The organism is Brevibacillus sp. SKDU10, from assembly GCF_001645205.1.
Taxonomy (GTDB): domain Bacteria; phylum Bacillota; class Bacilli; order Brevibacillales; family Brevibacillaceae; genus Brevibacillus_B; species Brevibacillus_B halotolerans.
On record NZ_LSSO01000138.1, the window covers coordinates 1 to 57,671 of the forward strand.

The following is a 57,671-nucleotide window of genomic DNA, read 5'->3' on the forward strand; positions in this document are numbered from 1 at the left end:
CCATTTATTGCTGTAGGTTCTCACCGAACAGCTTTATTTGCTGAAACGGTTTATGGTGAATTAGGGAATGATCTTTTCTGGAAATTCCATGATTTATTATATAAAAACCAGCCAGAAGACCTTAAGCTAGAAAGACAAGATTATTTTACAGAAGAAATGCTAAAAGGTCTTATCGGTCAAATAGCTGACAAACAGCAAACGGAAAAGGTTATGCAGGCTTTTACGGCTAAGAAATATCTAGCGGCTGTTGATAAGGATTTGGCTATTGTAAAAAGGCTGGATGTAAGAGGAACCCCAACCTTATACATTAATGGCAAGCGATTTGAGGGAACTACCATGGATGACTTCAAAAAGGCTGTAGAAGAAGCCGCTAACCCTGTTACAGAGGGGAAATAGCGCATGAACAAGCCGTTAGTATTTTCCTGGATTACTGCAATTATTGCCACAGTTGGCAGTCTTTATTTTAGTGAAGTAATGCATTTTGTCCCGTGTACGCTTTGCTGGTATCAGCGAATTTTGATGTATCCTTTGACAATCCTGTTGGGGATGGCTGTGTATCGCAATGATACCAGTATCTATAGATACATTTTGCCGCTTTCGATCATTGGCATGATCACTTCGGCTTACCACTATAGCGTACAGAAGGTTCCTTTTATGAAAGGAATGTCCTTCTGTACGCAAGGTGTGCCATGTACAGGTGAGTATATTAATTGGCTCGGCTTCATCACAATACCTTTCTTGGCATTAGTTGCCTTTGTGATGATTACGATTTGTCTGCTTGTAGTGAAAAGAGGGACAGATACCGAGTAAGGACAAAAGAAGTGGTATAGAGCTGGGCAAAAATTTATTGGTGATTTACTAACAAAAGCGGCATAGTAGCCAAATGAAGTGCATAAGCTATTGCAGATAGCAACAGACAAGCAGAGTGTTGGAAGAGCGAATTCCCAGCACTCTGTTTTTTTATAGGGCAACGTGTACCGATTCATCAGCAAGGCAGTGTAGGGGCAGAAGCTACCTATCTGGTTAAAGCTTTATTTTTTACCTATGGGGCTAAGTAAATTGAATAGTAGGGGAATAGTGACATAGCTTCGTCAAAGGGAATCAGTGGTAGAGGATTGCTAACAAATGTTTTTTATTTTAAAATAGTAACAGTGGAAAATATAAAAAATAAAATATTTTCCTTGGTTCCGAGGGGGTGATCTCAATGCAAAATCGCATTGCAGTGTGTGCGATTGAAGAGGTGAAGCGATACGGTGTCAAATTCACAATGGCAAACGTTGCTCAGCTTGCAGGCGTTAGCACGAAAACCTTATATGGCATTTTTACATCCAAAGAGGAGCTGCTAGCCTATATTATTCAGCAGGATATGCAGCATTATTTCAATAAAGAAACAGAAATCTTACAACATGAGCAGTTGGGGCCAATTGAAAAATTAAAACAGTTGTTCTTCGTGATTCCCAGTGAGCTTATCACGTTTGATTTACGATTCTTAGAAGAATTAAAGAGGTTTTATCCAGAACAGTGGCAGATTTTTAATACGCTCATGCATGAGGGATGGGACAATATAAGTAGATTTATGGAAGAAGGCATTGCAGAAGGTGTCTTTCGGCCTGTGAATGTGAAGGTTTTTATCCAGATGTTTATAGGTTCCTTACAGCAGATGACCTATCAATCTCCGCTCACACAGCAGCAAATGACAGTGCACGAGGCGCTGGAAGCCATTATGGATATCATGGTGGAGGGTGTAAGAGATAGAGAGAGTGAGTCAGAAAATAGAGAGGAGAGAGCGAAATGAGTTGGGTCTTTTTAGGAGTAGCTATTTTATTAGAGGTTGCAGGTACGACCATGATGAAGCTGTCGAATGGATTAACGAAGATATGGCCAACAATTCTTATGTTTGTGTTTTATCTGATTTGCTTTTCCTCGTTAAGTTTAGCTTTAAAAAAATTAGAGGTTGGCGTTGTGTATGCAATTTGGTCAGGTATCGGTACCGCATTAATTGCGACCATTGGGATCATTTGGTTTAAGGATAGTCTATCCTTACAGAAGGTGATTGCCATCCTATTGATCATCGCAGGATGTGTTCTTTTAAATTTGCAAGGAGATTCCCATGGCGCACCAGCGGAAGGAAAGCACAGCGAAGGAACTGAAGTGGTAGCATCTGATAGTAAGAGTGGTTTATACCAGTAAGCAAAAAATGACGTAAAACCATTCAGGCTACAAAGGAGTGCACCAAAAAATGAGACTAGGGGCAGTGGAAGCAGGGGGAACAAAGTTTGTCTGTGCAATCGGAAATGAATTTGGAGAGATTTTGGAGAGAAGCAGCTTTCCAACCACGACTCCTCAAGAAACATTGGAGCAGGTAATAACCTTTTTACATCAAAAGAACCTAGATGCGGTTGGAATAGGCTCGTTTGGACCGATTGATCTAAACACGGCTAGTGCTACCTATGGATATGTGAGGAATACGCCAAAGCTGGCTTGGAGAAATTATAACGTGCTTGGTCATATGAAAGAGCATTTTTCTGTTCCGATTGCGTTTGATACAGATGTAAATGCTGCTGCATTGGGTGAGGCTGCTTGGGGAGCCGCTAAAGGCTTAGATAGTTGCATCTATATGACAGTAGGTACGGGAATTGGTGTTGGGGCTATTGTTGAAGGAAAGCTATTACACGGCATGTCTCATCCAGAGATGGGACATATCTTGGTAAAACCACACCATCTCGATTCGTTTACAGGTGTGTGTCCGTACCATGGCAACTGTTTAGAGGGCATGGCATCTGGACCAGCTATTGAAAAACGGTGGAATCAAAAGGGAGCAGCATTGCAAGCAAGCACAGAGGTCTGGGAGCTGGAGGCCTATTATTTAGCACAAGCGTTGATGAATTATATCCTTATCTTAGCACCTAAAAGGCTCATCATAGGCGGTGGGGTTATGAAGCAGGAGCAGCTATTTCCCCTAGTAAGGCAGCAACTGAGCGAGCTACTACAAGGCTATGTGAGTGAAAATCAGTATTTCTGTGACGACTTGTCAACCTATATTGTTCCACCGGCACTAGGGGATAATGCAGGAGTGTGCGGTGCTCTAGCCTTAGCGAAAAGAAGCTTGGTACAAGGATAACAGCAATTAACAGGGTTTTGATTGAAGATCAATTGATTTTGATGTATATAAAAAAAGGTAGCTCATTTCGGGCTACCTTTTTTCGTGCTGTTAGAGAGTAACTTCTGTTTCGCGCTTCGTAAATTGTGGAACAGGTGGTGTTTTGCGATTTAACATACGAATGCCTAATGCGGTCAATGCTTCGGCAATAGGGATTGCTAGCCAAATGCCATTTACCCCGAACCATTTTGGCAGGATAAACAACAAAGGAATAACCAGCAAGACACCACGGGTTAAAATAATCCACAGTGATTTGCGTATCTTCTGTATGGCTTGGAAGTACTCCCCATATACAAGATTATATCCTAAGAAAAGATAGTTGATAAAAAATAGATTCATCCCGTTCACGGTGATTTGAATCAATTCTTCTGATTGGATATCAAATAACATGATAAATACATTCGAAAACAAAACGCCAAAAAGTAAGGCGGCGATTCCGAAGCCCCAGCCAGTTTTTACTGTTAAACGTAAGCTAGCTCGCAATCGCTCACTTAATTGAGCACCATAATGGAAGCTGGCAATAGGTTGCAGAGCCGCTCCTACCCCCATGAACAACAGCAATAGCATCGCATGAATATAGTTGACGATGGCATAGGCTGCAACCCCCTGTGCCCCCATATATTTCATGAAAGCCAGATTGTACGCTAAAGTAGTGATCGCGATCGTACTCTCCGCAATAAAGCTAGGAAAGCCGATATTTACGATTTGCCCGATTTCCTTTAGCTGAAACCGGAATGCCGCAAAACGCAATGTGCTACCTTTTTTACAAAAGTGGGTAAGTAGCACCAAAAAACCAATAGCAGCCGATAAGATCGTAGCATAGGCTGCTCCCTTTACACCCATTCCCATCATGAAAATAAAGATATAGTTAAATAGGATGTTCAGAACCGATGTGACGATTAGGCCCATCATCGCTAGCTTGGGGTTTCCGTCATTACGGATAAAAATGCTCAGGATGTTTTCTAATACATAAACGATCCCGAAAGTTAACAGCACACGTAAATAATCAAGTACATAAGGCAAGATGGCTTTGTCAGCTCCAAAAATATAGGCAATTTGTTCAATATGTGTTAAGCAAACGGCCATGATGAGACTAACCAATAGAATTGCCAGTGCAAAAGATTGGGTAAAAATCTGGCGAGCGTGTGTTACTTCATTTCTTCCCAAGGCAGCCGAGTAGAGAGTAGCTCCACCCATTCCAATCCAAAGAGAGATAGAAAGGAAGATAGAAAAGGCGGGTACGGAGATGTTTACCCCGGCTAATCCTTCTGGTCCCACCCCGCGACTAACAAATACTCCATCCACAAAAATATTAATCGACATAAGTAACATGCCGAGTACAGAAGGGATGAGATAAGAGATGAATAGCTTTGGCACGGGGGTCTCCCTTAGTTTAACTGCTGCGTCTGTCATAATACGACCTCCTTGTGATAGCTCTTATTGTAAACCTTCAAGCTACTTGAAGCTCAAGGGGGCGTAGACAATTTTTTGTTTGCGAGTCAATAAATTCTGTTGAAATCAGTGATTTATAAGGAGGATAGAGGCTGAATTGGGATTTGAATTTCAGTAACAAATTCATCCGATTCACTGGTGATAGACAAATCTACAATGCCTAGCTCATAGGATTTATCAGTAATCTCATAATTACACTTTTTGATCGCTGAAAGGAGGCGTTCGTATGACTGATCAAGCTGTTCGTAGGGACCATAATGCATTGTACAAGCATACAGACCAGCAGGAATACTGGCATAGCGCTCTTTATCGACGGGGAGATCATCAATCATAATAAATAAACTGTTGTAATCTTGATAGTCTCCTTTAAGGATGGAGGATTTGGACACAGAGGTACCGATATCACCAGCAAATAAGGATACCTCTAAAAGCTGAAGATCGCTTTGCAAGGCATTAAGGTGATATTCAAATTCTTCATCAGAGAGTTCTGCTTCCACGACTATGGAGTGAATATATCGCTTTGGCAACTCTTTAAATACGACGGAATCATCCGGCTTATCTACGCCTTGTTTAATGGTTGTGATCTTGCTTTCCAAGCGATTTAACATGTAGGCGATTTCCTGTTGTTTTTGTTGAAGAGATGTTCTTTGCTTTTCTAGGATATCCAAAGCCAAATCGGGTGTACGTTCATCCATAAATCTTTTAATCTCATGTAGGGGAATCCCTAAATGGCGAAAAAACTTAATAGAAGTCAAAGTAGAAAATTGGTCAATGGTGTAGTAACGGTACTGGGTTTTCTGGTCAATAGTTTTGGGCTGAAAAATGCCCTTTTCATCATAATAGCGAAGCGTTGATTCCGCGATACGATGCATACGAGCCATTTTGCCAATTGTAAAGCGATTTTTCATAACAGATTCCTCCGGTTCGGGTACACGTTTCTTCTTGTGTTTTAGTAATACATTATCTTGTCCTGTTATGCAAAATCAATAAAGTCAAATAAGCATATAAAAAAGACAGACGAAATAATGAATTTCGCCTGTCTTTATGAGATAACATGGATAGAGGCTTTGTTGCTCCTCTATTTTGAGAGCATTGCTTATCCGATGAATGCTTGTACCCAGTAACCGTTGTAGTATCCTACTCCGATTTTTGTAAAGGAAGAATTCATGATGTTTTCACGGTGTCCGTCGCTGTCCATCCAGTCTTTCATTACTTCTTCAGCAGAACGTTGGCCTTCAGCGATGTTTTCGCCCGCTGTCTTGTAGGAAATCTTATATTGATCCATCATGTCGAATGGAGATCCGAAAGTTGGGCTATCATGGTCGAAATAATTGTTGTCTGCCATGTCCTTTGCTTTGTCTGTTGCCATTTTAGATAGCTCTGTATCCATGCTAAGTGGCTTCAGACCAGCTTTGGCACGCTCCTTGTTTACGATTTCTACTACTTCGTTCACCATTGCGTTTGCTTCAGCAGATACGTTTTCTTTTGAAGCTTTATCTTTTCCTGCTTGTTTCATAGAAGGTTTTTTCTGTTTGTCTACAGAAGCTTCATCGGAATCGTCAGCAAATCTGTTTTCAATCTTTGGTTTAGAAGGTGATTTAGCGTCCGAATCTTCAATGTTTTTTAGTTTTTGGATAATGGAGTTGTCCTTATCTTTTGTTTGATTCAATAGGCTATTTAATAGATCTGCAGGAAGGCAATCCTTGGATTTTCCTTGCTTTTGATTAAGTAATTCAGTCAATGAAGCAATATCTTGTTTGGCTGGTAGATTTTTTACCGCGCATGTTGGGGAAGCAGCAAATGCAGACGTAGCGATACCGCTTACTGCCATTCCTACTGCCAATGCAAATACCGTTTTAGACATCCAATTTTTCTTCATTTTTCATCGCTCCTTTTTTTTACCTACGAGGTTAGTTGTCGGGTTCGGATTGAGGATACAAACCTACACAGCATTTATGCGTGATTCACCCCAGGTGGCTAGCATAAGCCTTACACCATCGGTCATCCCCCGCACTTCTCATGATTTGGGAAGTTTCGGCAAACTCAGAATAACAAAGTTGCAAGCACGGAAAAAGCGGTAGATCACTGGTAAAAGTAGATAAAAATTCCTATTAAAATTTGATGAGAAAAGGAGGAATAAGGAAGAGATCAAGCGGCTAAAGGGATGAAGCTGGATCAAAATGATAGAAAATGAAGACCGTGGGAACAGGTAGTTTGAAAAAAAAACAGCACATTTGTTATGTGGAGGAGGAGAGTAAAGCAGATGAAGTAGGAATAAATTAGAATTAATTGTAAAAAACATCCTCCTATCAAAGCCTACTATAAGACAAGCTGGATGATGGAAAAGTCAAATAGAGGTTCATTTTAGAGTAATAATCTGAAAATTGAAAGTATGTAAGAAGAGTGAAGATGGGTACTAGGAGGAAACAAACCTATAACTAATGTTAGATAAATGTAAGAATATCATTTGTTACGATCTAGAAGGAGGGATGACTAATGGTTTTTCAGGCCACAGCATCGTCGGAATACCTAAAACTGTTAGAGGATGTATTTGAACAAGCATATGAATGTATAGTGGTCACTAATCCAGAGGGCATCATTCTAATGATGAATCATAAATATCGGAATTTTATCGGGATAGCTAATCCAATCGGCAGACATGTGACATCAGTCATTGAGAATACGCGCATGCATATAGTAGCTAAGACCGGATTAGCTGAATTGGCTGAGGTTCAACGGATTAACGGCCGTGATATGATAGCGAACCGTGTCCCTATTTATCAGGATGGGAACATGATTGCTGTGCTGGGAACTGTTATGTTTCAGGATGTGAGGCAGCTTCACGCTTTGTCCGCTACTGTCGATCAATTAAAACAAGAATTAGATTACTATAAAGGTGAATTGCAAAGAAAGCTGGGAGCAGCTTATCGTTTTGAACAGATTGTTAGCATCAGCGACTTAATGAATAAATGTAAGGAATTAGCGATGAAGGTTGCTAAAAGCAATACAACTGTCCTTATTACGGGAGAGAGCGGGACGGGCAAAGAACTATTTGCGCATGCTATTCATGCGGCAAGTCAGCGAGCGATGGGACCATTTATTCGGGTAAATTGCGCGGCAATCCCAGATAATTTATTGGAGTCCGAGTTGTTTGGATACGAGGAAGGAGCATTTACAGGAGCTCTGCGCAAAGGGAAAAAAGGAAAATTTGAGCTAGCTGATCGAGGTGCAATCCTGCTAGATGAGATAGGGGATATGCCACTAGCTCTTCAAGCCAAGCTCTTACGCGTTTTGCAAGAAAAAGAAGTAGAGCGAGTCGGAGCAAGTCGACCAATATCGTTAGATGTACGAGTGATTGCTTCTACTAATAAAGATATGTTTGCTTTAATGAAAGCGGGAAAATTTCGCGAGGATTTATTTTACCGCTTGCACGTTGTTACCCTTGCAATACCACCGCTTCGTGATAGGCTAGAAGACTTGCCGCATTTGGTAGAGAGTATACAAGAGCAACTGATGGAGTCAACGGGGATTGTTGTGAAAGGGATGGATGAAGAGGTATGGGAGCTGTTGCGTTATCACCGCTGGCCTGGCAACGTAAGAGAGCTGCGCAATGTATTGGAGCGTGCCATGCATATGATGGAGGGTAATTGGATTAGGGCCGAGCATATTCTGCTGCCAACATCCACATCAGGAAACCCAATGGTACAGAGTAGCTTTCCTATTCTTAAAGATTGGTTAGAAAAGGCTGAACGAGAGGCTTTGCTACGGGCCGTTCAACTAACTGGGGGAAATAAACGGGAGGCAGCAAAACTGCTCGGAATTAGTAAATCCAGCTTTTATCATAAGTGGGAGAGGCTAATTGACAGGCAAATGCAACAAGTGAAGCAGTAAGTCCGATATTTTGGAAGGTGTCCAGAATCTTGGACTTTTTTACATGTACAAAGATAAGGCTTATGTTTCTTATAGAGACGAGCTTATATATTTGTAGGAAGCAAAGAACTCGCAAATTTATTTCCGAAAATTTGGACTTTAATTCAAGAGCGGTATGTGAAAGCGTTCAGTTGGTAAAAGCATGGGACGCTAAAAAGGCTGTTCGTATCTGTGAGAGTTGCTGGAATGATAGTAAAGAACACGTATTGCTGAATGAATGGCATGAATTATGCTTCCTTGTAAACGACAGACACCATTTTGTCGCATGAGAGAGGGGAAGTATTTATGCTTTTAGAGATCGTAGCGATCCTTGTATCTTTGAGTCTACTAATGTTTGTTGCATATCGAGGCTATCCCGTTATCGTATTTGCCCCCATTTTTACTCTGTTGGCTGTCGTTTTATCTGGCTTAGCACTATTGCCAAGCTATACAGAGACATTCATGAGCAATGCAGCTAATTATATTAAGGCATTTTTCCCCGTCTTTTTATTGGGAGCGATTTTCGGTAAGGTGATGGAATTGAACGGAGCGGCTGGTTCTATCGCACAGACAATTGTCAAAGGATTAGGAGCAAAGCGTGCAGTGTTATCCATTGTATTAGCCTGTGCAATCCTTACCTATGGTGGCGTTTCCTTGTTCGTTGTAGCTTTTGCGGTCTATCCCTTTGCAGCAGCTCTTTTCCGGGAAGCGAATATCCCGAAACGCTTGATTCCAGGGACGATTGCTTTGGGAGCGTTTACATTTACCATGGATGCGTTACCCGGTACACCACAGATTCAAAACATTATCCCAACCAATTACTTTGGGACAGATGCCTATGCGGCCCCGCTAGTAGGAATTGTGGGAGCCTTCCTGATTTTTCTGGGCGGGATGCTGTGGTTGGAAAAACGTCGCAAACAGGCGGCTATAGCGGGAGAGGGATATGGTGACAATCATAAGAATGAGCCAGAAGCAAAAGAAACTGAAAAATATCCTCCTATTGCCTTGGCTATCTTGCCTTTGTTGCTGGTGCTTCTCACTAATTTTTTGTTAAGCAGAGGATTCATTGCGGTCGATAGCTGGTATGATCCAGCTATGCTTAACGAAAAATTTAAGATTGAGAATGTGAAGACGGTAGCTTCTTCATGGGCTTTGATCATTGCGTTGTTAGTAGGGGTTATTTCAGCTTTAGCTATCAATGTAAAAATGGTGCATAGCAAGCTAGCGGCAGGTCTTACGACAGCAGCCATGGGGGCTTTGCTTGCCATCTTTAATACGGCCTCTGAGGTGGGCTTTGGGAACGTGGTAAAGACATTGCCAGGTTTTAAAAGCATTCAGGGTTGGATTTTGGGCGCAAGTGATCATCCATTGGTTTCTGAGGCTTTAGCGGTAAATGTACTGTCTGGAATGACTGGTTCCGCCTCTGGTGGTTTGTCGATTGCCTTGGAGGTAATGGGCAAACAGTATGTAGAGCTAGCAAATGCCGCTAATATTTCTCCAGAACTTCTACATCGGATTGCTTCCATGGCCTCAGGGGGGATGGATACGCTGCCTCATAATGGTGCTGTCATTACATTATTGGCTATCACGGGGCTTACGCATCGTCAGTCCTACAAGGATATTTTTGTTATTACTGTATTGAAAACAGTAACGGTTTTCATATTGGCTTTCGTGGTTTCCATTTTCTAATGAGATGAGGGCGGAAAAGGGAAGAAATAAAGGCTGTTGCCATGATGATAAGGAAGAGGAGAAATGTCGTATGGGGTTACTAGATCAAAGAGTAGCATTCATTACTGGGGCTGCGAGCGGTATTGGCTATGAGATGGCCCGGCATTTTGCTAAGGAAGGAGCGATTATTGCCATCGCTGATCTGAATGCAGGAGCTGTTGCTTCGTCGGCAGAGAGACTACGTCAGCATGGATATAAGGTGATCGGCTTACCCTGTGATGTTTCAAATGAGGAGCAGGTTGCAGCCAGCGTCCAACGAGTTGTCGAAGAGTATGGCAGATTGGAGATTTTAATCAATAATGCTGGTCTACAGCATGTGTCCCCAATTGAGGAATTTCCGACAGAGCGTTTTGAGCTACTGCTAAAGGTCATGCTAGTGGGGCCTTTTCTAGGCATTAAGCATGCTTTCCCTATTATGAAGCACCAGGGATACGGTCGGATTTTAAATATGTCATCCATAAATGGGCTTATCGGATTTGCTGGAAAAGCGGCCTACAACAGTGCCAAGCATGGAGTAATTGGATTGACGAAAGTAGCCGCATTAGAGGGAGCAGTACATGGGATTACAGTAAATGCCTTGTGTCCCGGCTATGTTGACACTCCTTTGGTACAAAATCAACTGAAGGATTTGGCTATTACTCGTAATGTACCTTTAGAAAAAGTATTGGAGGAAGTCATTTACCCTTTCGTTCCTCAGAAGAGATTGTTGTCCGTAGAGGAGATTGCAGACTATGCCTCTATGCTGGTAAGCGATAGATTAAAGGGAGTTACAGGCATTGCCGCCGCTATTGATGGCGGGTATACGGCTCAATAAAAGAACCGTTATGAGCAACTGTAATGAGAAAAAGCAGGTAACAGAAAAGGAGTAGAGAAGTCCTTTGGCTATTACCTGCCTTTCTATCTATTTTCTTATTGGAAAGAAAATGTAATTTCTTCTAATGCTTCATTAAAATCAACGGTCATGCTTTTATCTTCAATAAACCACATATCATCTTGTTCAAAAAAGAAGGTAATGCCTTCAACCGTACTGGAGAGTGCGATCTCATTCGGTTCGGTTTTAGAAATCCCCATGGAATAGCTTTTATGTAGGCTGGTGCCTCCGCCGTATCGGACGAAAAAGCGAATGAAATCGCCTGATTTGAAGCCCCAGTCTTTTTTGAACCAAGCAAGTGCCTGTGGTGTAATGGTAATGGACATTGAGAGCCACTCCTTCATCATGTCATCTGGAGATTGGTCGATACAGAAGTATCCTTTTATGTAGCATACCAGATTTTTATTGAAACATGATAGGAGATAAGTGTAAAGTCTAAAAAAGTTAGTTAAAAAAATACACAACCGTGTGAGAAACATCACATACATCTACGTGGTTATCGAGTAAGATAAGAGTGTACCGAGGAGCTGAATAGAAAAAGATAGCCCCAAGGTGGTTTATAAGGAGTTGCTTTGTTGCACTAAAAAAGTTCCTTGTAAACTAGAATGTGAAAAATTTCACTAAATCTGTGGATACAATGCTTTCTTATTTAATAAGGAGGAAGAAACCATGAGCAATGAAGTAAAAGTGCAGGAGCAAGCAAAAGAAGAGGCAGTAAAAACAATGATTGATACCTTGGTCGAGAATGGTAACCAAGCGTTAAAGGACTTTGCTAATTACGATCAGGAGCAAATAGACAGCATTGTAAAAGCAATGGCGTTAGCCGGGTTAGATAAGCACGTATATTTGGCAAAATTGGCTCATGAGGAAACAGGACGCGGTGTTTTTGAAGATAAGATGATCAAAAACATTTTCTCTACAGAATATATTTATAACAGTATTAAAAAGGATAAAACAGTTGGTCTTATCCGTGAAGATGAACAGAATGGCATCATCGAAATAGCTGAACCGATTGGTGTAGTAGCAGGGGTTACACCAGTAACAAACCCGACCTCTACCACCATGTTCAAAGCAATCATTTCTATTAAAACAAGAAACCCAATTATCTTCGCCTTCCATCCATCTGCACAGAAGTCTAGTGCAGAAGCGGCGCGTACATTATATGAAGCAGCAATGAAAGCTGGTGCTCCAAAGAATTGCATTCAGTGGATCGATCAGCCTTCCCTAGAAGCAACCAAACAATTGATGAATCATCCAGGCACAGCTCTTGTATTAGCAACAGGTGGAGCCGGTATGGTGAAATCAGCTTACAGTACAGGGAAGCCGGCACTTGGTGTAGGTCCTGGTAACGTACCTTGCTATATTGAGCGGACTGCGGTAATCGAGCGTGCGGTAAATGATTTGATTTTATCCAAAACATTTGACAATGGTATGATTTGTGCTTCTGAACAAGCCGTGATTGTTGATGCACCAATCTATGAACGAGTTAAACAACTTATGATCTCTAATAATTGTCACTTTTTGACAGCTGATGAAAAGGCCAAAGTGGAGAAATTGGTCATAAATGAAAATACATGCGCCGTTAATGCGGATATCGTGGGAAAACCAGCGGCAGTTATTGCAGAAATGGCCGGTATACATGTAGATCCGGAAACGAAAATTTTAGTAGCAGAATTAACAGGTGTAGGCCCTGACCATCCATTATCTCGTGAAAAATTAAGTCCTGTTCTTGCATGCTATAAAGTGAAAAACGCGGATGAAGGCTTCCGCCGTGCCGAAGAAATGCTTGAATTCGGCGGCTTGGGACATACAGCGGTTATCCATACAGAAGACGATGATCTCATGGAAGCATTCGGAATGAGAATGAAAGCTTGCCGTATCGTAGTGAATGCTCCATCTTCTCAAGGTGCAATCGGGGATATTTACAATGAATTCATCCCATCCCTAACGCTTGGTTGTGGTTCTTATGGTCGAAACTCTGTATCTACCAACGTTAGTGCTGTGCATATGATCAACGTCAAAAAGGTGGCGAAACGACGCGTGAACATGCAATGGTTTAAGATTCCAGAGAAAATTTACTTTGAGAAAAATTCTATTCAATATCTGCAAGATATGCCTGATATCTCTCGTGCTGTAATCGTGACAGACCCGGCTATGGTAAAACTGGGCTATGTAGATAAGGTATTGAGAAATCTGCGCAGTCGTTCTCAATACGTCCATTGCAAAGTGTTTAGCGACGTAGAGCCAGATCCATCTGTAACAACTGTACGGAAAGGAACCGAGCTCATGGTGGATTTCCGACCTGATGTGATCATTGCATTAGGCGGCGGTTCTGCGATGGACGCAGCGAAAGCTATGTGGTTGTTCTATGAATATCCAAATGAAGAATTCCAAAACCTATATCAAAAATTCTTGGATATCCGTAAACGTGTTTATAAATTCCCTAAACTAGGCCGCTTAGCTAAATTCGTAGCGATTCCTACGACCTCTGGTACTGGTTCTGAGGTAACACCATTTGCGGTAATTACTGACCGTGAGAAAAACATGAAATATCCAATTGCTGATTATGAATTGACTCCTGACGTGGCGATCCTTGATCCGCAATTTGTAATGACTGTACCAAAGGTAATCACTGCTGATACTGGTATGGACGTTCTTACTCACGCGATGGAAGCGTATGTATCTGTTATGGCAAATGATTTCACAGATGGCCTGGCATTAAAAGCCATTCAACTTATCTTTGAATACTTGCCACGTGCCTATAAAGACGGTGGAGACGAGGTCGCCCGTCAAAAGGTCCACAATGCATCTTGCATAGCAGGTATGGCTTTTGCCAACGCATTCCTTGGTATCAACCACAGCTTAGCACACAAATTGGGAGCTGAATTCCATATTGCACACGGTCGTTCCAATGCGATTTTAATGCCACATGTTATTCGCTTTAATGCGACTGTTCCTAATAAATTCGCATCTTTCCCTCGATATGAAAAGTTCATAGCACATGAGCGCTACGCAGAAATCGCTCGTTTGTTAGGACTGCCTGCTAAAACAACAGAAGAGGGTGTAGAAAGTCTCATTCAAGCCGTCATTACATTAGGAAAATCTTTAGATATCCCAATGAGCATTGAAGCGAATGGAGTAACGAAAGAAGACTTCGAAAAAGAAGTGGATCGCTTAGCAGTTCTCGCATTCGAAGACCAATGCACTACGGCTAACCCTAAAATGCCATTAGTTACTGAGCTTGCAGAGATTTACCGAAACGCATTCAAAGGCGTGTAGAGCTACACAAATTTGTGTTAGCTATACCATATAGCTTCTCCTTTCCGATTTCATATGATAACCTTCCCTTCACACTACTAAATTGGGCGAGCCGAATCAGGCTCGCCGTTTTTTTCTTTTTCCTGCGCGACAGCAATCTTATTACTTTAACTGTTATATTCTTACTATGTAAAAAATTTTACTGAAAGGTTTGTTAATTTCAGCATATTTCAGAAATTATATTTACAGTCTTCAAAAAATCAGATAATGTATTACAAAAGAACATAGCAGTACAGTTGAGAGCGTAGGTAGAGAAGAGTAGATAGGTTTTTAGTAAACAGTGCAGGTTAGACCAGTATAGTACAGGTTTTATAGAGCTGAGGAGGAGAGTTTAGATGAGAAAAGCAACAGGTTTTATCATGTCTATTGGATTAGCGTTGTCATTAGCTGCATGTGGTGCTGCACCAACTGCAAAGCAGGAGGGAGTAACAGCAGCTGGACAAGGTACATCAGATAAGCAGGTCAAAATTGGTGTATCCCAATTTGTACAGCATCCTGCCCTAGATTCCATTTATCAAGGAATTAAGGATGGATTAAAAGATAAAGGCTTTGAAGAGGGCAAAAATCTGGAAGTAGATTATCAGAACGCAAACGGCGAACTGAATAATACCATCACAATTGCTCAGAAATTTGCCAGCGACAAGAAAGACGTGGCAGTGGCGATTGCTACTCCGTCCGCCCAATCGTTGGCTAAAGCTATTGAAGATGTTCCAGTAGTATTTACTACAGTGACAGATCCTGTATCAGCAGGATTAGTGCCTTCTTTAGATAAACCAGATAAGAATGTAACAGGAACTTCTGATAAATTGTCAATGGAAGTGCAGTTGCAGCTCGTTCAAAAGTTCATTCCTACCATCAAAAAAATCGGTGTCATCTATACTACATCAGAAGTAAATGCAGAGGTTCAGGTTAAGGATTTACAGGCGGCTGGTCAAAAAATGGGTATCGAAGTAGTCCCAGCAGGCATCAGCAGTCAAAATGAAGTGCAAATGGGCGCTCAATCCTTACTTGGCAAAGTGGAAGCTATTTTTATCCCGATTGATAATACAGTGGTTGCTTCCATTGAAGGCGTGCTTGGTGTAGCGGAGAAGGCTAAAGTACCGGTGTTCGCATCCGATATGGATACTGTAAAACGCGGTGCAGTAGCTACGTATGGCATTGATTATTACAAGATGGGCAAACAGACCGGGGAAATGGTCGCACGTATTCTGAATGGTCAGAGTGTGGCAAATACACCGGTTGAAGTTGGAAAGGATACCGAATTGGTCATTAACGAGAAGGCTGCTCAAAAGTTTGGTTTGACTATTTCAGATGATTTGCGTAAAGAAGCGAAAGAAATCGTGAAATAACAAAGGGGGCAGCGATGCCCTCTTTTTGGCGTGCGATTAGACAGGGTACTGCTTGAAGAGAGCAAAAATCCCTTTGATGTAGAAGGTTGAGATTAGTAAGCTGAGACGAGCACAGGAGGATGACAGATGAGTGTAGCAATGATGGGAGCTTTGGAACAAGGATTGTTATTTGCTGTAATGGCTTTAGGTGTTTATCTCACGTTTCGCATTCTTAACTTTCCTGATTTAACAGTAGATGGGAGCTTTGCCTTAGGTGGAGCAATGGCAGCTACCTTGATTTCGGAAGGAACAAATCCTGTATTAGCTACTTTAGTTGCCACAGGAGGTGGAGCATTAGCGGGAGCCTTTACAGGAGTACTTACTACGAAGGGGAAAATTAACGGGCTACTTGCAGGGATTTTAACCATGATTGCCCTATACTCGATTAATTTACGAATCATGGGTAAATCAAATGTTCCCCTATTACGTGAAACGACACTGTACTCAATGGCAAAGGATATGTCTATTCCAGACTTCACGGTGAATGGTATTACATTGTTTTCAGGAGTTGCGTTACTTTTCCTAGTGGGAGTTTTCCTCTTAAAAGGAGTCTTAGATTATTTTTTACATTCTGATATAGGGCTTGATCTGCGTGCTACTGGAGATAATCCAACTATGATACGGAGCTATGGTGTTGGTACGGATGGAACGTTAATTATGGGACTGGCCCTATCTAATGCACTCGTGGCCTTATCTGGGGCACTGATTGCCCAATTTCAAGGGTTTGGCGATGTAAACATGGGAATCGGCATGATTATCATCGGGCTCGCCTCTGTTATTATTGGAGAAGTGATTGTTGGCGATAAGAGCATCATGAGAGCTACATTTGCTGTTATTATTGGCTCCTTATTGTACCGATTTGTCATTGCCTATGCACTAAAAGTTGGTTTGAAACCTGGGGATATGAAGCTGATTACCGCTTTACTAGTGATTGTGGCACTTACTTTACCGAATGTTTTGCGCGGGATGAATAAGCACCTGCCTGTTTTAGGTAAAGGAGGGAATAAATCATGCTAAAGCTAACAGATGTATCTAAGCTATTTTATAGAGGAACCGTAAACGAGAAGATTGCTCTACAGCAAATTCATTTACATTTGAAGCCGGGCGATTTTGTAACCGTAATAGGCAGTAATGGAGCAGGTAAATCAACATTGCTAAATATGATCGGCGGAGCCTTGCTGCCGGATGGTGGACAAGTATGTATTGATGGGCAGGATGTAACACGCAGGGGAGAGCATCAACGCGCCAAATATATAGGGCGAGTATTCCAAGACCCAATGGCGGGAACCGCACCCCATATGACTATTGAGGAAAATCTAGCTATCGCACGAGCGCGAGGGGAACGTAGATTGTTCCGACTAGGGGTCACGAAGTCAAAACGGAGCTTCTTTCGCGAACAATTGAGCATTTTGGAGCAAGGGCTAGAAGATCGCTTGCAGGCTAAGGTAGGTCTATTGTCTGGAGGCCAACGTCAAGCTCTAAGCTTGTTAATGGCAACCCTGACTAAGCCAAAAATCTTGCTATTAGATGAACATACCGCAGCGCTTGATCCGAAGCGTGCAGCACTGATAACAGCACTGACTAAGCGAATTGTCGAACGTGATCAGCTAACGACTCTCATGGTCACACATAACATGGAGCAGGCACTTTCGCTAGGAAATCGATTGCTGATGCTGCATGAGGGCAAAATTATTTTGGACGTAGGGCAGGAGCAAAAAGCTAGCATGACGACAAAAGAGCTGTTACAGGCTTTTGAAACAGCGCGGGGCGAGAGCTTTACAGAGGATCGATATTTACTTTCGTAACAAACGAAACTATGAAAATACAAAAGCCAATGCTTATGGACAAAGGACCCAGGCATTGGCTTTTTATATGAAAATCCCTATTAGCCGTTGATCAGACGACCAATGATTGGATAGTAGTACGTTCTACCTGTAAGAGAGTAGAAAATACCTTTGATTGGGCAGTAGAGAGCCATGATTCCGAACACGATGAGGAACGGAATACCAATTAGTATAAACGACAAAGCCCAAGAAATACCGATCAATACAGACATGGAAATATGGAAAACGAGTGCTTGCAGAGCTACGTTTTTGACATATCGATCAGATGCAAGTAACCAAATAAGAATGGGCCCGATGATGGGAGCAAAAAAAGTGCTGGCATGGGACAGTAATTTTAACACTTGATTCATTTCCATAGCATAAACCTCCTATTCGTTATGGCAAATATCACGTAAGTAACAATAGATTCACATGATATCATGTTCCTAATGAATTTTCAAAATGTCATACTCAAAATATTTCTTTGTTTTACACTTTTATTTTACAAGTGAATCAATGTTTTTTATACCAGCAAACGAATGATTTTTATCTCCTACTAGAGACTGAGAGGAATAGTTAAATGAAAATCAAACAATTGTCGAAATATATATTCGATTTATCGAAAAAAATAAAAAAATGTAAAAGGATTTTAAGATAATGAAAAGAATGGTAAAAAGATACCCGAATATTGAGTTTTTATAGGGGGAAAGGAAGGTTTTCAGATGAAGTGGAGAAAGACAATGTCTGCACTGCTTGCCACCGCGCTGCTTTTTAGTACAATGGCAGGCGTACCAAGCATTACGGAAGCTAAGAGTAAGAAAGATACCAAGCAGCAAAAGCATCACCAGAAGAAGAAAAAAGACAAAGAAACGACAAAAGACAATTTTTCACCGGTAGACGAATCTACTCTTAACCTCGATCGTTTAGCGAAAAATCTACAGGCAAGAGGCATTATCGCTGAAGATGCTACTCAGGATGAGATTCGAGATTCTATCAAGGAATATCTGGAGAATAAGCGTATACCGAGCGGGCCAGATACCTCAAGCTCATTTGGTGCTGAGGCAAAGCGGAGTCAAGAAGCTGCTAAAGAAGAGGTCATCCAGAATGTAGCTGAATTTAAAGGAAAGAAGCGTTCCAGAAATTTTGATGACAATATGTTTGTTGATAATATCGTTGTTAGTCTCATTGAGTTTCCCGATCGGCTTCACAATGAATTACCAAAAGTGAAGGATTCGATATGGACGGCTGATTTTAATGAAGAGCATTATGAAAAAATGCTGTTTGAACCGGGCGGATATACTACGCCGGAGGGTACTTCAATGACCACAATGGCTAAATATTACGAGGAGCAATCCCGTGATACTTGGTCTGTAAATGGGATAGTAACACCTTGGATAACCGCTAAACATTCCTATAAATACTATGGGAAGAATAGGAATGGTGGGGATGCTCACCCACGTGAGCTAGTTATTGAATCCTTGGAGCAGGTAGGTAAGGCAATCGCTGGCCATGAGGAGGAATACGATCAACGTGACCCTTACGATCTTGATGGGGACGGAGATTTAAATGAACCGGATGGCATTTTGGATAACCTGATGCTGGTACATGCCGGTATCGGGGAAGAAACAGGAGAGGATGATGATGCGATCTGGTCACATCGTTGGACGCTGGAAGAGCCTGTTAAGATACCAGGAACCAATTTGCTTGCATATGATTATATGATTCAGCCAGAAGATGGAGCGCCAGGTGTTTTCAGTCATGAGTATGGACATAATTTGGGCTTACCGGACTTATATGATACGAATAAAGGCGGACACGATTCTCCAGTTGGAGCTTGGTCATTAATGTCAAGCGGTAGTCACACAGGCTATGTATTTCAAACAGAACCAACTAGTCTTGATCCATGGTCTAAGATGATGCTGCAAGAAATGTACGGAGGCAAATGGGTATCTCCAAAGGTAGTAGATTATGCTGACCTTCGCAAGAAACAGAAGTTTACATTGCATGAAGCGGTAAACAAAGATATTGATAATAACATGGTACTTAAAATTGATATGCCTGAGATTTTGAAGGATGCACCAACGAAGCCCTTCCAAGGTGAATATTCTTATTTTTCGGATGAGGGCGATAATTTAACAAGTACGATTACCACTCCTGAAATAGACCTCACGGATGCTACGGAAGCGACAATGACTGTAGATATGTGGAGGAGTATTGAAAAAAATTACGATTTCTTATACCTAAATGCTATTGATGTAGATACAGGCGAGGAGGAATTAGTAGAGGATTGGAGCGATGATCCCGAGGAATGGGAGGAAGTAGAGATTGATCTCTCTGATTATGTCGGGAAAAAAATGAAATTCCAATTCGAATATGTGACAGATGCTGCTACGACGAAGCAAGGAGTATATCTGGATAACATCGTAGTATCAGTTGATGGTGACGAGGTATTTAAAGATGACGCAGAAGGGGAGCCTAAGATGGAATTAGACGGCTTCACTCAATTCGATGGAAAAGGTAAAAAATATGATGCCTATTATCTCGTAGAATTACGCTCTTATAACGGTGCTGATGAAGGATTGAAATATTTTCGCCGTGGAGAAACATTTTTAACCTATGATCCTGGAATGGTTATTTGGTATTACGATGGGAAATATGGTGCGACGGAAGATAATAAAACCAGCTTGCATCCTGGTCATGGAATGCTTGGCGTCGTTGATTCCCATCAACAAATCCGTTATTGGGACGATAACAAGAAGAAACCAGCCGATGCGCGTTACCAAGTAAGCGATGCTGCATTTAGTCCAAATCCTACCAGTGAAATTAATCTGGAATATATCTTGGGCAAGATATGGAGTCCGTCGAGGAAGGGTGTAACAACCTTCTCTGATGAAAAGGATTACTCGATGCCAGGCTTAGAGGATGTAGGAATGGTACTGCCACAGGTAGGTCTTGCCATCAAGATTAAGGATGTTGAGGAGGACTACTCAAAGGCTACAATCGAAGTGTGGAAAGACTAGAGAATAGGACAAAAAAAGACAACTTGTTAGAAAGTCTTCACCGAAAATTAGAAAATAGGTTACATGAATTCGAGCATTTGTGATAACATATGAATTGTTGGAAACAGCAACCTATTTCGACAAAAAATTACAAAAATATTGTCGATCCTCATAGAAAAACCGCAGGTGGCCGAACACCTGCGGCGATCGCAAATAGTCGTACGGGGTAGGTAGCCGTTCGAGTCAGCCATGACCACTTTTCTGTTTATTAGACAGACTAGTGGTCATTTCCGTTTGGCAGAGGCGGTCAGCAAGGCTATGATGAGTGTCCCAAACGTAATCATCAATGATAAGCCTTCATACACTGACATATGCCCACCCCCTTTCCGTGGGGATACGGTCCGCCTTACCGTCGTTTGACTTATCTGCTTAAAATTTATTATATCATGATATTTTCCTTTGTTGTATTATTTTGTAAAATGTCATGATTGTTAAATCATTTTTAGACCGCTGATTAAAATAATAACGCAAATCATGTAGCGTAAATGAATGGTAGGTACTTTAAGAGCAAGCAAACTCCCAATAAAAACACCGGGAATTGAACCTGTTAACAGTTGGAACACGGTAGCATAATTGATGTTTCCATATAGTATATGAGTGAAACCAGCAGCGGTAACAAGAAAGAAAGCGTGAGCAATATCGGTTCCGACCGTTGAGGCACCTCGCATTTGAAATAGGTAAAGCAAAACAAGGGCAAATAGGGAACCGCTGCCAACAGAGGTAAAGCCTACGATAAAGCCTAAAATGGCCCCTGAAGTAATGACTAACATACTTTTTTCTTGCGTAGTTTTTAGTTGCCATTTGTTTGGCGTCGCTTTTTTATGAGATTGAATCGTTTTGATCAGCATGACAATAGGAATGAGAATCAGCGCAAAACCTAATACCTTTTTGACTACTACATCAGCCGAACCGAAATTTGTTTGTATCCAATGTAGAGAATGAACGGCGAGAATGGCGCTGGGAACACTTCCAATACCTAAATAGAATACAATGGTCCAGTCCACAGTTTTTTGTCTCCAATGCTGGAGAGTGCCAAATATTTTTGTAATGGAGTTGTAGACAAGGTCTGTTCCTACGGCGATCGTTGGTTGAATTCCCATCATGATTAAGAAGGGCGTCAGTAATGCTGCCCCACCTACTCCTGTTAATCCGACAAGAAAGCCAACTAACGCACCGATGAGAGTTAATGAAATATCGATCATGCGAACCCCTCTCTTCTATGGGCGAATGTACCTTAATATGGTATGGAACAGAGAGAATCAGGGTGCGTATCGGCCAAAAAATGGGCGAGGAGCAGTTGTTATGTGCTAACTGCGTTTCTATTGTTGACTGTATATGGAAAGATTCGCTACAATGAATGCGAATCTATTTATGAAAAAAATCACTTCTTAGCTATAGACTTTCGAGTAAATATTCCGCTGTTATAGGATATGGGATCACTTATTTTGAAAGAAGGAAAGGAGCCTTGCAATATGGAACACGAGGTTGACTTAAAGGAGTCCGGCACCTCTTTCCTAGATGATATGGATACAAAACAAGTGCAAACTGAACCCGCAACGCTATCAGATTATGTACAACTAATGAAACCAGGTATTATTTTTTCTAACTTGCTCACTGCTTTTGCTGGTATTTGGCTTGCTTCAGCAGGATTTAAAAATTTTCAATTTGACCTGACGATCTATACGTTGATTGGAACTTCTGTCATTATTGGCTCTGGCGCTGTGCTGAATAACTATCTGGATCGCGATCTGGATAAAAGAATGAAACGAACGCAAAACCGTGCCTTAGCATCAGGACGAATCCAACCACGTAATGCATTGATTTTTGGACTAGGTTTATTATTGCTTGGATTGATAGTGCTGTTCTTTCTAGCTAATCCGCTGGCAGCAGTTTGTGGTCTGGTGGGGCACATTTTTTATGTGTTAATTTATACGCCGATGAAGCGTGTCAGCACTTTGAATACCGTGGTAGGCAGTGTCTCAGGAGCCATGCCGCCTTTAATTGGCTGGGCTGCCGTAACAGGAACGCTTGATTTAGGAGCTTGGACTTTGTTTCTAATCATTTTCTTGTGGCAATCTCCGCACTTCTTGTCATTGGCTATGATGAAGGTGGAGGATTACCGAGCTGGCGGTATCCCAATGCTTCCGGTGGTACGCGGATTTGAAGAGACCAAGCGTCAGATGTTCTTCTGGGGTGCTGCACTACTGCCGGCATCACTCATTTTATTCCTATACGGGAATGTAGGTATGTTATATTTTATTGTCGCATCCATCATGGGGATTATTTATGTAGTGCTTCTCTTCCAAGGTTTTTCTGCCAAGGATGATATGGCATGGGCGAAAAAGCTATTTGGTTATTCGCTCATTTACTTAACAGTGATGTGTGCAGCCATGGTTATCAGCGCTATTTTGGTTCACTTATAAAAAAGTTTGAAAAGTTGACATGTTTATCACACATTAATATAGGAACATCTCTTGCAAAGCGGGGGATGTTTCTTTACTGTTAAAGGAAGTAAGAAAAAATTCGGAATAAAGGAATTTATTAAAAAGATGGCGGTTACATTTTTGCGCCAGCTAGGTTCGTTGCTTCTTCAAAAAGATTTGCTACATTAATAAAAGAGGTATGGAAATGGACAAAAATGTAAAACGATTAGCGATCCTCTCGACCCTTGTTATGTTTATCGTGATGATTGCCGGTTCTTTAGTAACCAAAACTAATTCTGGTCTCGGCTGTGGAAATGATTGGCCACTGTGTAACGGGAAGTTTGTTCCCTCCTATGCTTTGGAGTCGATCATTGAGTATGTTCATCGATTAACCACCGGTCTAGCAGGGATAGTAGTGGTTGTCTTTTCTATTTACTCGATCTTTAAATACAAGGGCAATAAAGAAGTATTAGGGCTAGCAATTTTCGGAATGTTTTTTATTGTAGTAGAATCTATCCTAGGAGCCTCTGCAGTCATTTGGCCACAATCTTCACCTGTCTTAGCTCTTCATTTTGGCTTTTCTTTACTCGCTTATACAGGGGTATTTATGCTCACGATGTTTGTGATTAACCATGAACGCCTCCAGAAAATAATCAAGGGAACTGTAAAAAAAGGCTTTGGTTTATATGTGTGGATGGTAAGTTTATACGCTTACGGGGTTGTGTATTTGGGTGCCTACGTGCGTCATACAGGCTCCAGCTTGGGCTGTTCGGGCTGGCCGCTTTGTAATGGAAAGCTTATTCCAGAATTGAGTGGTCAGGTAGGTGTTCAGTTTTTACATAGGGTGGCTGCTGCTGTATTGGTGCTGTTGATTATCGGAATTTATGTATATGCTGCCAAACATTATAAAGAATCACGCAAAGATATTTATACCTGCTCTAAGCTAGCGCTTGTATTGGTTATTCTTCAAGTTCTTAGTGGAGGCTTAGTGGTATTTGCTAATTTGGAATTATATGCTACTTTGACACATTCTGCCATCATTACAGTATTTTTTGGCATTCTATGCTACTTAGGCTTACAGACATTGAAGAGGCCATCCTAAAAAGCGGAGATGGAAAAGAGCGAGGTGTTCTCGCTCTTTTTCTTAGGTAGACGGATGAGTAGCTGAGGAAGCCTGATCATCCTCCATGTATTCGTCCTGCAAGACGGAGTATACCTTTGAATCCCGCAGTTCCCCTTTGATTAACACATTTTTACGCAACGTTCCTTCATAAACCATCCCCAATCGTTGCATGACACGTTCAGATAGAGTGTTAGTTGCTTCACATTTACCTTCCATGCGAACGAGACCGATTTCTTTAAACCCATAAGCCATTACTGCCCGAAGCGATTCGTATGTCATTCCTTTTCCGCGATAGTCAGGATGAAGGACTGCACCTAATGAAGCGCTTTTTTCTTTTTCTGCATATTGAAAAAGACCTGCGACTCCAATGGTTTTACCAGATTCTCGATGATAGATCGCCCAAATAAAGGCTTTTTTCTCTACGCAATCGGCCATTCGTTTTTCTAAGTACAGAACCGTATCTAATTTGCTTTTATGGATTTTTCTAGGAACGTGATGTGTGGTTTCTTCCTTTGAAAAGATTTCAAAAAGGTCATCGGCCTGATGCAAGGATAGATGGAGGAGCATGAGTCGTTCGGTTACGAGAACAGGGTAGTCGGTTATCATTGATCCAACTCCTTTATATGTATTAGTTCCTTGAACGTATTTTTTCTTATTCTATGTATATCACAGGTTTTGGTAGAAACCAAAAGAATATCTCCAAAACTTTCATCACTATCTTTTCTGAAGCAACCCTCTTACTTCTGGTACAATAGGTAAAAGCAAACAAATGATCGATAGAGGTGGAAAGATGCGTATTTTGCATACAGCAGACTGGCACTTCGGCAGATTGCTAGAAGGCCGGGATAGACGTATAGAACAAGCGGCTTTTGTAGACGAACTATGCCAGATTGTTGAGGATAAACAAATAGATTTAGTAGTGATAGCAGGTGATGTATATGACTCTGTAAACCCACCGGCATGGGCGGAGGAGCTGTATTATGAAGCCTTAGAGAGATTGTCAGCAGAAGGTAAGCGCGGGGTAGTCGTTATTGCAGGCAATCACGACCAACCAGAACGGGTGCGCGCTGCTTCGCCACTAGCTCATAAGCATGGAATTGTGTTGCTTGGATTGCCTAAGGAGCAGCCTTTGCTTACTAAGACTGAGGCGTCAGCAGATAAAGTAAGAATCATCGATGGAGGATCATCTTGGTTTGAAATTGCTATTCCAGGAGTAGACCATACCGCTGTAGTGGTGGCTTTATCATATCCTTCAGAAGCACGATTAAAAGAATTGATTAGTGAAAGCTTTACACCAGAGCAAATGCAACAGGCATTTAGCGAGAGAATCAAAGACCTCCTCCATGATTTAGCCAGCCATTTTCGACAGGATACGGTCAATATTATAACAAGCCATCTGTTTGCTATGGGCGGAATGGAGACTGACTCGGAGCGTCCCATACAGATTGGTGGGACACATACTGTCTCGCTGGATGCGTTTCCTCCACAAGCAGATTATGTTGCCTTAGGTCATTTGCACCGTTTGCAAAAACTAAGCGAAGCACCATTGATTCGCTATAGTGGCTCACCGTTATCGTACAGCTTTTCGGAGGCGGGACAAAGCAAGGCGGTGGTGATGGTGGAGATTATTCCGGGTCAGCAACCGACAGAAGAAATTATTTATTTAAAATGCGGTCGTACTCTGGCAAGATGGAAAGCGGCTGGCGGAATAGCAGAAGTTGAAAAGTGGCTGGAGGAAGGAAAAGATGCAGATTGTTGGATTGATTTAGAAATTCACGTGGATGATGTGATTGATCCAGCAGAGTTTCAACGTATTCGCAAGCTGAGCGATAACTTTGTAAAGGTACAGCGCGTGCTGGTTGTCTCCACAGAACAGGAGAGGCAGGAAGTAGAAAAACGCGAGGAATTAAATCCCGTACAGCTTTTTACTCGTTTCTATGAACGAAAGCGTGGAACATCACCAGATGAACAGGTTATTCAATTATTTTCCCGTATGATGATAGCCTCTGATGCTGAGACAAAGAAACAGCCAGGAGGAGATGAATAATGAAGCCTATTTACTTGAAGCTATCAGGATTAAATAGTTATCGAGATTTGCAGGAGATTGACTTTGAAACGTTGTGTGAAGCCGGATTGTTTGGGATTTTTGGCCCTACTGGCAGCGGTAAATCCACCATTTTAGACGCGATTACGCTAGCGTTGTATGGACAGGTTGTTCGTACAGGGGGAGGTTCGCATCCACACGAGGTTCTCAATCAATTGGAGTCACGGCTGTTTGTCTCCTTTACCTTTGAATTAGGAGGGGCGAGCCAACGACAGCGCTTTACCATCGAGAGGGAGTTTGGTCTAAATAAAAATGGTAATCGAAAGCAGCCGGAAGTACGTTTAATTCAACATGGCTTACTTGATGGTGAACAAGATCAGGTGCTGGAATCTAAAGCAACAGCAGCTACATCCATGATCGAGAAGCTGGTGGGTTTAACCATTCATGATTTCACACGGGCAGTCGTGCTACCGCAAGGCCAATTTTCTAAGTTTTTGACCTTAAAAGGCAGTGAGCGAAATGAAATGCTCCAGCGTATTTTTCATTTGCACGAGTATGGCGAAAAGCTGATGCAACGGGTCAAGGAGCAGATAGACAGCAATAAAGCCTCTCTGCATCAGTTAGAAGTGGAAGAAGCACGGCTAGGTGATGCGAGCGAGGAGGCTGTTGAAGCGGCGATTCAGGAGGCAGCAGGATTAGAGAAGGAGTATGCGGAAGCGGAGCAGATTCACAAGGCTTTGTTGAATCAAAAGAATGAATGGGAACAAATTCGCAAGTGGCAGTTCGAATTGGGGGAAATCCAACAAAAGCTGACACAGCTTGAAGAGCAGGCTCAACAAATCATGCTGCGAAAAAATGAAATAGCTAGACTGGAGGCATCTGTTTCCCTTTATCCATTGGTGCAAAAGGAACGACAGACGATAAAGCTATGGGAAGATGGTAAGCAACAGTTGCTTGCTAAACGAGTAGAGCGGGAGCAAGTAGAGCTGCGTTGCCAAGAGGCTGAACAAGTAAGCCAACAAGCCCAACAACGATTGCGACAAGAGGAGCCACAGCTAATTCAAAAGCGAATCGAACTGCAGCAAGCCGCAGAATGGGAGCAAGAAATAGTAAAATTAGCTCAGGAAATCGGGCAATACCAGACGGAGATCCGTTTATTACAGCAGCAAATAGATCAGGATGAGGCTATGCTGTCAGCGCTTGATCAGAAAAGAGCGGTAGCAGCTCAGGACCTGCAAAAGATTGATGCTGAATGGCAACAGACCACATTACGTTCAGAGGAACGCAAAGCGATTCGTGCGATGCAACAGGCCAAAATTGCCTTTATTCAGGAAGAGCAGCGTTTTGTAAGCACCGAGCGTGAAGCAACGGAGCTATCTCAAAAGGTACAGCTTGGTCAAACCCGATTAAAAGAAGCAGATAGCTTCTATATTCATGCTCATGAAAAACGTAAAGAGACCGAAACCGCGTTAGTTGAAAAAGAAGCGCAGCCGATCAGAAGTGAAGAAGACATTACTCGGTTACGTGAACAGCTAGTAGATGTAAAACGCATCGGCATTGATTGGCGTGGCTTCGAAAAAAAGCAGGATGATTGGCAATTAAAATGGACGGACTGGACTGCTTTACATGCGGATGTAACAACAAGATTGCAGCAGGCAGAACAAACATTGAAACACCTAGAAACCAAGAGAGTGGCTAGTCAGGATCAGGTAAAAGAGTGGGAGACAAAATGGGCTTCTTGGCAGCAGGCTAATATGGCTCATGCGTTGCGTTTACAGCTAAGAGCTAATGAAGAGTGCCCGGTTTGTGGATCAATGCATCATCCTTATAAGGATACAGATACGGATACCGGCAATACCGTGCAGACAACAGCCCAAGCTCCTTCGCTGCAACAGCAGGAAACGGCTTTGCGTGACCGTCGGGCCAACTTAGATCACATGCTTGAACAGGTGGAAGAGGAATGGAGGAGTGCCTCGGAAGCTTGTCAGCAGATAAGAGTCGAGCTGGCTGGGTTATTGGAACGAAAGGATTCCTTGCAAAAGGAAAATGCACAGATTGATCAAGATTTGCAGCATATCAAACACCAATTAATTCAATTGGGCGAAGAGTGGGTTGTAGGGTCTGTCGATGAATTGGGCGGGAAGTTCAAACAGGTTAGTCAAGAAGTAAAAGAACTCTCGGAACAACGTCACAGCCATGTGAAACAACTAGAAGAATTGCAAAAGCTTCTTCGTGAACAACGTGATGAAGAGCTGGAAAAAAAGGCGCAACATGAAAAAATCACGACCTGGCTGGAAGGTCAGCAGGAGCAGCTACAGCAAGTTAACAAGCGTCTGTTGGAGCATCAAAAGGCGTTAGTAACGGCAGAACAGCAATTGGATGAACTACGGGGGGAAATTCCACGAGATCAGATTGAAGCTCATCACGCCAGAATGGAAAAGATGGAGCAAAGACAGGAAGAGCTGCGTACGCTACGCGTGAATCTGGAAAAATCCCTTGAGGAATTACAGCAACAAAAGCAAGTTCAGATAGAACAGCGCGGAGAAAAACAAGCCAGACTAACAGCGTTACATCAACGCTATGACGATCGAGAGGCACAATATAAAGCTAAACAAGAGCAATGGCAGATACGTACACAAGGTAGACCGGCTAATGAATTATTGCAGTTGTTGGAGCAGAATCTACAAGAGCTACAGACAGCAGCAGAACAAGCAGATACTCTAAAGCTTCAACTGACAAATCAGCGGCAACAATTGATAGAATCATTGGTTTCATTAGAAGAAACAAATTTACAGCTTACGAAGCAAGCTAAGGAATTGGAATTGGAAGTTGAACAAGCTTTGTCGCATGCTATGTTTGCTGATCGGGAAACCGTCTATGAATATTATGAGCGCCGAGCTTTATTGGAGTCGTATCAGACAGAGGTAGAAAGCTACCAAAAGCAGCTAACGGAATTGGCTTATGCTAAGACACGGTTGGTTGAATCCCTTGCTGATCGGTCTGTAAGCGAGGAGGCTTACAATGAGCTATATACCTCCTTTTCAGAAGGAGAGCGACGCTTGTCTGAATGTAGGGAAGCTTTAACATTGGCAAAAGAGAGACTTCTTATCGTGCAACAAAATCACGAGAAATGGGAAAAAATAGAGAAAGAATTCGGTGCTGTCATTGATGAGCAGAGCCGTTTAGAAGAGTTACGAAAGCTGTTTGAAGGAAAAGCATTTGTTCAGTATATTGCTGAAGAAAAGATGATGACGATTGCCCGTGATGCTACCTATCATTTAGGACGTATGACGAAAGGCCGCTATGCACTGGAAATTGGGGATGGTGGAGAATTCGTATTGCGAGATGAAGCAGCGGGTGGACTGCGCCGTGCTGTTAACACTTTATCTGGAGGGGAAACATTCTTAACGGCTTTGTCTCTGGCATTGGCCTTATCCGTTGAAATTCAAATGCGGGGAGGTCGTTTAGAATTCTTCTTCTTAGATGAAGGGTTTGGAACCTTAGATCCTGAATTGCTAGAGGTTGTGTTGGATGCTTTAGAGAAGCTAAGAATGAGCCAATTTACGATAGGATTAATTAGCCATGTACCGGAACTAAAATTGCGTATGCCGCGGCGACTGGTCATTACCCCTGCTGAACCGCTTGGGTCTGGTAGTCGCATTCATATGGAGATGGAATAGGAGGGGAGACAATTGGCTGTACAGTTTTTACTAGGTCGGGCAGGTACCGGCAAGACGGCTGCGATCTATTCTGACGTAATAAAGAAGCTCGATGAGGAACGGATGGGTCCCCCTCTAATCTACTTGGTTCCCGAGCAATCAACTTTTCAGGAAGAATATAAATTAATCAATTTGCCCGGGTACTCGAGTCATATCAGAGCACAGGTGTTAAGCTTTGGCCGTCTTTCCTACCGAATATTACAGGAGGTTGGGGGACTGACAACGCTGCCCATTGATGAACGTGGTAAGCAGATGGTGCTACGTCTGCTATTAGAACGTTATCAGGATGAATTAAAGGTGTTTCATCGTTCTGCCTTGCAGCCAGGATTTGCTGAAGAATTGGTACAAATGATCAGTGAATGTAAAAAGTATAGTGTCAGTCTGGAAATGCTGGAGCAGTTACAAATAGAAAATGCAACCCTACAGCATAAATTACATGATTTGCTATTAATCATGAGGGCGTATGAAGAGTATGTTACAGATAAATATTTTGATAGTGATGAACTTTATTCCACAGTTGCCAGCAAGCTGGCTCAATCTAGTTTTATTGCAGATGCAGAGATTTGGATTGATGGTTTTAGTGGTTTTACAAAACAGGAATATGCGTTAATTGAGCAATTGATGTACTGCGCTAAACAAGTAAATATAACTTTATGTTTAGACCCGCAGGATCGGATGAAACCGCTAGATGATCTTTCGCATTTCTATCCAACAATGGAAACGTATCAAAAGCTACTAGATATTGCGATGCGAGGCAATATTCCAATTGAGGAGCCGCGTTTGTTTGAGCATAACTATCGTGTTACTAGTAGTCCATGGCTTGCACAGGTAGAACAAAAATATTTTGACTGGAAAAAGCCTGCTGTTCTGCCTTCACCTAAGCATGTTGACGAGGTAAAGCTGTTTACAGCCGCCAATCGCAGGGCTGAGGTGCAAGCCGTCGCTCTGCAAATTTTGTCACTTGCACGTGATTATGGCTACCGGTATCGTGATATGGCTGTGCTTTTGCGAGAAATGGGTACTTATTCTGAAGAAATTGCTCATGTATTTACGAGCTATGATATACCATACTTTCTTGATCAAAAGAGAACCGTAAGCCATCATCCTTTGATTGAATTTATTCGTTCATCACTTGAGGTTATCTCTAAAAATTGGAGATATGATGCCGTCTTTCGTTGTTTAAAAACTGATTTACTGTCCCCGCTGAATCAGCCGCTTAGCCAATCGAGGGCTGAGATTGATTTACTAGAAAACTATGTGCTGAGCTATGGCATTCAGGGATATTATTGGTCCATGGATGAGTGGGGGTTTCACGGAACTAATATTCTATACGAGCAAATTGAATCCATACGTCAACAATATGCGACACCTCTTCAAACATTTGAGGCTAATATGAGAGTGGCTTGCAAAGCGGGTGTACGCCAAATGGCGACCGTCCTATATGAATTTTTACAAATGCAGGATGTTCCTACCAAACTGGAGGAGTGGCAGGAGCAGGCTGAATTAGAAGGAGATTTGGAAGCTGTCCGTGAGCACGAGCAGGTTTACAATGATGTGATGGATTTATTGGATCAGATTGTAGAAGTAATGGGCGATGAACAAATGGAGCTTGTTACATTTGCCCGGATCATTGATACAGGTCTGGATAGTATTCGTCTTGCCTTAGTTCCTCCTTCGCTGGATCAAGTGGTCATTGGGTCCATGGAGCGCTCCCGTCAACCTGACGTAAAAGCATTGTTCTTGATGGGAGCAAATGAAGGTGTGATCCCCCTACGTCCCAAAGAAGAAGGGATTTTAAACGAGGCGGAGCGAGAAAAGCTGGAAAAGGCAGGTATTGAACTAGCACCAACAGCGAAGCGAAAGCTCATGAACGAGCAATACCTTCTCTATCGTGCTATGACACGACCATCGGAGCGACTATGGATTAGTTGCCCGCTGGCTGATGAAGAAGGCAAAGCCCTGCTACCATCTAGCTTGTACGAAGAGATGAAAAAGACCTTACCTGGTCTTACGATTGGATATTTTCACAACGAACCAACTGCAGAACCACAGTTGGATATAGGATTGCTGGGAAGACCACGACAAGTGTTTAGTCATTTACTCACATTAATTCGGCAATTAAAAAAAGGAATTTCGCTTCCTCCATTTTGGTGGGAGGTGTATGACTGGTTCCTTGAGCATGCAGAAGATGAAAAACGAGAGAAATGGCTGTTATCGGGGCTGGGATATCAAAACCGTGCTTATCCACTTTCCAAAGAAGTTAGTCGTTCCTTGTACGGAAATGAGATTCGGGTAAGTGTTTCCCGATTAGAACGATTCCAAGCCTGTGCCTATTCTCATTTTTCCTCACATGGTCTGCGGTTAAGTGAACGCCAAATGTACCGTCTAGAAAGATTTGATGTGGGTGAGCTTTTTCATGCATCTTTGAAAATGGCAGTAGAGCAAATGAACAAACAGCAGGTTAATTGGAGTGATATGACGGAGCAAGGCAGCATGCAGTTGGCTGATCAGGTGGTGGAGGAGCTTGTTCCACAAACCAGAAGCAGTATTTTGCAACGAACTGCTCGTTATCGTTATGTCACAAAGAAATTAAAACGTGCTGTTGGGCGTGCGATCTCTGTACTGAGTGAGCATGCACGAAGAAGTCAATTTGAACCGATCGGTCTGGAAATTGCTTTTGGTCCTGGCGGAGAAATTCCGGGACTGACTCTGGAACTGGAAGATGGAATCAAATTACATTTGTTAGGTAGAATTGACCGAGTTGATCACTCTGTAGGAACAGAAACTGAATTTTTACGTGTGATTGACTATAAATCGGGTCCGAAAGCCCTTGTTTTGTCCGATGTGTGGAATGGATTGAATCTTCAATTGCTAGTATATCTGGATGTGGCTGTGAGCAACGCTGAGAAATGGGTAGGCAAGCAGGCTGAGGTAGGCGGTGTCTTCTATTATCAAGTAGCAGATCCGTTTGTTGCTGCTAAACAAATGCTAACAGCCGAGCAGGTGGAAGCGGAACGGCAGAATAAGCTGAAAATGAAGGGGCTTATGCTAGCGGACCCACAATTAGCACGCTTAATGGATAGCCAAACGGAATCGGGGAATTCTGATCTGCTTCCGTTTGGGATCAAAAAGGATGGAAGCTTCACTCAATATTCATCAGTAGCTTCCAAGGAGCAGTTTGACCTCCTGCAAAAATATGTCCGCAAATGTATTGTGAAGCTGGGGAAACGATTAACGGATGGAGATATAAGCATCGCGCCTTATATGCAGGGGCCAAGACTTGCATGTCAGACTTGTGCGTATAAGTCGGTTTGTCAGTTCGATAGTTTATTGGAAGGCAATCAGCCACGTTTGTTAAGTAAAAAGACCGATAAGGAAGTTTGGGAGTTAATTCGTGAAGAAGTCTACGAACAAGATGACGCGGGAAGGGAGGTAGGAGCATGAGTGAGCAGGAGAATGTAGTGGAACAAAAGCCGAGTCATTGGACGGATGAGCAGTGGAGAGCCATTATCGAAAAGGGAGATAACCTGCTGGTAGCTGCCGCTGCCGGTTCTGGTAAAACCTCAGTTTTAGTAGAGCGGATTATTCGTAAAATCTCTGACGTTAACGATGCTGTAGGTGTGGATCAGTTACTGGTTGTAACATTTACAAATGCGGCTGCTGCCGAAATGCGCCACCGAATTGGCGATGCTCTGCGTAAAGCCTTGGAAAGCGATCCTACCTCTGCCCATTTACGGAAGCAGTTGGTTTTACTGCAACGAGCAACTATTACAACTTTGCATTCTTTTTGTTTGGGCTTGTTACGTCAGTATTATTTCATGGTGGAGCTTGATCCAGGGTTTCGCATTGCAGATGAAATGGAGGCAGAATTACTGCGCCAGGATGTATTAGAAGAGCAATTTGAACACTGGTATGAATCTGATGAAAGCTTTGCAGCATTAGCTGACGTGATGGTAGAGGGTCAGGATGACGATGCGTTAATGGGATTATTTATGCGATTGTTTGACTTTTCCCAAAGTCATCCGCACCCAGATCGTTGGCTAAAAAATGCAGCCGATATGTTTGCCCATACACAAGTGGAAGAGCTGCACGAATCTCCTTGGGTCGTGACGTTGGCAGGGGCTATTTCTTTAGAGTTATCTGCCCTTGAGTCGCAAGTAAAAAAAGCAATAGCTCTTGCAGAAGAACCAGACGGACCTGGAGCATATGTGCCTTTATTACAGCAGGAGCTTACTTTCATTAATCAAGCGAAATGTGCTGCTGAGCAAGGCTGGAAGCAGTTAGATGACAGTATGAGAAGTATTGCATTCGGTCGATTGCCAGCAGTAAAGGATGCTGACCCGCTGCTTAAAGAACAGGTGCAAAAACTACGCAATGGTGTAAAAGATAAGATAAAGAAGCTACTGGAAGAATATTTCACGATGACGCCTGAGCAATATGCGACAGACCTCAACCGAATGGCTCCGTATATGCAAACACTGGCTCGGCTTGTTAGTGAGTTTAAACAGGCCTTTCGACAAGCTAAGCAAGAACGGGCTCTTGTTGATTTTAGCGATCTGGAGCATATGGCACTACGAATTTTGCAGCAGGAACAAGAGGATGGTAGCTTCGTCCCCTCTGCTATTGCTATGCAACTACAGGAACAATTTGCTGAAGTGCTAGTCGATGAGTATCAGGATATCAATCTTGTGCAGGAAACGATTTTGCAGTTGGTATCAAGGAAAGAGACAGCAGGAGTGGCAGCAAATCGTTTCATGGTAGGGGATGTTAAACAGAGTATTTATCGCTTCCGACTTGCTGAGCCTAATCTATTTATGCAAAAGTACGATTCGTATGAAACCAATGAAGAAAAGGACCCTTTTGCTCCTAAGGAAAAGAGTGTGCCTTTGGAGCTGAAGGGAAAGCGAATTGATTTGGCCGCTAACTTCCGCAGTCGAAAGGAAGTAGTGGATGCTGTCAATTATCTGTTTCGTCTAGTCATGACTCCGCGTGTAGGCGAGATTACTTACGATCAAGCAGCAGAATTGATTGGTCGGGCTTCCTATCCAGAGATAGAGCCAGAGCAATTGGCGGTAGAAGTACATTTAATCGATCGTACGGGGGTTGAATCGGAGGAGTCCAGTTCAGGGCAAGTATCGGAGCGAGCAGGTACTAGCTCTATAGGGAGTATAGATAGCTATGATAGTGAAGGAGAAGCTCTACCTACTCTTGAAGAGGAAGCCTCTGTTGCTCAGCTAGAAGCACGATTGATTGCCAAGCGTATTAAGGAATGGCTAGAGCTTGGTGTGGGCGGTCAGACGTTACTTGTATTTGATAAAAAAACACAGGGAATGCGTCCCCTAGAATATCGGGATATTGTTATTTTGCTTCGAGCTACCGCGGGCTGGGGACAAGCAATAGCAGACGAATGTAAGCAGGCTGGAATACCTATCTATGTAGAACAGAATCAGGGTTACTTTTCTGCGAATGAAGTGGATGTAATCATGTCATTATTACGTGTCATAGATAATCCAAAGCAGGATATCCCATTAACGGCGGTACTTCGCTCTCCTCTTATTGGACTTAGCGAAGAAGATTTAGCTCAGATTCGAGTGTTGACTCCTACGGGGCCTTTTTATCAGGCAGTCGAACAGTATGTCATGACAGAGGAGGAGCAGTTGAATCGAGTCGTAATGGCCAAGCTTCGCCGATTCTATAGGATGGTGCAGGGCTGGCGAACAAGGGGAAGACGAAGCTCGGTAGCAGAGTTATTGTCTGATATTTATACAGAGACAGGCTATGTTGATTATGTAGCATCACTGGAAAATGGATCACAGCGCCAGGCAAATCTACGCGCTTTATATGACAGAGCGAAGCAATACGAAGCTACCTCGTATCGTGGATTGTTTCGATTTTTACGCTTTATTGATCGAATGCAGGAGCAAGAGAATGATCTTGGAGAGGCGCGGACCATTACAGAAAGTGAAAATGTAGTCCGTTTAATGACTATCCATAAAAGTAAGGGATTGGAGTTTCCGGTCGTATTTGTGGCTGGAATGGGTAAACAGTTTAACCAAAGCGATATGAAAGGTCGTTTTTTACTGCACAAGGACTTAGGTTTTGGCCCACAGGTAGCTGACGCGGATTTGCGCCTGCGTTATCCAAGCTTAGCTTTTTTAGGAATTCGTCAAAAGCTTAAATTAGAGATGCTAGCAGAAGAGATGCGTGTACTTTATGTTGCACTGACTAGGGCTAGAGAGAAGCTTATCCTTGTAGGCTCAGCTAAGGACTTGAGCAAATCAGCCATCGCCTGGTGCAGCCAGTCTACTGATAAAGAGACCCTATCTGATGAAGATTTAATCCAAGCGAAAGGATATCTTGATTGGATTGGTCGAGCATTAGTACGGCACAAACATGGAGAACCTTTACGCTTGCTGTGTCCAGAAAGTCAGGATATTTCCTCGATTCCGCTAGTGCGAGATCCGTCTGTGTGGCAGTTCCAGTTTTATCAGCCGAGTGATCTGATGGCGATAACCGAACAAAGTGAGCATGATGAGGAGGTTTTCTCCTTATTGCAGAAACGAAAGCCAGTTCCTGATCATCCACATGCAGAGGAATGGCGTGATAAGATTAGGTCTGTACTGGAGTGGCAGTATGCTTCACAGGTCGTGTCACAGGTGCCGGCTAAATGGACTGTTAGCGAATTGAAGAGCCAAGCTGTAAATCTAGCCGATGGAGCAGAAGGAGCTGGAGTTAAGCTTGATTGGGAGAATGGGCGTATTGACACGCAATCTCAAGTGGTAGCAGGAATAGAAAGCCAAATGGATAGACAGTTAACCACTCAGGCTGCAGCCGAAGAGCGCGGTCACCTTAATGCAAGCCTTGAGCAAATAGCAGAGGGTCCGAGGCTACGTCGGTCAAGGCTCACAAAGAAGCCGAGATTCCTAACTGAAATGGACAAGAAGAGTGAGGGTATAAACACCGAAAAATGTGATCCGAAAATCATAACAAATAGTGATTCTGTAATTATCAAGGAAGAAAGATGCGAGAAGCTGGTAAATCAAACGAAGTATGAAAAACCTATTTTTACGAAGGCAGAAATAGGTACCTTTACGCATTTGATTATGCAAAATCTACAGTTGAATAGAGCCTTAGATCAGGCGGACGTTACTGACCAAATCGAGCAGATGATAGCAGAACAGATGCTAACTAGGGAGCAAGTCAATGTGGTGGATATTGCTTCTATAGCTCGTTTTTTTGCCAGTGATTTAGGACAGCGCATGCAAAAGGCTACCAAGGTGTACAGAGAGCTACCATTTACGCTTGCCGTTCCTTTACGTGATATTAGATCTCGCTTGCTTGCTGAACAAGCAGAATTATTATTATCTGATTCAGGTGACGAACGGGTACTTGTACAGGGGGTAATTGATTGTGTCATTCGTGAGGCAGACGGTGGATTGACTTTGATCGATTATAAAACAGATCAATTACCAGCAGACGAGGCTAAAGCGGCTCAGATGCTTCGGACAAGATACAATGAGCAAATAAGCTTGTACGCACTCGCTCTTGAGGAGAGCTGGAAAGAGCCAGTTGCGAACCGCTATTTGATAGCTATGTCAACAGGACTTGCGGTTCCATTGCATGAAGAGTAAGGACGATTGAAAAAATGAAGAGGTTTCCCGAAAATCGAAATGAAAGAGGGGAGCCTCTTCGTTTTATTTTTTATCTTGTTTCATCATCACCATCATAGTGAGTACAATACAAGACAGAAGGCTAGTGGTGCCGATCGTAGCACCAATAAATGCAATTCCCAAGCCTCCAAACCCACTTACATTGATGCTATATAGAACTGCTATACTGCTGACAATAAATACGACCGTTGAAGGGATATACATAAGAATCATGTTTTCAGGTTTTTTGATGTACAGAAAGTAGGAAATAGAGAATAAGCCCAAAAAGGTAATGATAGCTATCATGATTATGCCCAACAAATAAACATCACCATCCTTGCGTTGTTGGCTTAGCTTATCCAATTTTTAAACAGGAAATTTAGTGATGAGTAAGCACTTTACCGACAACATGTGAGTTTTCTTATCAGTTGACCGCAACTTCCCTCGATTTTTAGCGTACTAGTATGGAGGGGGAAGAAAGATATGGAAAGTAGAGAATATATGGAGTTTATGGGGGCCTTAACTGCAATAGCGCTACCTGTCTCCTTGGGATTATTGCTTGCCTATTTTATTCGGAAACTGCCTGAATGGTTCAAGTGATGATGACATTCTTTTCGTACCGCATGATTTCTTCTATTGCTGGCATCATAGATGATAGATTCATCATAATTACTAACATAGAAAAGCAGGTATGGTCCTTTGCTATTTGCGAAAAGACATGCCTGCTTTTACATTTCTACATATAAAAAAAGAGATAATAACATGTTGGGAAGGCCTGCTAAAAAAAAATGAACGGCCCACATTTGCTGTTTTTTGTGTTTTTTATCATAAAAAAGAGAGCGTTCATGCATTCTGCTACTATCTAATAGAAAGGTAGAAATGAATGCGCTGATCCCCCAGAATAAGGCGCCAAGGATAACAGCTACTTTAAGCATGAGTAGGTGGTCTTGAATGAGTAATGAGACAAGGAGTGAGACAAGTAAACCTAAACTTAATGATTTTAACATGAATCCCCCCTCCTTTCTCACTCATTTTTACGCTTGGCAGGCCGAAAAGGTTACAGGAAAAAATGCCATAAATCTATTCTTTATTACGGTGATTGGATAACGGAGGGGAACGTGCTATACTTTGAAGAAAAAATTCGGGAGGAACCCTACGATGCAACCAATATCAGACAAAGAATGGAACCATTTTAAGCAAAAGCATGAAGATACAGCAATTATGCTAATTACGTGCCCTGATCGTCCCGGGATCGTCTCGACAGTTTCCCGATATCTATATGAACAAGGTGCTAATATCATTCAATCTGACCAATATACGACCGACCCGGAAGGTGGACGCTTTTTCATGCGGATTGAATTTAAGCAAAACCGTCTACAAGAGTGCTGGGAGTCATTAAATCAGGGGTTTGCACCGATTGCCAAACAATTTGAGATGGAATGGAAGCTAGTAGAGGCATGCAAGCGTAAGCGTATGGCCATTTTTGTATCGAAAGAAGATCATTGCCTAGTAGAATTGCTGTGGCAGTACAGTGCAGGATACTTACATGCGGATATTGCGATGGTTATCAGTAATCACTTGGATACGAAAGATATTGTAGAAGCGATGGGGATTCCTTTCTATCATATTCCTGTGACAAAGGACACGAAACAAGAAGCTGAGCAAAAGCAAATCGAGCTCATCAAAGGCAAGGTAGATATGATTGTATTAGCTCGTTATATGCAAATTTTATCGCCGACCTTCCTGCAGGATTTTCCATGCCAAATTATCAATATTCATCACTCCTTCCTACCAGCTTTCGTAGGAGCGAAGCCATATGAACGAGCGTATGAGCGTGGCGTTAAATTAATTGGTGCTACTGCACATTACGTAACGGAAGAACTGGATGCGGGCCCGATTATTGAGCAGGGAGTAGAACGTGTTACTCACCGTGATGATGTAGATGATCTGAAGCGTTTGGGTAAACAAATAGAGCGGACCGTGTTGGCCCGCGCTGTTCATTGGCATTTAGAAGATCGAGTTTTGGTTCATCAAAATAAAACCGTAGTTTTCCCATAAAGATCGGGCAATTCTTGCTGTAGAACGTGGTTGATATAGGAGATGACCTGCTGAGATTCAGGACCATGTAAAATAACATGACCGGAGTTTGGGAAGTATTGAACAGTGGTTTGCTTGCTCGTCACCTTTCGCTGTAGATACTCAGCGCTAACAGCTTGAACAGTATCATCTCTTTTCCCTTGAATAATGTAGTACGGGCATGTAACACGATGCATCATTAGCTTTGTTTCAGCTAAAAGCCTGCGGAACTGAAGCATGCTGGAAAGCGGAATACGGAACAGGCTAGCCAGGTATTTGTTGCTGTAGTTACTGAAGTCTTCTTTTAAATTAGAAAGGGATTGGGGAATGTCCCAATAGTAGTATGGTGTACACAGAGTAAACAAGAGTCGAACGGGGTAACGAGCGGCTAGATGGAAGGCGAGTAAGCCACCCATTGAAAAACCGATGATCACTGTGACATCTACGCGCATGTTAAGTCGGTGATAGGCCTGCTCGGCTGAATGTATCCATTGCTTGCGAGTAGAATGCTTCAAATGATAACGATCGGTCCCATGACCTTCTAATGTAGGGCATTCAACAGTATAGCCTTGACTACGCAAAAATTGAACGAGAGGTAACACATCATTAATTTTGCCTGCAAATCCATGTAAAACAAGGAAGCCAAGCGTGGTAGCCATTTGCAAGCTCCTTTCTAAATAAAAAAGGCGACCCAAGGGTTGCCTTTTTTTGCCTAGAATACAGGTATTCTTAGCTCTAACAAGCGCAACAGAAGAGATGCTTTTGCTTATGTGCAAAGCCAAGCTTACGATGTCTTGTTAGGTTATGCGAAATCAAACGAAAGTAACCGTGTTAGTTAGACGGCAACGGTTTTTAACTCGTTTGCCACTTGGAAGGAAGCGGCGGTGCAGGCTTTAATATCATCTGCTGTGAAGCCATCCGCTACTTCGATTAAAGTAAGGCCTTCTGAGGTTACGTCAAATACTGCACGATCAGTAATAATCCGGTTAACCACTTGTTTCCCGGTTAAAGGAAGCGTGCAGGCAGGAAGAATTTTGCTCTCTCCATGCTTATTTACATGCTCCATAATCACCACAATTTTTTTCGCACCGTGGACCAAATCCATGGCCCCGCCCATTCCTTTTACCATTTTCCCTGGAATCATCCAATTAGCTAAATCACCCTTCTCGGATACCTCCATCGCACCCAGAATGGCCAAATCAATATGCCCCCCGCGGATCATGCCAAAGGACTCAGCAGAGGAGAAATAGGAAGCACCAGAAGTGGCTGTAACGGTCTCTTTTCCAGCGTTGATCAAATCAGGGTCGATATCATCAGCATACGGATAAGGGCCGATGCCCAGCAACCCATTTTCTGATTGTAAAACTACGGTTTTACCCTCCGCAATATAGTTAGCCACCAGTGTAGGCATACCAATTCCCAAATTTACATAAAAACCATCCTCGATTTCCTGAGCGGCACGCATGGCCACTTGCTCGCGAGACAAGGTCATGGATAACTACCTCCTTATTTTAAACAGTGAGTAAGCGTATGATTAAACATTATTAATGTTTGAGGTTGTTCAATAATATTTTAATAATGTTATATCAGGCTTTCTGAACAGTGCGCCGTTCGATGCGTTTTTCAAAGGAAGGGGCTTTAATCAAGCGTTGTACGTATATGCTTGGAGTATGAATATAATCAGGGTCAAGTTCACCTGCCGCTACGATTTCTTCCACCTCAACAAGCGTGACTTTGCCAGCCGCCGCCATCATTGGATTAAAGTTACGTGCGGTTTTATGATAAATGAGATTACCGAGCGTATCTGCCTTCCAAGCTTTGATTAATGCAAAATCACCTGTAATCGCAGTTTCCATTAGGTATTCTTTATCATTAAAAATGCGAGTTTCACGCCCTTCGGCAATAGGTGTGCCGACACCAGCCGGCGTATAAAAAGCAGGAATGCCAGCCCCACCAGCACGAATTCTTTCCGCTAACGTACCTTGTGGCGTTAATTCTACCTCCAGTTCACCGGAGAGGAATTGCCGCTCAAATTCTTTGTTCTCCCCTACATAAGAGCTGACCATTTTCTTAATTTGCTTTTGCTGTAGCATGAGGCCAAGCCCCCAATCATCCACGCCGCAATTATTTGAAACCACGGTTAACCCCTTGACCCCTTTATTACGCAAGGCAATGATCAGATTTTCCGGAATACCGCAGAGTCCAAACCCACCTACTAATAACGTAGCCCCATCATGAATATCCGCAACCATGTCGTTATATGATTCATAAATCTTTGCCACGATGCACCTCTCCCTCCTGTTTAAAAAAAGCTATCACAGTTTTGTACGATCTGGGATGTGTGTAAGCGTTTTATAAGATGAATTTTATCAGACTATTCAAAAAGATAAAAGGGTAGAATACAACTTTGGCTACCTATCATATCTTTTCTTTTTAAGGTAAGATTACTAAGGATAGATAGAGAGTTTTGAAACGGAGGAAACCTGCATGATAAAAATGTTTGTAAGCGATTTGGATGGCACTTTACTAACAGATGAGAAAAAAATTGATCCGGCCGATCGTGAGGCATTGCTGTTTTTAGCTAAAAAGGGAATCCAAATTTGTATTGCCAGCGGTCGTATTGATAGAGATATTAAATGGGTCATTGAGGAGCTAGGTCATCAATGCCATCGTGTGAGCCAAAATGGTGGTTTTGTTATTACGCGAGAAGAGCAGTTACTGCATGCTTGCGATTTTGATCCAGAGATGGCTCGGAAATTGTGTGAGACAGGGCAGGAATTCGATGCAATAAGCTTGGTGAGTGTGGGCGATGATGTGTACCTGACTAAAAAAACAGCGTACAAGGAAATAGAAGAGGCTCATAAGGAACAAATTAAAGAGGAGCCAAACCTTATTAATATGTTCAGCGATCAGCTAAAACCAACTAAATTAACATATATCGGTGAAATGGAGACATTAAAGCAATTGCAGCAAAAGGTTCATGAGCTCTACCCTGAACAATTTGATTCATTTGTATCCTTTAGCGATTGTCTAGATTTAATGCCTTTACATGTTAGTAAAGGGGATGGTGTAAGCCGATTGATGAAAAACCTAGGTCTATCACCGGATGAAGTGGCTTGCATCGGGGATTCCTACAATGATCTGCCTATGTTTGAAGCAGTGACGCACAGCTTTGCCATGGGACATGCTGACGAGCCTATTAAAGAAAAAGCGGCTCATACAGTAAAGAGCGTGCGCGAGGCAGCAGAGTGGGTCGCTTTGCAAAACGGCTGGGAGTTGACACCTTCATATCCATCTAAATAGCAGGAATAATAAGACGCGGCTCTATATAGCACCTAGCTTATATCGACATGATACTAGTCAACAAAACGATCAACCAGATTCCATAAGTCTGCTTCTTCGCCAGTCCTTTGGTAATTGGTGGAATAATGGAAGAAGACGTAATTATGTAAATGATGGTAAATTTAATCAAAATGAAGGGAGGAAAGAAGAGAGTATTACAGAAATAGAAGATAGACGAGAAAAGCTATGTTTGGAAGATTTTCAATCCTTACCGCGTACGAATAGGTAACGAAATAACAAATAACAATAGATTTCCATAAACGGTAGATCGAAAAGGGGCTGTCAACTCAATGGATAGCCTTTTTTCCATTGGTCAAGCTTTCAGGTATAATAGTGAAAATCAGTTTATTTCACAAAGAGGTGACCTATGAATCGTCGAAAGGGGCTGGTGTACGTATGTATTCTACTATTGGCACTAGCTGTTCAATTTGTATTTTCTTCTCAACCGTATGGACAACAGGATATACGCGGACAATTAAAAAAATATCTCGACCTACATGATGTTCAAGAAAAAGTTGGAAATATTTCATTTCAATATGTAAACAAGGAGGTAAGCTTTGAAAATAATGGTGTAGAAGGAGTTTTAGAATTTTTCATTCGTAAAGGAGGCCATTTCTTTGGTTTTATGTTCATTGGAATCATGCTGTTCCAAGCCATTCGCTATTTCTCTTCCCCTGCTTATTCATTGCCATGGAGCTTGTTTTTAAGCCTGTTTTTAGGGGTGCTAGATGAATGGCATCAGTCCTTTACACCCGATCGCTCTGCACTCGTTACCGATGTTGTGCTTGATTTTTCGGGAGCCTTCATTGGCATAATATTTTTATTTGTCTATACAATTTTAAGAAAAAAACAAAAAAGTTTAAAAATGTTGTAACAGAATACTCACAGGTGTTAACATTTTACCGTAGGGTTGATGATAAAATTTAGAAAATCAACCATCATAAAGAGAGATAACACCACTATAGAATTAGGAAAAAGAAGGGAAGTCTGTTAAATGAAAGTACCTGTTGGTATTTCAAACCGTCATATTCACTTATCACAACAAGATCTGGATCAATTATTTGGACCTGGCTATGAACTTAAAAAGCTAAAAGATCTAAAACAAGTTGGTCAGTACGCAGCAGAAGAAACGGTTAACATTGTTGGGCCAAAAGGTAGAATTAATAAAGTGCGTGTATTGGGACCGGTACGTAAAGCGACCCAACTAGAAGTATCCCGCACGGACAGCTTTGTCTTGGGTGTAGAACCTCCAGTACGTGATTCTGGAGACATTAAGGGCAGCCCTGGCATCACTCTCGAAGGTCCTCACGGAACTGTTACCATTGATGAAGGTGTTATTATTGCATTCCGTCACATTCACTTCTCTGAAGAAGAAGCAAAAGAATTTGGCGTAAAAGACAAACAATTTGTTTCCGTTGAAGTTCCAGGAACTCGTTCCATTGTGTTTGAAAATGTATTGTGCCGTGTGCATAAGGATTTCCGTTTGGAATTGCACATTGATACGGACGAAGCCAATGCTGCTGGTCTTAAAAACAACATGGAATTAGAAGTTATTGTACCAGTTGATAATCGCGACACCTATTCTAAGTTTAAAGCACAGGAGAAAAAGCTAAGTCTTGTTCTTAACTGTGGTAGTTCCTCTGTTAAATATCAATTGTTCGAATTGCCTTCCCGTAAAGTAATCGATAAAGGCATTGTAGAAGAAGTAAAACGCGATGCTTATGAACAAGCTATTAAGGCTATCTTTGATAAATACAAGCAATATGATATCTCTATGGTATCTCATCGTGTCGTTCACGGTGGAGAGGATTTCAAGGAATCCGTGATTATTACGGACGACGTAAAACAAAAAATTGATGCATTGTCTCGATTTGCACCTCTTCATAACCCTATCAATCTACTAGGAATTGAATTGGCGCAAAAAATTCGTCCAGATGCGCTACACGTAGCCGTATTTGATACAGCTTTCCATCAAACAATGCCTCCAGTATCATATTTATACCCATTGCCATATGAGTACTACGAGAAATACGGCATTCGCAAATACGGCTTCCATGGAACGTCTCACCGTTATGTTGTTCAACGTGCTGAGCAATTAATGGGTACTCCAAAAGAAAAATTACGTCTAATTAGTTGCCATATTGGTAGCGGTGCAAGCATCACGGCTGTTCGCTATGGCCAATCCATTGATACATCTATGGGTATGACTCCACTAGCGGGTGTAATGATGGGTACTCGTAGCGGTAACATTGATCCAGGTATCTTGCCATACATCGCTGAAATCGAAAAAACAGATACAGCGGGTGCAATGGAAATTTTGAACAAAGAAAGCGGTGTGCTAGGTTTATCTGGCATCTCCAGCGACTTGCGTGACATTGAAAAAGCATCAGCAGAAGGTAATGAGCGTGCTAAATTAGCACTTGAATTATTCGCTCAACGCCTACATGACTTCATTGGTTTGTACTTGGCCCGCTTAAATGGCATCGACGGTATCATCTTTACAGCAGGTGTAGGCGAAAACAGTGAATTGGTTCGTCAATTGGTATGTAACGGACTAGAATACGCTGGTGTTATTCTTGATAAAGAAGCAAATCGCAACAACAAAGGAGAGGGCTTCATCAACAGTCCTTACTCTCCAGTTAAGATTATGGTAATCCCAACTAATGAAGAATTGGTGATGGCTACCGATGCTTACCAGCTTTTCCTAAATAAAACAGATATGGTACAAGTATAAAAGTGAAGAATGGGCTTTTCATTAAATCGTTTTGTCTGCTATACTTAGGAAATGAGCCTGTATGAAGTGAGGTTCTCGACACTTGGTGAAAAGATAAAAGGAGTGCAAAATGGATGGCAGTAGAAGTTGGAAGCATCATTGAAGGAAAAGTGACGGCAATTAAACCTTTTGGTATGTTTGTTGCTGTGGATGAAACGCAACAAGGACTAGTTCACATTTCCCAAGTTGCAAATGGTTTTGTAAAGGATATTAATGATCACTTTTCCGTTGGAGCTGCTGTGAAGGTTAAAGTACTCTCCATCGATGATGCGGGTAAGATCTCCCTTTCCGTTCGCGCAGCTTTACCAGCACCAGAACGCGAAGCTCGCGACGAACAAAAAGATCGTGGTGGAGAACGTGGCGGCTATCGTGGTGGGGGTAATCGTGGTGGAGACCGTAGCTTCAGTAAGCGTGACACTCCTAAGGACTCATTTGAGGACAAAATGAAAAAATGGTTGAAGCACAGCGAAGAAAACATAGCTACCATCAATAAAAAACAGAATAAGCGCGGATACTAATCGCAGCGATGTTATAAACAGAAAAGAGGGACTATCATAGTTCCTCTTTTCTTTTTCATGTGTAAGGATAGGATGCGGATATTTTCTGAGAACAGGTGGTAATAAAACATGCGAAGAGAACTTTTGCAAGATGTAACTGAGATCATGCAGATAACGGAAGAAGAACGAGCCATACCGGAAGTGGCTCTGTTTACGGTAACTTATCTAAGTGATAATCACCCTGTAAAAGCGCTTTTAGCTATTCCAGATGAGAAATTGATACCACATCAAAAGGTGGTAGAGCCCTTGCCAGCCCTTCTCTACTGTCGAGGTGGCTATAAAAAAATCGGAAGGGTTCAGCCATTACGAATTTCTCAAATGGCAGCTTTCGGTTATGTTATTGTTGCTCCTCACTATCGGGGAAATGAAGGCGCCCCTGGTAAAGACGAATTTGGCGGAGCAGAGCTGGAGGATGTGCATCAAGCTTATGGTTTACTTGCTAACATGCCTTTTGTAGATCGCAGCCGGATACATCTGTATGGCTTCTCCAGAGGGGCAATGATGGCACTGCGCGCTAGCATGATACCGAACCGTTTTGCGTCCGTGGTTGTTTGGAGCGGTGTAAGTGATATGCATCTTACGTATGCAGAACGGGAGGATTTGCGGCCCTTGCTGAAAAAAATGATGGGTGACCCAGATTCTGCTCCTGAAGCGTATGAGAGCCGTTCTCCAGTGAGAGAGGTCGAAAAAATCACCTGTCCCGTGTTAATCATTCATGGCAAAATCGATCAGAATGTTGGGGTAGAGCATGCGAATCGTTTGGCAAAAGCTCTAGTCCTACATCACAAGCCACATGAGCTTTGGCTGGTGGAAGATGCTTCCCATTTATTTACCGCGGAACAGATTGGGACATATACCAAAGCAATGTTTCAGTGGTTAGAGGGGATTACATTGGAAAGCTCTCAACAATTTTATAAATAGACAAGGAAAGACAATAACATATGTAAAAACGCAGTCCAGAAACATTTGGTTTAAAATATCGCTTTTTCCTCTTATGCCCATTCGTTATAATGAAAAGACAAAAGGATGATAACGGGTCCATATAGGTAACTAAAAAAGCGGGGAATTCATGTATGCAGCAAAATTTTTTTGAGCAGTACCAGCATAGTGATATTGATGAATTGGCAGATGTTATAGGTGAATTACTACAAAATCCAATTACCATTGAAGATTTGGATCATCGACTGATTGCTTATAGCTCTCACGGTGATAGTACCGATCCAGCACGTTGGTCTACGATTATGGGACGGCGTGTGCCAGAAACAGTATTGGCAAGGCTCTGGAAGGATGGCGTTTTTCAACAGCTCTTTTCGCAAAAGGACCCCGTACATATTCCTGAAAAGAAAGAGATTGGACTTGGAAAGCGGGTTGCAATTGCGATACGCAGAGGCAATGATATCTTGGGCTATATTTGGGCGCAGGAGGTAAATCGTGTCTTGACCTCCTGGGATGATGAAATTCTTCGTCAGGCTGCTAAGGAAGCGGTGCCTCGACTGCTGCAACGACAAGGAAAGCGCAAAGCCGAGCAGGATAGACAAAAAGAATTCCTCTGGGAGCTTTTGCTTGGTGGACATAGCGAGGAGACGAAGCTGCAACAGAAGGCGATTAATCTACACATGAAGATTGTTCCTCCATTGATGGTTTGTGCCATAGAGGTTCTGGAAGGCAAGGGCGAACAGCTATACCAATTGCTTTATCCTCTATTGATGCGAGATAAAATTTATAGCCTAACAGATGGTTCTCAGCTTATTTTGCTTATGCAGCACCCTGCAGGGCAAGCTGTTACAGAAGACGCGCTGGTTACTTATTCTGAGCAATTTTTAGGGGAATGTATGTCCAAGCTCACAGATAAGTTTGGAAAGGGAAAAGCCCATATTGGCTGTGGCCGTCCGGTTAGTTCCCTAATTGAAGGGCGTCAAAGCTATCAAGAGGCTTTGCAAATGAATGTGATCAAACGGCTGTTTCCTCAGGAGACAGAGCGGATACTGAGATTTCAACAACTGGGAATCTACCGTTTCTTGCCTCAGATGAAAAGCTGGAATAAAGAACAAGCCTACAGGAATGATCAGCTAGCTAAACTGCTTTATTATGATCAAGAAAACCAAACGAATTTAACCGAAACGTTGGAGGTCTTTCTCGATCATGTCGGAAAGGTTAACCGAACAGCGGCTCATCTGCATATCCATATTAATACGCTTAGCTATCGTTTAAAGCGCATTGAAGAAATCATGCAGATTGATTTAGATGATCCGAACCAGCGATATTCGCTCTATATTGATTTAAAGGTAATGAAGCTGGGATAGTTCTTTTGCGCATTTGTGAAAATTCACATACGAATGCTTTTTCTCTCAAAGGAATCTCTAATGCTCCCTTTATGAAAACGCTGTATTATTGAGAAGTGAAGAAGATCTTGTAAGTGAAAGAGAACTGAGCAGGGGCTATCAAGGGGAGGATTTAATAATGATTATCGGAATTCCTAAAGAGATTAAAAACAATGAGAACCGTGTAGCGATCACGCCTGCTGGAGTGACAGCATTGGTACAAAGCGGTCATCAAGTATTAGTTGAAACAAATGCAGGGCTAGGCAGTGGATTTATTGATACTGAATATCAAGCAGTGGGGGCTACTATCGTTCCAACAGCAGCAGATGCTTGGGCAGCTGATATGGTGATGAAAGTAAAAGAACCACTTGCTTCTGAATATAACTATTTCCGTGAAGGACAAATTTTATTTACTTACTTGCATTTGGCACCAGAACCAGAATTGACCAAGGCATTGGTTGATCAAAAAGTGATTGCAATTGCTTATGAAACCATCCAAATGCCAAATGGCTCACTTCCGTTGTTAATGCCGATGAGTGAAGTAGCAGGACGTATGTCTGTTCAGATCGGAGCCCAATTCCTTGAAAAACCATACGGCGGTAAAGGTGTACTTCTAGGAAGCGTTCCAGGCGTTCCAAAAGGTGAGGTTGTTATTGTCGGTGGTGGTATTGTAGGTACCAACGCTGCGAAAATGGCAGTAGGCTTAGGTGCAAATGTTACGATTTTAGACATTAGTGCTGATCGTCTTCGTCAATTAGATGACCTATTTGGTGGACGTGTTCACACATTGATTTCTAACAGCTTTAACATTGCTAACGCAGTGAAAAAAGCAGATTTGTTAGTAGGGGCAGTTCTAATTCCAGGTGCTCGTGCTCCACGTCTGGTAACAGAAGAAATGGTAAAAACAATGGCTCCAGGGTCTGTGATCGTTGACGTTGCAATTGACCAAGGCGGTTCTATTGAAACGATTGATCGCATCACTACACATGATAACCCAACCTATGAAAAGCATGGGGTTATCCATTACTCAGTAGCCAATATGCCAGGAGCAGTAGCTCGTACATCTACGCTTGCTCTAACAAATGTAACTGTTCCTTATGCTGTGCAAATTGCTAATAAAGGATATGTGGAAGCAATCCGTAGCAACCAACCTCTAGCAAAAGGTGTTAACGTTATTAATGGTCAAGTAACCTATAAAGCAGTTGCGGATACACACAATCTGCCATTTGTTTCTTTGGAAGATGCGTTACTAGTAGCAAGTAAATAAGAAGTTCCAGATTATAAAAATAATTCATTTGAAAAAGTGCCATACTTTTTGTTAAAAAAGGTATAGCACTTTTTCTTTTTTTGACTTTCTATCCAATGCCAAAGGTTTGTGGTATGCTCTTATATCGAGAACAGAATATGCGTTAGGAGTGAAGTGGCAACAATGTATAAGCACCTAAAAAAGTTTATCTTTAAAATGGATCCTGAATCGGCGCACGAGAATGCGATTAATGGACTACGAATGGCTGACAGCATTCCTTTAGGCAAAAAGGTATTAAACATGATGTATGGCTATGAAAATCCAATGCTCGCAAACAAAGTATGGGATATCGTTTTCCCTAATCCGGTAGGACTGGCGGCTGGGTTCGATAAAAATGCCGAGGTGTATATTCCGCTCGGTTTAATGGGATTCGGCCATGTAGAGGTCGGCACGTTAACTCCGCTAGCTCAACCAGGTAATGACAAGCCGCGTTGTTTTCGCTTAAAGGAAGATCAGGCGATTATCAACCGGATGGGTTTTAATAACCACGGTGTACAAGCAGCAGCGAAATCCTTGAGTCATTATCAGGATGCCTGCATGCCAGTTGGGGTAAACATTGGAAAAAATAAACTAACTCCTAATGATCAAGCAGCAAGCGACTATGAAAAATGCCTCGAAGCGCTATATCCCTATGGTCATTATTTTACGATTAATGTAAGCTCACCTAACACTCCTAACTTACGTGACTTGCAGGAAGTAGATAGTTTACGTCATCTTTTGCGGACAATCCGTAAGAAAGCGGATCAGCTAGAGAAATACGGTGCGAAGCGTAAACCAATCCTTTTAAAAGTAGCCCCAGACATGTCGGATGAGCATATGAGCGATGTTGTTCATGTTGCTTTAGAAGAGGGAATGGATGGTTTGATTGCTACCAACACTACTCTGTCTCGAGAGAGTGTTTCCGATCGCAGGCTGGCGAAGGAAGCAGGGGGACTGAGTGGTCCAATGCTATTGCCGCGTGCAACCGAATGCGTTCGTGATATTTATCAAGCAGTAGGCGACAAAATGCCTATCATCGGGGTAGGGGGTATCTTCACTGGTGATGATGCGTACCGCATGATGAGAGCAGGTGCGTCTATGACCCAGATTTATACGAGCATGATCTATGTGGGACCTGGTGCTGCCACAGAGATTAACAAGCGTTTGGTTCAGCTTATGAAGCGAGATGGATTTACTCATATTAGTGAAATTATTGGGATTGATCATAAATAAAGGTGCAATTCTGCTAAAAGGAGCTCTTTCGTTTTGAAAGACTCCTTTTTTATATGCCGATTTTTCTACACATTGTTCCAAAAATTTGCTTGGGATTTCCCAAAAACCAGATACAATATATGTGAGACGATACAATAAGAGAAATGATTATAGGGGGTTAGTGTAATGCGGATACTGATGGTAGGTGCGGGTGCAATTGGTGGATATTTTGGATGTCGTTTAGTGGAGAGTGGCAGAGATGTTACTTTTCTTGTACGTCAAAAACGTAAGGAACAACTAGAAAAGAGAGGTCTAGTTATTCAAAGCGTAAATGGCGATTCCACAGTCCAACCCGCCTTATTAGTAGCTGGAGAAGAAGCGACCCCTTTTGATGTCATTATGTTATCGCCAAAAGCATACCATCTGGAGGATGTAATCAATGATATTGCTCCCTATGTGGGTAAGGATACGATGATCATCCCGCTTTTAAATGGAATTGCTCATATGCAGCCATTACAGGAGCATTTTGGGGCAGAAAAGGTTTTGGGCGGATTGTGTTTTATAGAAACAACGCTAAGCGCTGACGGGGATATCGTTCAAACTAGTAAGGCTCACAGGCTAGTTTTTGGGGAATGGAATGGTGGCACGTCCGAGCGAGTAGAGCGATTATATGAGTATGTAAAAGCAGCGAATGCGAGCTTCGAATTATCCCATAACATTCAGCAGGAGGCTTGGCAAAAATATTTGTTTATTACGATGCTCTCAGGCATTACCACCTTGATGAACTCCGCAGTAGGACCCATTCGCGATTCTCCATTTGGAATCGAGCTAACGAAACAAGTAACAGAGGAATGTGTGAGAGTCATGACCGCGATCGGCGCACCTATCTCTGCTGACATGGCAGATCGTGTGATGGAGACTTTTAAGCAACAAGGCTATAAAATGAAATCCTCTATGCTGCGAGATATGGAAAAACGTCTGCCAATTGAAGGAGAGCATTTGCAGGGATACCTGCTACGTCTTGCCGAACAGCAGGGAACAGAAACACCAATGCTGCGAATTGTTTATAATAACGTAAGAATTTATGAACAAAAGCGTCAAAGCACATTCTAATGTTATAATAAGGGGCAGAAAAGGAGGGCTATGCTGATATGGAAGTTGTAAAAATTGCTCCCCGTGGTTATTGCTATGGCGTAGTGGATGCCATGGTACTGGCTATTAAAACGGCAAAAAATCAAAATGTGCCGCGCCCTATCTACATTTTGGGAATGATCGTGCATAATGCGCATGTGACAGAAGCCTTTGAACGTGAAGGAGTTATCACGTTGGATGGAGAAGATCGTCTAGCGCTTTTAGATAAAATTGATCACGGAACCGTTATCTTCACTGCTCATGGAGTATCGCCAGAGGTCCGCAAAAAGGCGAAGGAAAAAGGGCTGACGGTTGTGGATGCTACTTGTCCTGATGTAACGAAAACGCATGATCTCATTAAAGAGAAGGTGGAGGAAGGCTACCATATTCTCTATATTGGTAAAAAGGGACATCCTGAGCCAGAGGGCGCCATGGGGATAGCACCTGATCGTGTTCATTTGGTTCAAACGCTGGAAGATTTGCAAAACGTACAGATTACGACTGACAAATTGGTGGTCACAAACCAGACAACGATGAGCCAATGGGATGTCAGACACATTATGGAAGCTATTGTAAAGAAATACCCTTCGGTAGAGGTTCACAATGAAATATGCATGGCTACACAGGTTAGACAGGAAGCGGTAGCAAAACATGCTGGAAAAGCAGAGGTAACGATCGTTGTAGGTGACCCTCGAAGTAATAATTCCAATCGTTTAGCGCAGGTTTCAGAGGAGATTGCGGGGATTCCGAGTTATCGCATTTCAGATCTGTCAGAGCTTAATATTGAGTGGCTGAAGGGGAAAAAGAGTGTATCTGTTACCGCAGGTGCATCTACTCCGACACCATTAACAAGGGAAGTTATTGCTTTTCTTGAACAGTTTGATGAGCATGATCCTTCTACATGGGAAAAAGTACGGACAGTTAATTTCGATAAGCTATTACCTACCGTAAAAGAAGAGAAAAAAGAGTAAAAGTCAGCAACCTGATAGAATAACAGCTTCTTCGGTAACTCCGATTGAAGCTGTTCTTTATGTGGAAAGTAGAGGAGAAAACTGCATGAACAGCAAAAATAACCAGCATACTTTTACAAACGAAAGCGCTTCAAATGCTTACGTAGCCTTAGGTGGACTTTATATCTTTTTGTATTATGCTATGGGCGCTTACTCGCCTCTATTAACAGAGTACTTTAAATCCATTCATTTAACTGGCGTTGAAATTGGTACTCTTAGTTCGATCACTCCTGTAGTATCCTTGCTGTTACAGCCCATTTGGGGAATGATTTGTGATCGCTTTCAGGTTCGGAAAAAGGCGCTGATTCTAGCACTTATCGTTGCAGCCTGTGTTTCATTTTTGTTTACCTTTATTCATTCGTATGCATGGGTGTTTTTTACCATTGCGCTCTGGTCTGTTTTTCAATGCGCGGCTATCCCGATTTCAGATAGCTTAACACTTAGCTATGTGAGCAAGCGCTCCATGCATTTTGGCAGTATTCGTTTATGGGGAGCGATTGGATTTGCTATTGCCGCTTTTCTTACTGCCTTGGCTGTTCAGCAGTGGGGGCCATCTGCTATTTTTTACAGCACAGGATTTGCTTATTTTATCGCTGTACTCTTTTTGATCAGAATTCCCGATGAGCGAATTGAGCGAAAGGCGATCACGCGTAATAGCTTTAAAGAAGCCGGGACGCTTTTTAAAGGTCCACGCTTTATCCTCTTTCTCGTCTCTACATTTTTCGTATTTGGTCCAATGACTGCTCATAATACCTGGTTTAATCTATACTATCAGCATATCGGCGGAGAGATTGCCACATTAGGACTTGCTTTTTTACTGTTTGCAGGTAGTGAAGTACCTTGTATGAAGCTGGCATCAAGCCTTGTCAAAAAAATAGGTCTGGAGCAAACTCTCTTATTTGCTTGCCTTGTCTCTGGTGCCAGGTGGTTTTTCTACGGATCAGCTCCTAGTACGACAATTGTCTTAAGCTTATTTTTCCTACAAGGATTATCTGTTGGGCTATTCCTCGCTACGGCTGCTCAATATGTACGGGATAATACACCGCTTGCCTTGCAGGTAACAGCTCTAGCCCTATTTGCTTCATTTGGACAGGGATTAGGCTCCATGGTTGCTAACTACACAGCAGGCTGGGTTATGGAATACTACGGTATTTTGCGTACGTATACATTCTTTGGGATTTCTACCTTACTCGGAATCATCCCTTTATTGCTCATCTGTTATGGTCCTTGGAAGCGCCGTTCAGAAGAGATTGCTGCAAAATAAGATACAAGGTTAGAATCGGAAACAATATAAGTGCAAACCGACTGAAAGGCGCATGTTAGAAGGTCTTTCAGTCGGTTTTTTTATGCTCTACAAGTAAAGAGAAAAAATTATTTCAAAAAAATAGAAAGAGATTCAATTTTTTACGTTATACCTTATGACAAGCAAAAGGAATAAGCTGCGCAGCATTCTTTTTGAATGGGAGGATAGACATACATGCAGGACGATCACGAGCTGATTGAGCGAGTCTTGCAGGGGGACAAGGAAGCCTACACACAGATATTTGATCGATATAAAGCAAGAATCTATACCTTTCTGTATCGGATGGTAGGCCACCCTCAGGATGCACAGGATTTGACTCAAGAAGTATTTATCAAAACATACTACCAAATACATAGCTATAAACCGCAGCACAGCTTCTCAGCTTGGTTGTATCGGATTGCAGCCAACCACTACTTACAGTAATTGACAATCGCCAGAGCTGTGATTTATACTCGCCTTACAGAATGAAAATTCATTCCGCAAAGGAGCACAGGATGTGTCGGAATCTAAACGCGATTTAATAATGAAAGCTGCACTAATTCTTTTTGAGGAACGAGGCTTTGATGGGACAACAGTTCCAATGATTGTCGAGAAAGCGGGAGTCGGTGCCGGTACTCTTTATCGGTATTTCGAAAATAAGGAGTCGCTCGTCAATACCTTGTTTCAAGAATGTGTAATGGATTTGCTAGAGACGGTGAAAAAAGGATATCCTCATTCTTCTGAAGATGTATATGAGCAATTTCAACACATATCCAATCAGGTGATTAGCTATTTATTGAACAACATGTATGCATTATTGTTTCTTGATTCACATGCGAATAGGCATTATCTGGACGAGGCTAGCCGCCAATCCTACAATTTGCTACGGGATTTCTTTATTGACTTTATTCATCAGGGCCAACAAAAGAACATCATTCGCCCGCTACCTGCTGAAGCATTGCTTACGATCGTTGACGGCGCCTTTATCGCTTTAAATAAGGCAATTCGATTTTGTGAAATCAAGAATCCATCAGAATTAATTGCAGGTGTACAAGAAGCATGCTGGGATGCGGTCAGAATTCATTAATTCAGACCCCCCTTATCAAAACGGAATGAATATTCATTCCGATCCCAAGTCAGTTTTCACAATCTAACAGATTTAAAATATAGGAGTGATAAGAACATGAATGCTACCGTACAAAAAAGGTTTTGGATTCTACTCATACTCTCCCTCTCGATGATCGTGATGACGGCATGCAGTAAAGATAAGGAAGCACTTGTTCAACCGCAGGAGGCGAAAATAGTTGTAGCAGAGGCTATTAAAGCGAAAACATTTAAAGAGATGAGTGAGCTTTCCGGAACGCTTGCTCCCAAGGAAGAAACAACGTTATCTTTCGAAGTAGCAGGAGAGATCAAGTCTTTACCATTCAAAGAAGGAGATCAAGTAAAAAAAGGGGACATTTTGGCCCAGCTTGATTCCACAGATTACTCTCTCCAGCTAGCTTTGGCCGAGGCTCATGTATATGGTGCGAATGCTAATTTGGCTAAAGTAAAAAACGGCTTCAGAGAACAAGAGGTTCAGCAAGCAAAAGTAGCAGTTGATGCAAAGAAAATCTTGCTGGAAAAGGCACAAAAAGATTACATACGCATGGAGCAACTTTATAAGAGTGGTGCGATCCCTCAAACTGAGCTTGAAAATGTCAAAAACGCACTTGAACTTGCTAAAAAAGACTTTGCCTCGGCTCAGCAATCCTATTCGCTTGTAGTGGCAGGGGCCCGGGCGGAAGATATAAGCTCGACTCAAGCGAGCTATCAGGGCGCTGTTGTTGGTCGAAATCAGGCCGCAGCCACTCTAGCAAAAACACAGATAAAAGCTCCGATTAATGGAACAGTACTATCAAAATTAGTGGATGTGGGGCAACTGGCGAGTCCGGGCGTTCCTGTTTACCGTATCGGCAATATTACCCAGCTGAAAACAGTTTTACCCGTGCCTGACAGGGATATATCCGCTTGGAATGTAGGAGATACAGTTGAATTTACCCTGTATGAGCAAAAACGAACAGGAAAGGTCTCAAAAATCTATCCGGCCACCAATGAGCAGACAGGTACGATCAGCGTAGAAGTTGTGATTGATAATGCAAAGCATGACTGGTTTCCCGGACAAGTAGTGAGTGCGAAGCGGGCCTTGTCACAAAAAGAAGGGATTTTTGTGCAGGTAGAAGCTGTTTTTAGCCGAGGGTCCGGTCCTTTTGTCTATGTGATAAAAGATGGTAAAGCAAGGAAGACGCCTGTAGCCATTGGACAGTACGTTGATAACTTTCTGGAAATTACATCAGGGCTTCAAGCAGGAGATATGCTGATTACGAAAGGTGCTGACAGATTGCTCGACGGTGACATTATTGCCGTGGGAGGGGGCAAACAGCATGATTGAATATTTCATCAAAAAGCGAAAAATAACGCTTGTCTTCTTTACGATGGTGGTGCTGATCGGGATATTCATGTCTCTCTCACTTCCTAAGCAGGAATCACCAGACACCATTGTCAGTATGGCTACGGTCACGACCATTTATCCAGGGGCAACTCCAGAAAAAATGGAACAAACCGTAACGAAGAAATTGGAAGAAAAGATCAATGAGGTTCAGGGCATCAAATCAATTAGTTCCGAATCCCGTTCTGGGATATCCCTTATTACCGTTCGGTCAGAGAGTAAAGTCGAACCGAAAAAAGTATTTGAAGAGCTGCGGAAAAAAGTGAAGGATGCTGAGGCTGATTTACCTGAGGAAGCAGAGCAACCAATCATTAATGATGATATGAGTCGTACGTTTATCCAGACCTTTCAAATTACGGCTGAGTCATTTGAGGAAATCCTTCAGCTACGCGATACACTTGATCTTTGGAAGGACCAGCTTCGTACCATACCTGGTGTTTCAGATGTCTCTATACTCGGGTTGCCAAAACAGGAACTAAAAATATATGTAAATGCCCAAAGATTGCAACAATACCAAATTTCCTGGCC

At 42.4% G+C, this 57,671-nt stretch carries 48 protein-coding genes, 1 pseudogene and 1 riboswitch (1 of these 50 running past the window's edge); of the genes and pseudogenes, 36 read left to right on the plus strand and 13 right to left on the minus strand.

What is annotated here, in order from left to right; all coding sequences use genetic code 11:
- The 5 genes from AYJ08_RS08495 to AYJ08_RS08515 all read left to right on the plus strand — a co-directional run.
- Window positions 1-396: DsbA family protein (locus AYJ08_RS08495; protein WP_157452839.1), on the plus strand; the 396-nt coding region annotated here is incomplete at its 5' end.
- Between the two features lie 3 nt (window positions 397-399).
- Window positions 400-810 carry a disulfide oxidoreductase gene (locus tag AYJ08_RS08500; protein WP_064017349.1) on the plus strand — a complete coding sequence of 137 codons (411 nt, stop codon included), beginning with the start codon at window positions 400-402 and terminating at the stop codon, window positions 808-810.
- Between the two features lie 394 nt (window positions 811-1,204).
- A complete protein-coding gene (locus AYJ08_RS08505) occupies window positions 1,205-1,795 on the plus strand; it encodes a TetR/AcrR family transcriptional regulator (protein WP_064017350.1) in 591 nt (196 codons plus the stop codon).
- Window positions 1,792-2,190: a DMT family transporter gene (locus tag AYJ08_RS08510; RefSeq protein WP_064017351.1), complete on the plus strand. Its 399-nt coding sequence runs from the start codon at window positions 1,792-1,794 to the stop codon at window positions 2,188-2,190. Before AYJ08_RS08505 ends, AYJ08_RS08510 begins: the two co-directional genes overlap by 4 nt.
- 49 nt (window positions 2,191-2,239) lie before the next feature.
- Window positions 2,240-3,121 (plus strand): ROK family protein, encoded by an 882-nt coding sequence (locus tag AYJ08_RS08515; RefSeq protein ID WP_064017352.1) that lies wholly within the window; start codon window positions 2,240-2,242, stop codon window positions 3,119-3,121.
- A gap of 90 nt (window positions 3,122-3,211) precedes the next feature.
- Here AYJ08_RS08515 and AYJ08_RS08520 read toward each other — a convergent pair whose 3' ends face one another.
- The 3 genes from AYJ08_RS08520 to AYJ08_RS08530 form a co-directional block, all read right to left on the minus strand.
- Window positions 3,212-4,573: an MATE family efflux transporter gene (locus tag AYJ08_RS08520; protein ID WP_064017353.1), complete on the minus strand. Its 1,362-nt coding sequence runs from the start codon at window positions 4,571-4,573 to the stop codon at window positions 3,212-3,214.
- 113 nt (window positions 4,574-4,686) lie between these two features.
- Window positions 4,687-5,520, minus strand: coding sequence for a MerR family transcriptional regulator (locus AYJ08_RS08525; RefSeq protein ID WP_064017354.1), 834 nt, complete (start codon window positions 5,518-5,520; stop codon window positions 4,687-4,689).
- A gap of 188 nt (window positions 5,521-5,708) precedes the next feature.
- Window positions 5,709-6,491, minus strand: coding sequence for a CAP domain-containing protein (locus AYJ08_RS08530; protein ID WP_064017355.1), 783 nt, complete (start codon window positions 6,489-6,491; stop codon window positions 5,709-5,711).
- Window positions 6,492-6,496: 5 nt separating this feature from the next.
- A riboswitch (cyclic di-AMP (ydaO/yuaA leader) is annotated at window positions 6,497-6,662 on the minus strand.
- 446 nt (window positions 6,663-7,108) lie between these two features.
- Here AYJ08_RS08530 and AYJ08_RS08535 point away from each other — a divergent pair.
- The 3 genes from AYJ08_RS08535 (at window position 7,109) to AYJ08_RS08545 (ending at window position 11,063) form a co-directional block, all read left to right on the plus strand.
- A complete protein-coding gene (locus AYJ08_RS08535; protein WP_064017356.1) occupies window positions 7,109-8,503 on the plus strand; it encodes a sigma-54 interaction domain-containing protein in 1,395 nt (464 codons plus the stop codon).
- Between the two features lie 324 nt (window positions 8,504-8,827).
- Complete coding sequence (locus tag AYJ08_RS08540) at window positions 8,828-10,210, plus strand: GntP family permease (RefSeq protein WP_064017357.1); 1,383 nt, start codon at window positions 8,828-8,830, stop codon at window positions 10,208-10,210.
- Between the two features lie 70 nt (window positions 10,211-10,280).
- Complete coding sequence (locus AYJ08_RS08545; RefSeq protein ID WP_064017358.1) at window positions 10,281-11,063, plus strand: 3-hydroxybutyrate dehydrogenase; 783 nt, start codon at window positions 10,281-10,283, stop codon at window positions 11,061-11,063.
- A gap of 95 nt (window positions 11,064-11,158) precedes the next feature.
- On the opposite strand, the gene AYJ08_RS08550 is transcribed toward AYJ08_RS08545, so the two are convergent.
- Window positions 11,159-11,446 (minus strand): HesB/YadR/YfhF family protein, encoded by a 288-nt coding sequence (locus AYJ08_RS08550; protein ID WP_064017359.1) that lies wholly within the window; start codon window positions 11,444-11,446, stop codon window positions 11,159-11,161.
- Window positions 11,447-11,789: 343 nt separating this feature from the next.
- Between AYJ08_RS08550 and adhE the strand changes: the two genes are divergently transcribed.
- From adhE to AYJ08_RS08570, 4 genes are all read left to right on the plus strand, one after another.
- Complete coding sequence (gene adhE / locus AYJ08_RS08555) at window positions 11,790-14,399, plus strand: bifunctional acetaldehyde-CoA/alcohol dehydrogenase (protein ID WP_064017360.1); 2,610 nt, start codon at window positions 11,790-11,792, stop codon at window positions 14,397-14,399.
- A 374-nt stretch (window positions 14,400-14,773) separates the two neighbouring features.
- Entirely contained in the window at window positions 14,774-15,787 is a 1,014-nt protein-coding gene (locus AYJ08_RS08560) for an ABC transporter substrate-binding protein (protein WP_064017361.1), read from the plus strand.
- A gap of 126 nt (window positions 15,788-15,913) precedes the next feature.
- Window positions 15,914-16,843 carry an ABC transporter permease gene (locus tag AYJ08_RS08565; RefSeq protein WP_064017362.1) on the plus strand — a complete coding sequence of 310 codons (930 nt, stop codon included), beginning with the start codon at window positions 15,914-15,916 and terminating at the stop codon, window positions 16,841-16,843.
- The gene (locus AYJ08_RS08570; protein ID WP_064017363.1) at window positions 16,837-17,631 is read left to right on the plus strand and encodes an ABC transporter ATP-binding protein; all 795 of its coding nucleotides are present in this window, start codon (window positions 16,837-16,839) and stop codon (window positions 17,629-17,631) included. The genes AYJ08_RS08565 and AYJ08_RS08570 overlap by 7 nt, the downstream gene beginning before the upstream one ends.
- Window positions 17,632-17,711: 80 nt before the next feature.
- Here the strand turns inward: AYJ08_RS08570 and AYJ08_RS08575 are convergent, their stop codons facing one another.
- The gene (locus AYJ08_RS08575) at window positions 17,712-18,026 is read right to left on the minus strand and encodes a DUF4870 domain-containing protein (protein ID WP_003334459.1); all 315 of its coding nucleotides are present in this window, start codon (window positions 18,024-18,026) and stop codon (window positions 17,712-17,714) included.
- A gap of 345 nt (window positions 18,027-18,371) precedes the next feature.
- On the opposite strand from AYJ08_RS08575, the gene AYJ08_RS08580 reads away from it, so the two are divergent.
- Complete coding sequence (locus AYJ08_RS08580; RefSeq protein ID WP_064017364.1) at window positions 18,372-20,669, plus strand: immune inhibitor A domain-containing protein; 2,298 nt, start codon at window positions 18,372-18,374, stop codon at window positions 20,667-20,669.
- A gap of 263 nt (window positions 20,670-20,932) precedes the next feature.
- Here the strand turns inward: AYJ08_RS08580 and AYJ08_RS23485 are convergent, their stop codons facing one another.
- On the minus strand, window positions 20,933-21,019 hold the full coding sequence (locus AYJ08_RS23485; protein ID WP_113756953.1) for a putative holin-like toxin: 87 nt from the start codon (window positions 21,017-21,019) through the stop codon (window positions 20,933-20,935).
- A gap of 120 nt (window positions 21,020-21,139) precedes the next feature.
- Window positions 21,140-21,910, minus strand: a complete 771-nt coding sequence (locus tag AYJ08_RS08585; protein ID WP_064017365.1) for a sulfite exporter TauE/SafE family protein — start codon at window positions 21,908-21,910, stop codon at window positions 21,140-21,142.
- A gap of 270 nt (window positions 21,911-22,180) precedes the next feature.
- On the opposite strand from AYJ08_RS08585, the gene cyoE reads away from it, so the two are divergent.
- Together cyoE and AYJ08_RS08595 are read left to right on the plus strand one after the other, a co-directional pair.
- On the plus strand, window positions 22,181-23,131 hold the full coding sequence (cyoE, locus tag AYJ08_RS08590; protein ID WP_031411643.1) for a heme o synthase: 951 nt from the start codon (window positions 22,181-22,183) through the stop codon (window positions 23,129-23,131).
- 205 nt (window positions 23,132-23,336) lie between these two features.
- Window positions 23,337-24,233 (plus strand): COX15/CtaA family protein, encoded by an 897-nt coding sequence (locus AYJ08_RS08595; protein WP_064017366.1) that lies wholly within the window; start codon window positions 23,337-23,339, stop codon window positions 24,231-24,233.
- A 42-nt stretch (window positions 24,234-24,275) separates the two neighbouring features.
- Here AYJ08_RS08595 and AYJ08_RS08600 read toward each other — a convergent pair whose 3' ends face one another.
- On the minus strand, window positions 24,276-24,860 hold the full coding sequence (locus AYJ08_RS08600) for a GNAT family N-acetyltransferase (RefSeq protein ID WP_064017367.1): 585 nt from the start codon (window positions 24,858-24,860) through the stop codon (window positions 24,276-24,278).
- Window positions 24,861-25,044: 184 nt separating this feature from the next.
- On the opposite strand from AYJ08_RS08600, the gene AYJ08_RS08605 reads away from it, so the two are divergent.
- The 4 genes from AYJ08_RS08605 to addA are packed head-to-tail and all read left to right on the plus strand — an operon-like array spanning window position 25,045 to window position 37,648.
- On the plus strand, window positions 25,045-26,301 hold the full coding sequence (locus AYJ08_RS08605) for an exonuclease SbcCD subunit D (protein ID WP_064017368.1): 1,257 nt from the start codon (window positions 25,045-25,047) through the stop codon (window positions 26,299-26,301).
- Window positions 26,301-29,978: an AAA family ATPase gene (locus tag AYJ08_RS08610; protein WP_064017369.1), complete on the plus strand. Its 3,678-nt coding sequence runs from the start codon at window positions 26,301-26,303 to the stop codon at window positions 29,976-29,978. Before AYJ08_RS08605 ends, AYJ08_RS08610 begins: the two co-directional genes overlap by 1 nt.
- A gap of 12 nt (window positions 29,979-29,990) precedes the next feature.
- Complete coding sequence (gene addB / locus AYJ08_RS08615; RefSeq protein ID WP_064017370.1) at window positions 29,991-33,461, plus strand: helicase-exonuclease AddAB subunit AddB; 3,471 nt, start codon at window positions 29,991-29,993, stop codon at window positions 33,459-33,461.
- On the plus strand, window positions 33,458-37,648 hold the full coding sequence (gene addA / locus AYJ08_RS08620; protein ID WP_064017371.1) for a helicase-exonuclease AddAB subunit AddA: 4,191 nt from the start codon (window positions 33,458-33,460) through the stop codon (window positions 37,646-37,648). Before addB ends, addA begins: the two co-directional genes overlap by 4 nt.
- A gap of 63 nt (window positions 37,649-37,711) precedes the next feature.
- On the opposite strand, the gene AYJ08_RS08625 is transcribed toward addA, so the two are convergent.
- Entirely contained in the window at window positions 37,712-37,984 is a 273-nt protein-coding gene (locus AYJ08_RS08625; protein ID WP_231929059.1) for a hypothetical protein, read from the minus strand.
- A gap of 410 nt (window positions 37,985-38,394) precedes the next feature.
- Window positions 38,395-38,673 carry a DUF5316 family protein gene (locus AYJ08_RS08630; protein WP_035292398.1) on the minus strand — a complete coding sequence of 93 codons (279 nt, stop codon included), beginning with the start codon at window positions 38,671-38,673 and terminating at the stop codon, window positions 38,395-38,397.
- 151 nt (window positions 38,674-38,824) lie between these two features.
- Here AYJ08_RS08630 and purU point away from each other — a divergent pair, with 151 nt between their 5' ends.
- The gene (purU, locus tag AYJ08_RS08635) at window positions 38,825-39,724 is read left to right on the plus strand and encodes a formyltetrahydrofolate deformylase (protein ID WP_064017373.1); all 900 of its coding nucleotides are present in this window, start codon (window positions 38,825-38,827) and stop codon (window positions 39,722-39,724) included.
- On the opposite strand, the gene AYJ08_RS08640 is transcribed toward purU, so the two are convergent.
- From AYJ08_RS08640 to AYJ08_RS08650, 3 genes are all read right to left on the minus strand, one after another.
- Complete coding sequence (locus AYJ08_RS08640; RefSeq protein ID WP_064017374.1) at window positions 39,697-40,401, minus strand: alpha/beta hydrolase; 705 nt, start codon at window positions 40,399-40,401, stop codon at window positions 39,697-39,699. The genes purU and AYJ08_RS08640 overlap by 28 nt on opposite strands.
- A gap of 176 nt (window positions 40,402-40,577) precedes the next feature.
- Window positions 40,578-41,234, minus strand: coding sequence for a CoA transferase subunit B (locus AYJ08_RS08645; RefSeq protein ID WP_064017375.1), 657 nt, complete (start codon window positions 41,232-41,234; stop codon window positions 40,578-40,580).
- Window positions 41,235-41,328: 94 nt separating this feature from the next.
- Entirely contained in the window at window positions 41,329-42,024 is a 696-nt protein-coding gene (locus tag AYJ08_RS08650) for a CoA transferase subunit A (RefSeq protein WP_064017376.1), read from the minus strand.
- Between the two features lie 205 nt (window positions 42,025-42,229).
- Here AYJ08_RS08650 and AYJ08_RS08655 point away from each other — a divergent pair, with 205 nt between their 5' ends.
- From AYJ08_RS08655 to AYJ08_RS08725, 16 genes and pseudogenes are all read left to right on the plus strand, one after another.
- The gene (locus AYJ08_RS08655) at window positions 42,230-43,045 is read left to right on the plus strand and encodes a Cof-type HAD-IIB family hydrolase (protein ID WP_064017377.1); all 816 of its coding nucleotides are present in this window, start codon (window positions 42,230-42,232) and stop codon (window positions 43,043-43,045) included.
- A gap of 406 nt (window positions 43,046-43,451) precedes the next feature.
- A complete protein-coding gene (locus tag AYJ08_RS08660) occupies window positions 43,452-43,958 on the plus strand; it encodes a VanZ family protein (RefSeq protein ID WP_064017378.1) in 507 nt (168 codons plus the stop codon).
- Between the two features lie 120 nt (window positions 43,959-44,078).
- Window positions 44,079-44,576 (plus strand): annotated as a pseudogene (gene pduL / locus AYJ08_RS24410) (phosphate propanoyltransferase); the annotation flags it as partial.
- Window positions 44,577-44,738: 162 nt separating this feature from the next.
- Complete coding sequence (locus tag AYJ08_RS24415; RefSeq protein WP_231929062.1) at window positions 44,739-45,818, plus strand: acetate/propionate family kinase; 1,080 nt, start codon at window positions 44,739-44,741, stop codon at window positions 45,816-45,818.
- A gap of 113 nt (window positions 45,819-45,931) precedes the next feature.
- Entirely contained in the window at window positions 45,932-46,375 is a 444-nt protein-coding gene (locus tag AYJ08_RS08670) for a S1 RNA-binding domain-containing protein (protein ID WP_003334483.1), read from the plus strand.
- Window positions 46,376-46,483: 108 nt separating this feature from the next.
- A complete protein-coding gene (locus AYJ08_RS08675; RefSeq protein WP_064017380.1) occupies window positions 46,484-47,335 on the plus strand; it encodes an alpha/beta hydrolase family protein in 852 nt (283 codons plus the stop codon).
- 152 nt (window positions 47,336-47,487) lie between these two features.
- Complete coding sequence (locus tag AYJ08_RS08680; protein ID WP_064017381.1) at window positions 47,488-48,717, plus strand: PucR family transcriptional regulator; 1,230 nt, start codon at window positions 47,488-47,490, stop codon at window positions 48,715-48,717.
- A gap of 157 nt (window positions 48,718-48,874) precedes the next feature.
- Window positions 48,875-50,002, plus strand: coding sequence for an alanine dehydrogenase (gene ald, locus AYJ08_RS08685; RefSeq protein WP_064017382.1), 1,128 nt, complete (start codon window positions 48,875-48,877; stop codon window positions 50,000-50,002).
- Between the two features lie 162 nt (window positions 50,003-50,164).
- A complete protein-coding gene (locus AYJ08_RS08690) occupies window positions 50,165-51,253 on the plus strand; it encodes a quinone-dependent dihydroorotate dehydrogenase (RefSeq protein WP_064017383.1) in 1,089 nt (362 codons plus the stop codon).
- A gap of 165 nt (window positions 51,254-51,418) precedes the next feature.
- Window positions 51,419-52,345, plus strand: coding sequence for a 2-dehydropantoate 2-reductase (gene panE, locus AYJ08_RS08695; protein WP_064017384.1), 927 nt, complete (start codon window positions 51,419-51,421; stop codon window positions 52,343-52,345).
- A 38-nt stretch (window positions 52,346-52,383) separates the two neighbouring features.
- Window positions 52,384-53,334 (plus strand): 4-hydroxy-3-methylbut-2-enyl diphosphate reductase, encoded by a 951-nt coding sequence (locus AYJ08_RS08700; RefSeq protein WP_064017385.1) that lies wholly within the window; start codon window positions 52,384-52,386, stop codon window positions 53,332-53,334.
- Between the two features lie 85 nt (window positions 53,335-53,419).
- A complete protein-coding gene (locus tag AYJ08_RS08705) occupies window positions 53,420-54,637 on the plus strand; it encodes an MFS transporter (RefSeq protein ID WP_064017386.1) in 1,218 nt (405 codons plus the stop codon).
- Between the two features lie 213 nt (window positions 54,638-54,850).
- Window positions 54,851-55,099, plus strand: a complete 249-nt coding sequence (locus AYJ08_RS08710; RefSeq protein WP_064017387.1) for an RNA polymerase sigma factor — start codon at window positions 54,851-54,853, stop codon at window positions 55,097-55,099.
- 73 nt (window positions 55,100-55,172) lie between these two features.
- On the plus strand, window positions 55,173-55,742 hold the full coding sequence (locus tag AYJ08_RS08715) for a TetR/AcrR family transcriptional regulator (protein ID WP_064017388.1): 570 nt from the start codon (window positions 55,173-55,175) through the stop codon (window positions 55,740-55,742).
- A 96-nt stretch (window positions 55,743-55,838) separates the two neighbouring features.
- Entirely contained in the window at window positions 55,839-57,086 is a 1,248-nt protein-coding gene (locus AYJ08_RS08720) for an efflux RND transporter periplasmic adaptor subunit (protein ID WP_064017389.1), read from the plus strand.
- Window positions 57,079-57,671: the start of an efflux RND transporter permease subunit gene (locus tag AYJ08_RS08725; RefSeq protein WP_064017390.1), read on the plus strand. The gene runs 2,515 nt beyond the window's last position; only the first 593 of its 3,108 coding nucleotides appear in the window; the start codon lies at window positions 57,079-57,081; its stop codon lies beyond the right edge, outside the window. Before AYJ08_RS08720 ends, AYJ08_RS08725 begins: the two co-directional genes overlap by 8 nt.

What these genes read in the sequence shown, in the direction of transcription:
- AYJ08_RS08500 (WP_064017349.1), top strand. Translation starts at nt 400, where the DNA reads ATGAACAAGCCGTTAGTATTTTCCTGGATTACTGCAATTATTGCCACA.
- AYJ08_RS08505 (WP_064017350.1), top strand. Translation starts at nt 1,205, where the DNA reads ATGCAAAATCGCATTGCAGTGTGTGCGATTGAAGAGGTGAAGCGATAC.
- AYJ08_RS08510 (WP_064017351.1), top strand. Translation starts at nt 1,792, where the DNA reads ATGAGTTGGGTCTTTTTAGGAGTAGCTATTTTATTAGAGGTTGCAGGT.
- AYJ08_RS08515 (WP_064017352.1), top strand. Translation starts at nt 2,240, where the DNA reads ATGAGACTAGGGGCAGTGGAAGCAGGGGGAACAAAGTTTGTCTGTGCA.
- AYJ08_RS08520 (WP_064017353.1), bottom strand. Translation starts at nt 4,573, where the DNA reads ATGACAGACGCAGCAGTTAAACTAAGGGAGACCCCCGTGCCAAAGCTA.
- AYJ08_RS08525 (WP_064017354.1), bottom strand. Translation starts at nt 5,520, where the DNA reads ATGAAAAATCGCTTTACAATTGGCAAAATGGCTCGTATGCATCGTATC.
- AYJ08_RS08530 (WP_064017355.1), bottom strand. Translation starts at nt 6,491, where the DNA reads ATGAAGAAAAATTGGATGTCTAAAACGGTATTTGCATTGGCAGTAGGA.
- AYJ08_RS08535 (WP_064017356.1), top strand. Translation starts at nt 7,109, where the DNA reads ATGGTTTTTCAGGCCACAGCATCGTCGGAATACCTAAAACTGTTAGAG.
- AYJ08_RS08540 (WP_064017357.1), top strand. Translation starts at nt 8,828, where the DNA reads ATGCTTTTAGAGATCGTAGCGATCCTTGTATCTTTGAGTCTACTAATG.
- AYJ08_RS08545 (WP_064017358.1), top strand. Translation starts at nt 10,281, where the DNA reads ATGGGGTTACTAGATCAAAGAGTAGCATTCATTACTGGGGCTGCGAGC.
- AYJ08_RS08550 (WP_064017359.1), bottom strand. Translation starts at nt 11,446, where the DNA reads ATGTCCATTACCATTACACCACAGGCACTTGCTTGGTTCAAAAAAGAC.
- adhE (WP_064017360.1), top strand. Translation starts at nt 11,790, where the DNA reads ATGAGCAATGAAGTAAAAGTGCAGGAGCAAGCAAAAGAAGAGGCAGTA.
- AYJ08_RS08560 (WP_064017361.1), top strand. Translation starts at nt 14,774, where the DNA reads ATGAGAAAAGCAACAGGTTTTATCATGTCTATTGGATTAGCGTTGTCA.
- AYJ08_RS08565 (WP_064017362.1), top strand. Translation starts at nt 15,914, where the DNA reads ATGAGTGTAGCAATGATGGGAGCTTTGGAACAAGGATTGTTATTTGCT.
- AYJ08_RS08570 (WP_064017363.1), top strand. Translation starts at nt 16,837, where the DNA reads ATGCTAAAGCTAACAGATGTATCTAAGCTATTTTATAGAGGAACCGTA.
- AYJ08_RS08575 (WP_003334459.1), bottom strand. Translation starts at nt 18,026, where the DNA reads ATGGAAATGAATCAAGTGTTAAAATTACTGTCCCATGCCAGCACTTTT.
- AYJ08_RS08580 (WP_064017364.1), top strand. Translation starts at nt 18,372, where the DNA reads ATGAAGTGGAGAAAGACAATGTCTGCACTGCTTGCCACCGCGCTGCTT.
- AYJ08_RS23485 (WP_113756953.1), bottom strand. Translation starts at nt 21,019, where the DNA reads ATGTCAGTGTATGAAGGCTTATCATTGATGATTACGTTTGGGACACTC.
- AYJ08_RS08585 (WP_064017365.1), bottom strand. Translation starts at nt 21,910, where the DNA reads ATGATCGATATTTCATTAACTCTCATCGGTGCGTTAGTTGGCTTTCTT.
- cyoE (WP_031411643.1), top strand. Translation starts at nt 22,181, where the DNA reads ATGGAACACGAGGTTGACTTAAAGGAGTCCGGCACCTCTTTCCTAGAT.
- AYJ08_RS08595 (WP_064017366.1), top strand. Translation starts at nt 23,337, where the DNA reads ATGGACAAAAATGTAAAACGATTAGCGATCCTCTCGACCCTTGTTATG.
- AYJ08_RS08600 (WP_064017367.1), bottom strand. Translation starts at nt 24,860, where the DNA reads ATGATAACCGACTACCCTGTTCTCGTAACCGAACGACTCATGCTCCTC.
- AYJ08_RS08605 (WP_064017368.1), top strand. Translation starts at nt 25,045, where the DNA reads ATGCGTATTTTGCATACAGCAGACTGGCACTTCGGCAGATTGCTAGAA.
- AYJ08_RS08610 (WP_064017369.1), top strand. Translation starts at nt 26,301, where the DNA reads ATGAAGCCTATTTACTTGAAGCTATCAGGATTAAATAGTTATCGAGAT.
- addA (WP_064017371.1), top strand. Translation starts at nt 33,458, where the DNA reads ATGAGTGAGCAGGAGAATGTAGTGGAACAAAAGCCGAGTCATTGGACG.
- AYJ08_RS08630 (WP_035292398.1), bottom strand. Translation starts at nt 38,673, where the DNA reads ATGTTAAAATCATTAAGTTTAGGTTTACTTGTCTCACTCCTTGTCTCA.
- purU (WP_064017373.1), top strand. Translation starts at nt 38,825, where the DNA reads ATGCAACCAATATCAGACAAAGAATGGAACCATTTTAAGCAAAAGCAT.
- AYJ08_RS08640 (WP_064017374.1), bottom strand. Translation starts at nt 40,401, where the DNA reads ATGGCTACCACGCTTGGCTTCCTTGTTTTACATGGATTTGCAGGCAAA.
- AYJ08_RS08645 (WP_064017375.1), bottom strand. Translation starts at nt 41,234, where the DNA reads ATGACCTTGTCTCGCGAGCAAGTGGCCATGCGTGCCGCTCAGGAAATC.
- AYJ08_RS08655 (WP_064017377.1), top strand. Translation starts at nt 42,230, where the DNA reads ATGATAAAAATGTTTGTAAGCGATTTGGATGGCACTTTACTAACAGAT.
- AYJ08_RS08660 (WP_064017378.1), top strand. Translation starts at nt 43,452, where the DNA reads ATGAATCGTCGAAAGGGGCTGGTGTACGTATGTATTCTACTATTGGCA.
- AYJ08_RS08670 (WP_003334483.1), top strand. Translation starts at nt 45,932, where the DNA reads ATGGCAGTAGAAGTTGGAAGCATCATTGAAGGAAAAGTGACGGCAATT.
- AYJ08_RS08675 (WP_064017380.1), top strand. Translation starts at nt 46,484, where the DNA reads ATGCGAAGAGAACTTTTGCAAGATGTAACTGAGATCATGCAGATAACG.
- AYJ08_RS08680 (WP_064017381.1), top strand. Translation starts at nt 47,488, where the DNA reads ATGCAGCAAAATTTTTTTGAGCAGTACCAGCATAGTGATATTGATGAA.
- ald (WP_064017382.1), top strand. Translation starts at nt 48,875, where the DNA reads ATGATTATCGGAATTCCTAAAGAGATTAAAAACAATGAGAACCGTGTA.
- AYJ08_RS08690 (WP_064017383.1), top strand. Translation starts at nt 50,165, where the DNA reads ATGTATAAGCACCTAAAAAAGTTTATCTTTAAAATGGATCCTGAATCG.
- panE (WP_064017384.1), top strand. Translation starts at nt 51,419, where the DNA reads ATGCGGATACTGATGGTAGGTGCGGGTGCAATTGGTGGATATTTTGGA.
- AYJ08_RS08700 (WP_064017385.1), top strand. Translation starts at nt 52,384, where the DNA reads ATGGAAGTTGTAAAAATTGCTCCCCGTGGTTATTGCTATGGCGTAGTG.
- AYJ08_RS08705 (WP_064017386.1), top strand. Translation starts at nt 53,420, where the DNA reads ATGAACAGCAAAAATAACCAGCATACTTTTACAAACGAAAGCGCTTCA.
- AYJ08_RS08710 (WP_064017387.1), top strand. Translation starts at nt 54,851, where the DNA reads ATGCAGGACGATCACGAGCTGATTGAGCGAGTCTTGCAGGGGGACAAG.
- AYJ08_RS08720 (WP_064017389.1), top strand. Translation starts at nt 55,839, where the DNA reads ATGAATGCTACCGTACAAAAAAGGTTTTGGATTCTACTCATACTCTCC.